Below are 55,551 nucleotides of genomic sequence, written 5' to 3'. Positions count from 1 at the left end.
TGGTGCTCTGGCAGGTCGTCGTGACGGCGCTCGACGTGAAGCCGTTCGTGCTCCCGTCGCCGGTGGCGATCGGCGCGGAGTTCGCGCAGAACCTGGGCTCGGTGGCCTCGGGCAGTCGGGTCACCGGAGGGAACGCGCTGATCGGACTCGTCGCCGGTGCGGTGATCGCGGTCGTCGTCGCGAGCCTCGCGGCGCTGCTGCGGGTCTTCGACGGCCTCGTCGCTCCGATCGTCGCCGCGGCCGCTGTGGTGCCGATCGTCGCGCTGGCGCCGGTGCTCTACACGATGTTCGGAGCGAGCGCCGAGACCGCGCGCCAGCTCGTCGCAGCTCTCGCCGTCTTCGTGCCGGTCTACGTGAACACCCTGCGCGGGCTGCGCCAGGCCACTCCGGTGCACCGCGACCTGATGCGGGCCTACGCGGCGACTCCGTGGCAGAGCACCCTGACCATCACCCTCCCCGCCGCCGTGCCGTTCTTCTTCACGGGACTGCGGATCGCCTCCTCCCTCGCCGTCATCTCGGCGCTGGTCGCCGAGTACTTCGGCGGTCCGGTGGGCGGACTCGGCAAGTCGATCACCACGGCGGCCTCGGGCAGCGACTACGCGCTCGCCTACGCCTACGTGCTCGGCGCCGTGCTCGTCGGCCTCCTGTTCTACTGCGCCACCGCGGGGCTCGAGGCCCTGGCTCTGCGGCGCAGTCGCGCGCGCTGACCCGTCAGCCGCACCCCTCCGGGTCCGCCCGGCGCCCCACCGTTCCACCCGGGTCCGCCCGGCGCACCACCGTTCCACCCGGGTCCGCCCGGCGCACCACAGTTCCACCCGGGCCCGCCCGGCGCTCCACCTGCACCACGGCACGTCGCTCCCCAGCACCGCCCAGGCACGTCCTGCACCACACCACCAGGAGGAACAGTGAACAGACGCACGCGCATCGCGACGACCACGACGGCGGGGCTCGCCGCCGTCGGTCTCGCGCTCACCGGATGCAGCGCATCCGGCACCGACGACGGCGGCTCGGGCTCGGGCTCGGGCGACCTCACGCCGGTCACCCTGCAGCTGCAGTGGGTCGCCCAGGCCCAGTTCGCCGGGTACTACGCCGCCCTCGACCAGGGCTACTACGAGGACGAGGGGCTGGACGTGACCATCGCAGAGGGCGGCGGCGACATCGTGCCGCAGGACGTCCTCGCCTCCGGAGACGCGGACTACGCGATCTCGTGGGTGCCCAAGGTGCTCGGCTCGATCGAGCAGGGCGCGGCGATCACCGATGTCGCGCAGATCTTCGAGCGGAGCGCCACCACGCAGATCTCGTTCAAGGACAAGGGCATCACCTCGCCCGCCGATCTGTCGGGCAAGACGGTCGGCAGCTGGGGCTACGGCAACGAGTGGGAGCTCTTCGCCGGCATGCAGCAGGACGGAGTGCCACTCGACGACATCTCGCTCGTGCAGCAGCAGTTCGACATGAACGGCTTCCTCGCCGGCGACATCGACGCGGCGCAGGCGATGACCTACAACGAGTACGCGCAGGTGCTCGAGAGCGTGAACCCCGAGACGGGCGAGCTGTACACGCCCGACGACCTGAACGTGATCAGCTGGAACGACGTCGGCACGGCGATGCTGCAGGACGCCATCTGGGCCGACGCCGAGAAGCTCGAGAGCGACGACGCGTACGCCGAGCAGACGGTCGCGTTCGTGAAGGCCTCGATCAAGGGCTGGATCTACGCGAAGGACAACCCGGAGGAGGCGGCCGACATCGTCACCGCCGCCGGGTCCACGCTCGGCACGAGCCACCAGCTCTGGATGACCAACGAGGTCAACAAGCTGATCTGGCCCTCGACCGGCGGCATCGGCATGATCGACGAGGCCGCCTGGCAGCAGACCGTCGACATCGCCAAGGAGACGCAGAACGAGACCGGCGCGACGATCATCAGCGACGACCCGCCGGAGACGGCGTACTCGAACGAGTACGTCGAGAAGGCGCTGGCCGAGCTCGAGGAGGAGGGCGTCGACACCAGCGGCGCCGACTTCGAGCCGATCGAGGTGACGCTGCAGGAGGGCGGCGCCTGATCCGCGCTCCCCGGGCCGGGGTCGTCGCTCGCGACGGCTCCGGCCCTTCCGCATTTCTCGGCCGGTCCGTGCCGCGTCCTCGGGTGCGGTGCGCCCTCGACTTCGGCGCCTCCCGCTCGGACGGCGCTCCCGGGCGTAAGATGGACCCTCGTGACTACTTTCCGAAAGACGCCGTTCACCGTGCACGTGCGCGATCTCATCGGCCGTCCGGGGGAGATGCGCGAGCACCGTCTCGACATCGACGCGCCCGAGCAGTACGGCGAGGGGATCGTGGCTGTCCGCGAGGGCGCTCCGATCGAGCTCGACGTCCGCGTGGAGTCGGTGCACGAGGGGATCCTGGCCAGTGTCGAGGTCTCGGCGGAGGCCGTCGGCGAGTGCAGCCGGTGCCTCACCGACATCTCCCTGCCTGTCGATGTCGAGTTCCAGGAACTTTTCGCGTACTCTTCTGACGAAGCTTTCGACTATGAGGTTCACGACGACCACGTGGATCTTGAACCTCTGGTCAGGGATGCGGTGGTTTTGTCGCTGCCGTTCCAGCCGGTCTGCCGGCCGGATTGTCCGGGCCTCGACCCCGTCACGGGGGAGCGGCTGGCCGATTCCTCCGAGCGCGAACCCGATGCGCCGCACGACCCCAGGTGGGCCGCGCTCGCCGGGTTGAGCGAGACGGGGAACGGCGGGGCCGCAGCGCCCGGAGCTTCCGCAGACAGCGGTGCAGGCGCGAACGCCCGCACCGAATCCGACTAGCCCCGTTACGGGACCTTAGGTAGAGAAGAGAGAATCATGGCTGTTCCCAAGAGGAAGAAGTCCCGCGCGAACACCCACGCCCGTCGTTCGCAGTGGAAGGCCGAGGCCCCCAAGCTGGTCAAGACCGTCGAGAACGGCAAGGTCGTCTACAGCCTCCCCCACCGCGCCAAGGTCGTCGAGGACTCCGCGGGCACCGCGCTGTTCCTCGAGTACAAGGGCCGCAAGGTCGCCGACGTCTGATCCGACTCCTCCGGCCGTCCGCCGCTCAGCGGCGGGCGTCGAGTGGTCCATGGTGAACCAGACCTCCGCATCACCCTCCAGCGACGACCGGTCGCGTCTGGAGGCCACGCTCGGCGTGAGCCTCGACGGTGAGCTCTTCGAGCTCGCACTGACGCACCGGTCGTTCGCTTTCGAGCACGGGGGGATCCCGCACAACGAGCGCCTCGAGTTCCTCGGCGACTCGATCCTCGGCCAGGCCGTCACGGTGATGCTCTACACGGAGTACCCGGCCCTCAGTGAGGGCGACCTGGCGAAGCGGCGCGCGAGCCTCGTCTCGACGGTCGCGCTGGCCGAGATCGCCCGCGGCATCGGGCTGGGCGCGTTCGTCCGCCTCGGTCGTGGCGAGGAGTTGACCGGCGGTCGCGAGAAGGCGTCGATCCTCGCCGACACCGTCGAGGCGATCATCGGCGCCGTGTACCTCGGCACCGGTCCCGACGCCGCGCGGGACCTCGTCCTGCGCCTGATCGCTCCGCTGCGCGCGGATCCGGGACGCTTCGGGGTCTCGATGGACCCCAAGACGAGCCTGCAGGAGGCGGCCGCCGAGCGCGGCGCGCCCGCCCCGCGCTACGAGATCGCCGCCACCGGGCCCGACCACAACAAGGTGTTCGTGGCCACCGTGATCGTCGGCGGTCTGGTCACCGCCCGCGGCGAGGGGACCAGCAAGAAGGCCGCCGAGATGGCGGCCGCGCTGGACGCCTGGACACGCCTCGCGGCACTGCCGCCCCTCTCCGGGGTCTAGGCGTGCCGGAGCTCCCCGAGGTCGAGGTGGTGCGCGCCGGCCTCGCCCCGGCCGTCACCGGATCTCTCGTCACCGGCGTCGAGATCGTCGACGAGCGCTCGCTGAAGCGCCACGTGCATCCCCACGGCACGTTCGAGCGTCTGCTGGTCGGACGCCGGCTCGCCGGAGCCGTGCGCCGCGGGAAGTTCCTCTGGATGCCCGCCGGCCGCGACGAGGCCCTGCTCGTGCACCTCGGGATGAGCGGGCAGGTGCTGCTGCGCGCCGCGGATGCGCCGCCGGCCAGGCTGACGCGCATCCGGATCGCCATCGAGCACCCCGAGCACGGCGAGCTCGCCCTGCACTTCGTCGACCAGCGGATCTTCGGCTCCATGGCGATCGACACGCTCGAGCCCACCCCGGACGGCGCCCCGGGCGGCTACTCCGGCGACGGGCCGCTGGGAGACTGGACCGCGCGCGTCCCCTCGCAGGTGGCGCACATCGCGCGGGACCCGCTCGATCCCTTCTTCGACCTCTCCGGCATCGTGACGGCGCTCGGGCGCCGGAACAGCGGGATCAAGCGGGCGCTGCTCGATCAGACCCTCGTCAGCGGCATCGGCAACATCTACGCGGACGAGTCGCTGTGGGCGGCCGAGCTGCACCCGGAGCGCTCGAGCGCGTCGCTGAGCGAGCCGCGGATCCGCCGCCTCTTCGCGGAGGTGCGCTCGGTGCTCGAGCGTGCGCTGGCCGAGGGCGGGACGAGCTTCGACGCCCAGTACGTCAACGTGAACGGGGCGTCGGGGTACTTCTCGCACAGCCTCAACGCCTACGGGCAGACCGGGAAGCCGTGCCCGCGGTGCGGCGAGGCGATCGTGCGGGCGCCGTTCATGAACCGCTCGTCGCACCTCTGCCCGCACTGCCAGCTGCTGCCGCGGGTGGCGGAGGAGCGGCGCGACCTCAGCTGAGGCAGGGTGCGGAGGTCTGACGGACGACGGTCACCCCGCACTGCCGATGGTGCGGAGCGGCGCGGTCAGGCCGTGGCCTTCTCGGATGCCGGAGCGTGCTTCACATGCGCGACGAGGTGGCCGAACAGCGACGCGATCAGGGTGATGGCGGCGGCGATCGCGAGGCCGAGCCAGAGGCCGACGTTCAGAGCGAGGGCACCGACTCCGGCTCCGGCTCCGATCAGCACGACGGCCGCCAGGCGGCGGAACCAGGGCTGGCCCTTGCCGCTGCCGAGCCAGGAATCGGCGGCCAAGCCGGTGATGGTGGAGGTGACGACGACCGTGGTCACGTCCTTCACCGCGATGTGGCGGGCGGTCGCCGCCTGCAGACCCATCGCCAGGCCGAGGATGCCCGTCACGGTCAGGGCGAGCGGCTCCGGGTGCTCGGGGACGACGCCGAGGACGATCGCGAGCACGGCCATCAGCAGGCCGACCACGGTGAAGAGCCAGGTGGAGCGGGTCGTCCAGCCGGTCTTCACGGGGCGCAGCACGCGGCCGCCGATCGCGGCGCCGAGCATGAAGCCGACGAGCGCGATGATCGGGCCGACGACGGGCAGGTCGTCGGCGCCGGCGAGGGCCATGCCGAGGATCACGACGTTGCCGGTCATGTTGCCGGTGAAGACGCGGTCGAGGCCGAGGTAGCCGACGGCGTCGATGATGCCGGTCGAGAAGGTCAGGGCGAGCATCAGGCCGAGGTGGACGTTCTCGGTGCGGGTGCGCAGGCGTCGGAACACGGGGGTCCTGTCGTCGGAGGGAGGGGAGGCGCCCGCGAGAGGCCGTTCCGGCACGCTCGCGACGGCGGGTCGCGTGCTCGAGTGCATCTCGCGGGGTGGAGCGGGGGCTGAGCCCCGCCGATCCTGCCACGGATGCGCGCGAAGAGACGAAACACGGCTTCGGTACTGTCGGACGGTCGCGGGAGGCTCCCGCGCAGGAAGGCGGGCGGCGCATGCGGCTGGCGGAGTGGGCGGTGCAGCCCGGAGAGTCGATCCCGGAGGGTGTGGGGTACCTGCCTGCGAGCCCCGACTCGGTGCTCTGGGGGCGGCTGCCCTGCGCGAGCGACCGCGCGGTGCTGACGATCGACTCCGGCACCGAGGTCGTCATCGACACCCTGAGCCACGAGGGGGTCCTGGAGGATCAGGGCCGCGATCCGGTCGCGTTCTTCGGCCGCCACGGCGTCGCTCCCGAGGGCGTGCTGCGCGACGCGATCGAGCTCGCCGCCTCCGGTCCGTTCCGCGACGTCGAGGCCGACGGACCGCACGTCGTCACCGGTCCGATCGCCGTGAGGGGCGCGCGACCGGGCGACCTGCTGCGGATGACCCTGCTCGAGGCCGAGCCGCGCGTGCCCTACGGGGTGATCTCGAACCGGCACGGTCGCGGAGCGCTGCCGGGGGAGTACCCGCTCGCCGCGGGGCCCTTCAGCGCCTTCGCGCACGTCGAGGACGGTACCGACGGGATCCGGCGCGGCGTGCTCCCGCTGGTCGCGGGCGGTGAGCGCTCGGCCAGGTTCGAGCTGCACCCGTTCCTCGGGATCATGGGCGTCGCGGTCGCGGGCGAGGAGCGCCCGCACTCCGTGCCGCCCGGTCCGCACGGCGGCAACATCGACATCTCGCTGCTGACGGCGGGGACGAGCCTCTACCTGCCGGTGCAGGTGCCCGGAGCGCTCGCCTACGTCGGGGATCCGCACTTCGCGCAGGGCGACGGCGAGGTCGCGCTCACGGCGATGGAGGCGAGCCTGCGCGTGCGGGTGCGCTTCGAGGTGGTGACGCGCGCCGACGCGCTCGCGGCGTTCGGCGAGCTCGTCGGGCCGCTGGGCGAGACGAGCGAGTTCCTGGTGCCGACCGGCATGGACGCCGATCTCGACGTCGCGGTGCAGAACTGCGTGCGCGCGGCCATCGCGCTGCTCCAGGCGCGCTACGGCATGGACGCGAGCCTGGCCTACGCGTATCTGAGCGCAGCGACCGACTTCAACATCTCGCAGGTCGTGGACCTCGTGAAGGGCGTGCACGCCCGCGTGCGGACGGCGGACTTCGATGTCTGACCCGCGCGTGACCTCGCTCGAGGGCGAGCTGCCGGACGGCCTGGTCGACGCGGTGGTGGCGTACGAGGCCGCCCTCGCGGCCGACGACGTGCCGGCGCTGGCGGACGCGTTCGTCCGCGCGCCGACGACGCTCCGGGGCGACGCCTCGGGGCTTCTGGTCGGCCACGACGCGATCACCGGGTTCCGCGGACGGCGCGGCGGGACTCCTCCGCGCGGCCTCGCCGAGCTGCACGTGCGGGCGGTGGACGCCGGCACCGCGCTGGTCGTCACGGTGAACACGCCGTCCCGCGGGGGGCGAGGTCTGGTCACGCAGCTCTGGTCGCTCGACGAGGGCGTGTGGCGGGTGCGCGCCGCACAGGTGCAGGCACCTGCGCCGGCGCTGGACGCGCGGGTGTGGCGGGTCGTCGGCGCGCCGCTCGTGCCTCGCACCGGCTCGGGGGAGCTGGACGGGCTCGACATCGCGGTGAAGGACCTCTTCGCGATCGAGGGGCAGCGGATCGGCGCCGGGGTGCCCGTGCGCCTCGCCGAGGCCGCGATCGAGTCGCTGACGGCTCCGGCCGTGGCCGATCTGCTGGAGGGCGGGGCGGCCGTGCGCGGCATCGCGCAGACCGACGAGTTCGCGTACAGCATCGCGGGCCGCAACTCCGGCTACGGGACCCCGCCGAACCCCGCCGTGCCCGGGGCGATCCCGGGCGGCTCCTCGAGCGGGCCGGCGACCGCCGTCTCGCTCGGGCAGGCGGCCATCGGCCTCGCCACCGACACGGCGGGCTCCATCCGCGTCCCTGCGTCCTACCAGGGGCTCTGGGGGCTGCGCACGACGCACGGCGCGGTGCCGGTCGAGGGGCTGCTGCCGCTGGCTCCGAGCTTCGACACGGTGGGCTGGCTGACGCGCGACGCCGAGACGCTGCTGCGCACGGCCCGGGTCGGGCTGCGCGGGTCGGAGCAGCGCCCACTCGGCGGAGGCGTCGCGATCGCTCCGGCACTGCTCGAGTCGGCCGACCCGGCCGTGCGCAGTGCGTTCACCGACGCGGTCGAGGCGCTGGTCGCCGCCGGCGTCCTCACCGCTCCCGAGGGCGTCGAGCTGCCGCCCGTCGACGGGATGCTCGAGGCCTTCCGCACCGTGCAGGCGGCGGAGGCCTGGGCCGCCGACGGCGAGTGGGTCGCGGCGCATCCGGGTGCACTGGCCCCCGACGTGCAGGGCCGGTTCGACGCCGCGTCGCTGCTGGGTCCCGAGATCGTCGCCTCCGCTCGGCTGCGGCTCGCGGGGTTCAGGCGGGCGCTCGACGTCGCCCTCGACGGTCGTGTGCTGCTCCTGCCCTCCGCCTCCTCGCCCGCTCCCGCGCTCGACGCCTCGGCCGAGCGGATCGACGCGGTGCGGACGGCGACGCTGAGCATGACGTGCGTCGCGGGGATCGGCGGATACCCGGCCCTGTCGGTGCCGCTGCTCAGCGTGGACGGCGCTCCTGTCGGGCTCTGCCTGATCGGCGGGCGCGGCACGGATCTCGCGCTGATCGAGCTCGCCGCCGGTTTCGGCCGGTCCTGATCGCCGGGTGCGCCGAAACACGGGTGAAACGTCTGTTCCGTATGCTGGGCGCTTGAAACAGGTTTTCCTCCTGCGTCCCCGTCCGTGAAGAGGTGGTTCCCATTCCGACCGCGCCCGCGATCTCGACGTTCCTGCCGATCGACCCGCCCCCGCGGCTCCTGATGGGTCCCGGCCCGATCAACGCGGACCCCCGCGTGCTGCGCGCCATGTCGGCGCAGCTGGTCGGCCAGTACGACCCCTCCATGACGGCGTACATGACCGAGACGCAGGAGCTCTACCGCCGCGTCTTCGTCACCGAGAACGAGAAGACGCTGCTCGTCGACGGCACCAGCCGCGCGGGCATCGAGGCGGCGCTCGTCTCGATGCTCGAGCCGGGCGACCGCGTGCTCGTGCCCGTCTTCGGCCGCTTCGGCCACCTCCTCCGCGAGATCGCCGAGCGCTGCGGAGCCGAGGTGCACGTGATCGAGGCGGAGTGGGGGCAGGTGTTCCCCGTCTCGGTCATCGCGGAGGCGATCGAGAGGGTTCGGCCCAAGGTGCTGGCCGTGGTGCACGGCGACACCTCGACCACCATGGCGCAGCCGCTCGAGGAGCTCGGCGCGATCTGCGAGAAGCACGGCGTGCTCTTCTACACCGACGTCACGGCGTCCCTCGCGGGCAACGCGTTCCGTGCCGACGAACTGGGGCTCGACGCGGTCACGGCCGGGCTGCAGAAGTGCCTCGGCGGACCCTCCGGCTCGGCGCCCGCCACGTTCTCGGAGAAGGCGGTCGCGGTCATCGAGTCGCGCAAGAGCATCGAGGCGGGGATCCGGGACGAGGGCGACGCGGTCAGCGCGCGCCCCGTCCGCTCGAACTACTTCGACCTCGGCATGGTCTTCGACTACTGGGGTCCGCGTCGGCTCAACCACCACACCGAGGCCACCACGATGCTCTACGGCGCGCGGGAGTGCGCCCGGATCATCGTGGAGGAGGGCCTCGAGAACACGATCGCGCGGCACGAGCTGCACGGGGCGGCGATGCTCGCCGGCGTGCAGGGCCTCGGTCTCGAGGTCTTCGGCGACGTCTCGCACAAGATGAGCAACGTCGTCGCGGTCCGCATCCCCGAGGGAGTGAACGGCGACGCGGTCCGCGGCGCGATGCTCGAGGACTTCGGCATCGAGATCGGCACGTCCTTCGGTCCGCTGCACGGCAAGGTCTGGCGCATCGGCACGATGGGCTACAACGCCCGCCCCGACACCGTGCTGACGACGCTCGCGGCACTCGAGGCGGTGCTGCGCCGAGCGGGTGCGCGCGTCGCTCCGGGCGGCGGGGTGGACGGCGCCTACGGCGTGTACGGGAGCGCCGCGTGAGCGCCGTCGACGCCGCCGCGATCATGGAGCGCTGCGACCTGTTCGCGGCCGTCTCGAGCACGCGCGGCGCGATCGAGCGCGTCTACCTCTCTCCGGAGCACGCCCGCGTGAACGCGATGGCGGCGGCCTGGATGGAGGAGGCGGGCATGCGCTCGTGGCAGGACGCCGCGGGCAACCAGTGCGGCCGCTACGAGGGCGCCACCCCGGGTCAGCCCGCGCTGATGCTCGGCTCGCACCTCGACACGGTGATCGACGCCGGCCGCTACGACGGGATCCTCGGCGTGATGCTGGCGATCGGGGTCGTCTCGCGCCTGAACGCCGCCGGCGTCCGACTGCCGTTCGCGATCGAGGTCGTCGCGTTCGGCGACGAGGAGGGCACCCGCTTCGGCACCGCGCTCCTCGGATCGCGCGCCGTGGCCGGCACCTGGGACGAGCGCTGGTGGGAGCTCGAGGACGCGCAGGGAACCACGCTCGTCGAGGCGTTCCACGAGTTCGGACTCGACCCCTCCCGCATCTCGACGGCGGCGCGCGCGGCCGACGACCTGCTCGGCTACCTCGAGGCGCACATCGAGCAGGGCCCGTACCTCGAGGAGGCCGATCGGGCGCTCGGAGTCGTCTCCTCCATCGCCGGCGCCCGCCGCTTCGCCGTCACGCTCACCGGTAAGGCCGGTCACGCGGGCGGCGTGCCCTTCGACCGCCGCCGCGACGCGCTCGCCGGGGCTGCGGAGGCGGTGCTCGCGGTCGAGCGGATCGCCCGCGACAACGGCTGCATCGCCACGGTCGGCCGCCTCGAGGCGTTCCCCGGAGCGGTCAACGTGATCCCGGGCCGGGTCGAGTTCAGCATCGACCTGCGCGCCGAGTTCGACGACGTCCGCGACCGCGTGTGGGACGGGATCCAGCACGCGATGTCGGAGTCGGCCGGCCGCCGCCGGCTCTCGCTGACCGTCGAGGAGACGCACGGCGCTCCCGCCGTCGTCGCGTCCGCGGCGCTCCAGGACGTGATCCGCGAGGGCATCCGCGCGACCGGCGACGAGGAGCCGATGGTCCTGTTCTCGAAGGCGGGCCACGACGCGATGGCGATCGCCGAGCTCACCGACTACGCGATGCTCTTCCTCCGCTGCGAGGGCGGCGTCAGCCACCACCCCGAGGAGAACGTGACCGAGGCCGACGTGGCCGTGGCGCTCGACGCCTTCGAGGCGGCGGTGCACGCCTTCGCGAGGTCGCGGGCATGACGACGGCCGCTCCCTCCGACGCCGACGCGCCGCCCAGCATCGGGCACCGCATCGACGCGGGCTACGCGTCGCTCTCGCGGCAGGAGCAGCGGGCGGCCGACTTCATCCTGGATCACCTGGGCGATCTCGCGATCTACACGGCCACCGAGCTCGCCGCGCACAGCGGAGTGTCCAAGGCGACGGTGTCCCGGCTCTTCCGCCGCCTGGGCTTCTCGAACTCGCAGGAGGTGCGCGAGCACGCGCGCGCGCTGCGCAGCTCCGGGGTCCCCGTGGGGCCCTCCTCCGCCCACGGCGATCCGATCGCCGCCCATCTCGAGAGCGAGCGCGCCAATCTGCAGCGCCTCGCCACGACGTTCGGCGACGGACGACTGGACGAGGCGGTCCGGCTCGTCGCGGCCGCCCGCGAGGTCGTGGTCGTGGGGATGCGCAACAGCTACCCGGTGGCGCTCCACCTGCGCCAGCAGCTCGCCCAGGCCCGCGCGCGTGTCAGAGTGGCCCCGCAGCCGGGGCAGTCGCTGGGCGAGGAGATCGTGGGGCTCGGAGCCGAGGACGTCGTCGTGCTCGTGGGCTTCCGGCGCCGGCCCTCGGCCTTCACCGCGCTCCTGGACGGGCTGGCTGACCGCGGGGTGCCGGTCGTGCTTCTCGCCGATCCGCAGGCCCGCCGGCTCGCCGACCGTGCCGCGGTCTGGCTCGAGTGCCCGGTCGACAGCGAGTCGGCCTTCGACAGCTACGCCGCGGCGATGAGCGCGGTCGCGCTGCTCGCCTCGGGGGTCCTCGGCGCCCGTCCGCGCGAGGCGCGCGAGCGGATCGCCGGGATCAGCACCGTCTACGCCGAGCTCTCCGAGATCGAGGACCGGGCGTGAGCGCCGTCGAGGCCGCGGATCTGATCCGGGCCCACGCGCGTCACCCGATCGGCCGGATCGACGAGGACGTGACGGAGGAGGTGCTCGGCCGCGCCGAGCTGCTCACGCCGACCTGCGGCGACCGGCTCGTGGTGCGCATCGTGCGCGTGGACGACTCCGTGTCGCTGCGCTGGACGGGACGCGGCTGCGAGCTGTCGCAGGGCTCGGCGTCGCTGCTCGTCGACGAGCTCGACGGACTCGACGAGGAAGCCCTGCGCGCTCGCGTCGGGGCGTTCCTCACCTCGATGAGGCTGCGGGTCGCCGACCCTGTGCTCGGCGACGAGGAGGCGCTGCTCGCGGTGGCCGCGAACCCCGTGCGCTCGGTCTGCGCGACGCTCGCCTGGCGGGCGCTCGGCGACGCCCTGGATCAGGCGGGCCCGTCGTGATCGCGGCCGTCGGCCAGATCGCCGCACTCGATCTCGACGGCACCGTGGTCGCGCAGGTGGTCGCGGGCTCCCGCGTCTCCGTGCAGCCCGCCGGCCAGCGCCGCCCAGTGCGCGCGGCCGATCAGCACCGGATGACCGGGTCGACCGGAGTGGACCGCTCTCACGAGCGCGTCGGGCGAGTCCGGGGCCGCCGCCAGGATCCGCGCACCGACGGCGGCGGGCTCCTCCGGGAGGTCGACGAGCGTCACGAGCGCGGCGTCGCCGGTGGCCGCGGCGAGACCGGCGCGCAGCGAGGCGGACATCCCGTCCGCCCAGTCCTCCGCGACGACGGCGTCCGCGCCCTCCGGGACGAGAGCGAGGGCCTCGTGGGCTCCCGCTCCGAGGACGACCAGCACCCGTCCGCAGCCGATCGCCTCGAGGCGCCGGACCGCGAGCGCGAGCCACGGGGTCCGGTCCGCGGCCCGGCGCAGCGCCTTCGGGCCGCCCGCACGGCGACCCGCGCCGGCGGCGAGGACGATCCCGGTTACCGCAGCAGCCTCCATCCCACCATCGTGCCCCACCCCGCCGCCCGACGAGGAGAGTCCATGACCACCCCCGCCCCCCTCCGCGACGCCCTGCTCGCCTGCCTCGCCGTGCCCCGCTGGGCCGACGAGGTGGCGGGCGGAGCGCCGTACGCCTCGACCGGGCTGCTCGCCGAGGCCGCCGACCGCGTCGCGCGCACGCTCACCCCGGAGGAGATCGACTCGGCCCTGGCCGATCACCCGCGGATCGGCGAGCGGCACGCCGCCTCCGGGCGCGCCTCCGCGTTCTCGGCCGCCGAGCAGGCCGCGAGCCTCTCGAGCGACGAGGCCCTCGCCGAGCGCCTGATCGCGGGCAACCGCGCCTACGAGGAGCGGTTCGACCGGGTGTTCCTCATCCGCGCGGCCGGTCGCTCGCGCGAGGAGATCGTCGGGGAGCTCGAGCGCCGCCTCTCCCTCGACGACGACGCCGAGAGCGCGATCGTCGCCGACCAGCTCCGCGAGATCACCGTCCTGCGCGTTCGCGCCCTCGGGCCCGCGACCGGCGCCGTCACCGAGGAGGCCGCCCGATGAGCGCGCACGCCAGCCACGTCACGACCCACGTCCTCGATGCCGTGCACGGGCGTCCCGCCCAGGGGGTGCCGGTCGTGCTCGAGGCGCGCGCCGGCTCGGGCTGGGAGCGGCTCGCCGAGGCGAGCACCGACTCCGACGGGCGCGTCGCCGCTCTCGGGCCCCGGTCGCTGCCCGCGGGCGTCTACCGGGTCGTCTTCGACACCGCCGCCTACTTCGGCGACGTCGAGTCGTTCTACCCGGAGGTGGTGATCGCGTTCCGGCTCGCCGACGAGGGCGCGCACTACCACGTGCCGCTGCTGCTGAGCCCGTTCGCCTACTCGACGTACCGGGGGAGCTGACGGTGCAGCTCCAGGACCTCCTCGACGCGCCGCAGCTGCGGATCCGCGCCGTCTTCACCACTCCCGAGGCGCTCGCGCGCCCGGTCAACTGGACCTTCACGACCGACCTGCTCGACCCTCGCCGCTACCTCGCTCGCGACCAGCTCGTGCTGACCGGCATGATGTGGCGCCGCACCCCCGAGGACAGCGAGACCTTCGTGTCGGCGGTGGCCGCCTCCGGTGCCGTCGCCCTGCTCGCGGGCGAGGGCCTCTACGGCTTCGTGCCCGACGACGTCGTCGAGGCGTGCCGCGCGCACGGAGTGGCGCTGTTCGCGGTGCCGGCCGACGTGTCGTTCGCCTCGATCACGGCGCACCTCTCGAACGCCCTCGCGGGCGACCGGGTGGCGAGGCTCACCGCGGGGCTCGCCCGCCAGCGGCAGCTGCTGACGGAGGTGTACCGCGGACAGCTCCTCGACGAGCTGATCGCGCGGACGTCCGGCGAGCTCGGGCGTCCTGTGCGCGTGCTGACCGCCACCGGGCGCTCCGCCGCGTCCGCGGAGCCGCTCGGCCTCACCGAGATCGAGCGGGTGGTGCACGCCGGGCTCACCGCGCGGCAGAACCCGGTGACCGTCGCGGACGCCCACGGCGGCACGCTCTCGGTCTTCGCGGTCGGCGGAGCGGACGAGCACCGCGCGACCCAGTGGTTCGTGGTCGTGGCCGGCGACTGGAACGAGTGGCACCCGTCGCTGCTGGACGCGGTCACCGAGCTGACCGGAGTGGTGGGCCTCTACCGCCTGCAACGCGACGCGGAGACGCTGGCCGACACGGCCCTCGCCGACCGGCTGCTCGAGCTCGTCGAGGAGGACAGCGAGCAGCCCGAGGCGGCGGTGTACCTCCGCCAGCTCGGACTGGGAGGCGCCGGGCGTTGCGCCGTGATCGCCGCCGGGTTCGACGACGACGACTCCTCCGAGCTCGCCCGCCGGATCCTCACCGACGCGGCCTCGCACCTCGGCCGCGCCGTGGTCGGCCGAGACGCGGACGGCCGCGTCGTGGCGGTGCTCCCGGTCGACGCGACCGACGCGATCCCCACAGGCGCGGATCCGCTCTCGGTCGTCACCGCGGCGCTGCGCCGGGTCGGGTCGGGGCTCGGCGACCAGGTGCTGCGCGTGGGCACGAGCGCCGCGACTCCGCTCGCCGCACTCGGCGGTGCGCTGCGCTCCGCCCGGTACGGGATGCTGCTGCCGGGAGTGCCCGGCGACGGATCGAGGGTGCGGATCAACGACGCCGGCGAGGTGACCTCGGCGGTGCAGCTGCTGACCGCGGTGCCGGACCACCTCCGGAGCGTCTTCGTCGAGCTCGTGCTCGGCCGGCTGATCGAGCACGACGCCCGCTACAACTCGCAGCTCGTCGCGACGCTCGCGGCGTTCCTCGACTGCGGCGGCTCGTGGGTGCGCGCCGCGGAGCAGACGCATCTGCACCTGAACACCGTGCGGTACCGCATCGCGCGCGTCGAGGAGCTGACGCAGCGCGACCTCTCGAACACGTCGGACCGCGCGGACCTGTTCCTGGCCCTGCAGCTGCGCTGACCGGGCGCGGGCCTCGTCCGGAGCGTCCCGGTGCCGTCTGCAGGGGAGTCGCCGGCCCTCTCGGCGTGTCCGCGTGCGGTCTGCAGGGGATCCGCCGGGCGGGTGCACCGGTGGGGCGGAGGAAGAGGCGTTCCTGCGCAGAACTCCTGCGAATCGTACGGGTGTCTGCAGAGCGCACCGGGTCTCGCTCCGCAGGGCCTCTGCACCGTCTGCAGGGGATCCCGGCATCCGCGCGTCGATCTGACGGAGTACGGCGCGTTCCCGCGCGGATCCCCTGCAGATCGTGCGCGCTCCTGCAGATCGTGCGCGCTCCTGCAGATCGTGCGCGCTCCTGCAGATCGTGCGCGCTCCTGCAGATCGCACCCGGGCCTACTCCGGAGCGAGCACCTCGCGGCCCCGCACGTGCACGGCCGCGATCGCCGGCTCGCGCAGCCCCATCAGCAGCGCGAAGAGCAACTGGGCGGTGGCGGTGGCCTCGTCGTCGGCCCGGATCCCGCGCTCGAGCACGTCGGCCAGAGGCTCCCAGCGCGAGGGCTCGATGCGGAGGAAGTCGGCGTCCTTGCCGCGATCGAAGTTGCCGAACCGCTCCTCCATGTCGAGTGCGCGGGCTCCCGCGAGGGTCGCCGAGAACAGCATCTCCGCAGGGTGCAGCGCGACCGACGCCTCGCCGGGCTCCGACAGGTGCACCTTGAAGGCGTCGTTCGCGACGCGCGACAGCAGCCATTCGTCGCCGGCGCCGACGTCGCTCCCGAGGGCCACCGTCACTCCGCTCGCCACCGTGCGCCGCCACGGCATCGTGCCCGAGCCGAGGAACTGCTGCGACGTGGGGCAGTGCGCGATCGACGTGCCGGTCTCGGCGAGGCGGTGCAGCTCCGCGTCCTGGCAGTGCACCGCGTGCGCGAGGATCGTGCGCCGGCCCAGCAGCGACGAGCCGCCGCGCGCGGAGCCGGGGAGGAAGAGCCCGTCGTACGTGTCGAGGTAGCTGCGCGTGCCGTACGAGCCGAGCACCGCGGCGATCTCGCCGTCGCCGGGGCGGTCGTTCTCGTTCAGGTGGCTGTGCACGTAGACGCCGCGGCCGCGCACGTCGTCGTAGAGGTCGCCGAGGGCCCCCAGGGTCGTCGGAGTGACCGAGAGCGAGAAGCGCGGAACGATCGCGACCTGCAGCAGAGCGGTGGCGGAGTCGCCGGTGTCGACCGCGTGCCAGCGCTCGATCTCGGCGGCGACGAGGTCGACCGCCTCGGTCTCGCCCGTGAGCAGGGGTGCGGCGGAGGCGGGCCCGACGGTCTGCACACCGCGCCCGGAGACCAGGCGCAGGCCCGTCGCGCGGGTCCGCTCGAACAGGGCGTCCTGCGCGTGCGGGAACGCCGATCCGAAGACCATCGCCGCGGTCGTGCCGGCCGCGATGCGGCGGCGGGTGAAGTCGCGGGCGATCCGCGCCGCGAACTCCTCGTCAGCGAGACGCGCCTCCGCCGGGAAGATCGTGCCGTCGAGCCACTCGAGCAGCTGGCCGCCGCCGAAGCCGTCGATCGAGTAGGTCTGCGGGAAGTGGACGTGCGCGTCGACGAAGCCGGGCACGAGGATCGCGGAGGAGTCGCCCGTGACGCCGGCGCCGCGGTGGGAGTCCGGCAGATCGGCGAAGCGGCCGGTCCAGACGATGACGCCGGAGTCGTCCACGACCAGCGCGCCGTCCGGCACCGAGACGAGGGCCTCGCGGGCCTGCTCGAGCGTCGGACGGCCCGCGATGTGCAGGAGGTGCCCGCGGTGGACGGTGGTCACACCAAACCCGTGTAGGCGTACCAGGCGGGGCCGGCGTCCGGTGCGTCGTCGCGGACCACGCTCGCCTGGATGAGCCCGTAGGGCCGGTCGGCGGCGTGGAACACCTCGCCGTCGTTCGCGACGCCGAACGGCGACAGGTCGTAGAGGAAGTGGTGCTTGTTGGGGGCGGAGAGACGCACCTCGACGATCTGCGGGAACTCCTCCAGCACCGCCTTGCCCATCTCGAAGAGCGTCTGCTGCAGGGCGAGGGAGTGCACGGTCGCGAAGCGGCTGATCATCAGAGCCTTCACCCCGGCGTAGAGGGTCTCCCAGTCGAGCGAGCCGAGCTCCTCGGGAGTGAGCGCGAACCGCCACTTCGCGACCAGCGAGGTCGCCATGACGCGGTCGTTGGTCGGCTGCAGGACGGTGTACGGGTCGGTGAGGAAGCCGTGGAACTCGGAGCCCGTCGACTTCAGGATCGTCAGGTCCTTGAAGCCGCCGGTGACCCAGATCTGCTGCGCCTCGCCGGTGCCCTCGACGGAGACGGACGCGGTGCGCACCTCCTGACCCTTGCGGACCCAGGTGTGATCGTGCTCCCGGCCGTCGACGAGGACGCGCTCCCACGCGAACTCCTCGATCTCGACCCGCGCGCCGTGCACCGGCGCGTAGCCGTCGACGAAGTGGCGGGCGAGCTCGAGGCCGTACGCCTCGATCGAGCGCAGCCCCTTCTCCTTCGCGAAGGAGTAGGCGGTCTGCTTCTGCGTGTCGGTCGGCAGCACCGCGGACTGGTCGCCCTCGAGGTGCGCGGCCTCGAAGTCGCCGCGCAGCGCGGTCGAGACGGTGACGTCGTGGATCTCGTGGCGCGGGGTGTCGCGGTAGATCCGGACGACGCGGTTCTCGGCCTTCCCGTACTGGTGGTCTCCGAGGATGATCGACATGTCCGCTCCTGTTCGCGTTCGGGATGGGCGGCGGCGGGTGCCCGTCTGCCAGGATGCCGCTCCGCGTCGCCGCGCCGCTTCGTCCGAGCGCTCAGCATCGGGCGCTCGTCGGGCTCCAGTCTTGTGCGATCCGTCCGGATCCGGTGCCGGACCCGCTCCTGTTCACACGCCCGAAACGCGGCCGGAACACGACGCTCAGAGGCGCTCGAGCAGACGCCCGACGGGAGCGGCGGTGCTCGCGTCGACCCGGCGCCCGCCGACCCAGGTGCCCGTCACCGCGCCGCGGATCGCGCGGCCGTCGTAGGCGGACACCTTGTTCTTGTGCGCGAGGGCCTCGACGTCGACGTGCGACTGCGCCTCCGGATCGAACGCGACGAGGTCGGCGTCGGCGCCCGCCCGCAGCAGGCCCTTCTGCCCGAGCCCGGCGAAGGCGGCGGTCCCGGTCGACATCCAGGCGACGACCTGCTCGAGCGGGATCCCGCGCTCGCGGGCCCCGGTCCACACGGCGCGGAAGCTGAGCTCGAGCCCCGAGATGCCGCCCCAGGCGAGGCCGAAGTCGCCGTCGTGCGCGAACTTCAGCTCCTTGGTGGCGGGGGAGTGGTCCGACGCGATGATGTCGATCGTGCCGTCGAGAAGGCCCTTCCAGAGCAGTTCGCGGTTGTGCTCGTCGCGGATCGGAGGGCAGCACTTGTACTGCGTGCCGCCGTCGGGGATCGTCTCGGCGTCGAACGTGAGGTAGTGCGGGCAGGTCTCGGCGGTGATGCGCAGCCCCTCCGCCTTCGCCTCGCGCAGCAGTGGCAGGGCCTTCGCGGAGGAGAGGTGCAGGATGTGCGCACGCCCGCCGGTCTCGCGGACCGCCTCGATCACGTGCAGGATCGCGCTGCTCTCGGAGGCGTCGGGGCGCGAGGCCACGAACGCGTCGTAGGAGGTGCCGCCCGCGTTCGTGTGCGCGTCGAGCTCGTCCGGGTCCTCAGCGTGCACGATCAGCAGGCCGTCGAAGGCGGCGATCTCGTGCATCGCCTCGAAGAGCTGATCGGTCGAGAGGTGCGGGAACTCGTCCACCCCGCTGGGCGAGAGGAAGCACTTGAAGCCGAACACCCCGGCGTCGTGCAGCTCGCGGAGCGTGCCGAGATTGCCGGGGACCGCTCCGCCCCAGAAGCCCACGTCGACCAGGGCCTGCGGGCCCGCGGCGGCGCGCTTGGCCTCCAGCCCGGCGACCGTGGTCGTGGGCGGGATCGAGTTGAGCGGCATGTCCAGGAGCGTCGTGACGCCTCCGGCAGCGGCGGCGCGAGTGGCGGACGCGAAGCCCTCCCACTCCGTGCGGCCGGGCTCGTTCACGTGCACGTGCGTGTCGACGACGCCCGGGATCAGCACCTGGCCATCGGGCAGGTCGACCACCTCGCGCGCCTCCCACGGTGCGTCGATCGCGCTGACCGCGACGATCAGGCCCTCGGCCACGGCCACGCTGGCGGGTTGGAACCCGTGCTCCGTGAGGACGGCGGTGGAGCGGATCACGAGGTCGAGGGAGGGGGAGTCCGAAGGCATGGATCGACCCTATACTCGGCATGTTTCGTGCGGACGAGCCCTCCCGGCCGACCCCGCGCCCCGGCAGCGCCGCCTCCCACCCGTTGCCCGAGGAGGCCGCCATGCTCGAGCTCGCCGTCCCGATCCTGCAGCGCGTCGAGGCGGGCGAGCGGGTCGCGGTCGTGACCGTCACGCACGTCTTCGGCTCGGCGCCCCGGGCTCTCGGCTCGTCGATGGCGGTCGACGCGGGCGGAGCGGCGATCGGCTCGATCTCGGGCGGCTGCGTCGAGGCGCAGGCCTACGCTCTCGCGCAGGACGTGCTCGGCACGGGCGCCGCGGCGGCCGACCACTTCGGCTTCGACGACGAGGCGGCCTTCTCGGCCGGCCTCTCCTGCGGCGGACAGCTGCGCGTCTTCGGCCACGCGGTCGACGCAGGATCGGGAGCCGTCCTGGCGGAGCTGCGCGCGGTGCGCGCCGGACGTCCCGCCGGGCTCGCGATGATCGTCGGCGGTCCCGAGGAGCTGGTCGGCCTGGTGCTGACCGGCGCGACGCGCGCCCAGGACGTCGTCGGCCCCTCCCTCGACGACGACACCCTGCGGCGGATCCTCGCCGAGCGCGAGTCGAGGCTGCGCTCGGGACGCTCGGCGACGACCGAGATCGACTGCCAGGGCGTGGAGCTCGAGGTCGCGTTCGTCGTGAGCGCCGAGAAGCCGCGCCTGATCGTCTTCGGCGCGGTCGACTTCTCGGCCGCCCTCTGCGCCGCCGGAGCCCTGCTGGGCTACCGCGTGACCGTGTGCGATGCCCGTCCCGTGTTCGCCACGGCCGAGCGCTTCCCGGGGGCCGACGAGGTCGTCGTCGAGTGGCCGTCGGACTACCTCGCCCGGACGGCGGTCGACGAGCGGACGGTGCTCGCCGTGCTCACGCACGACGAGAAGTTCGACGTCCCGCTGCTCGAGCTCGCGCTCACCCTCCCGGTCGCCTACGTCGGGGCGATGGGCTCGCGGCGCACGCACGAGCGGCGGCTGACGCTGCTCCGCGAGGCGGGGACGACCCCGGAGGCGCTCGCGCGGCTGCACTCGCCGATCGGACTCGACATCGGAGCGTCCACGCCCGAGGAGACCGCGGTGTCGATCCTCGCGGAGGTGCTCGCCGTGCGGGCGGGCGCCTCGGGAGCGCCGCTGCGCGGCGGTGCGGGACCCATCCACGCAACAAGCATATAAGTAGTTTCTCTGATTTCAGCAGTGACCCGATTGCTCCTTCGCTAATCTGGTGTCAAACTACGCCACGGGGGCGCCGCCTGTGGTCGCCACTCGATCAGCTACGGATCTGGAAAGCCTGCGATGACGCCTTCTCCGCTTGATATAGCTTCCCGCATTGAGCAGTCGCACAATCGACAATTGATCCGCAGCTTAGAAGCTGCCTTCAACGAGAACTTTCCCGAAATTGAAAGACTGGCCGAGCGCCTAGGTGTCGACATTGGCGGTTCAATTCGGGAGTGGGCATCCACGTCAGGTTCGGAGTGCGTTGCCGACTGGCTCGATGTGAACATAACGGGTCACAAGCTTGCTTCTCTTGTGAAAGACCTTCAGGCGCAGGACCCACCAATACCGCTCGTTGGACGCCTTGTCCACGAAGAGCACCTCTCGCGCCGCATGGGTGAGGCAGCTCCCTATATGAGATCGCTATCGATTAGTGCTGCGACCGTTATCAATAAAGCTCGGGAGCGTACTGCGCTCGCTGCTTTTGATGCGGCATTCGACGCGACCTCCCAGAGAAGGACGCTCTTCGCGCGCGTCCTCACGTTCGCTCGAATGTACCTAGAGTACGTTGTGAGCTACGACCAGATGAACGGCCTCGAGACCAATCGTTCTTTTGCATCTAGGCTCGGAATGACCGGAATCCTTGCAGCCCGCTTCTCAACGCCCTCTAGGCAAGATCTCATCCGGTCTTGCGAAGCCCTCTTGAGTGCTCATGAGAAGGGAAGCAAAAATGCTTTGGTCTACTACATCGAAGGCTGCACCTGGATCTATGATTTCTACGGCGACGTGAGTTGGCTCCACCGCGCCATTGGAAAGATAAATGCTAGGGATGCGACTGAAGTAGCGTTCCTGCCCGAGAAAACTGCCACTAGTTGGTATTTGAATGTCGCTGATATTTGGTTGCGGCTGACGCAGGAGACGAGCGCAAATAGCGTTGCCGACGCTTGCGTCAAAAACGCACAGGCGGCAGTAGCTAAGGCGCAGCGGTTCGACAGTCCTCGGCCGGAGGATCGTCTCCGTGCCACGATGCTCGAATCTCTACTCCGGGGTCTCGCGGATGACGTCAGTGAACATCACAGTAAGCTTGAAGTAAGATCCATTCGCTTTCCATTCAGCGTGCGCGGCAGGAATGGTCTACTCCCAGGAGCTCTTTACCGGCACGGGATCAAGATTGTCGATGCTGTGCTCGCGAGTAATGATGGTGCTTCGTTTGTCGCTCGTGATGTGTGCGCGGACTTGCTCTCTTCCATCGCGAACGATGATCGGACTGACGCCGCGACCGCGAAGCCGTACCTCGAGCAGGCGAATCGCCTGAGGTTAGGCGCAGGCCGCCAAGCTCCGCTGATGGGAAGTCGGGTCAAGCTTTCACTCGCCGAAGACCAGCTAGTTCTGGCTCAACTGGAGGACAATCCTCTTAAGACTTCTCGGCTTCGCCGGGAAGCAATCATATACTTAACTGCACAAACGGAGGATGTCGGGCACGCCGCCACTAAACTCACTGTTTTAGCTCAGGAAATAGAGAAAAATCGAGCGTTGACCGGCGCGTTGCTCGATATTGACGCGGAATTGTCGTTTGCGGTGCGGAATGGAGATTTTGTTGCCTTGTATGAGATTGCGGCCCGGTCGGCGATTCTAAGTCATGATCTTGCGCGCGTTACACTTGGTGGCCGCAGCGGGGGCGTAGCTTCGCTTATGGATTCAGATCGAGCTGACGGTCGGATCTTCGTATTTAAGATCATGAACGAACTTGCGCACGAGAGGGACGCAACACGAACGGCACGGCTGGCTGCGTGGATCGCTGAATTGGGTGTCGAGGATTCCTTCGCGGTTACGGAGACTGTCACCACTCTCGACGCGACGATGGCGCGAATGAGTGAAGTAGCAGTGGGGCAAGTAGTCTCAGTTCGTCGCTATAGGAATGGGCTGACGCTTTCAGCGCAACTCGACACCGAGGAGCGCGCCAGTCAAATCGAGTTGCTGAATAAGGCGAGCCGTTTCCTAGCTTACATTCATGGAATGCCCTCTGATCAAGCAATCACTGGCGTGCGGAAAGTGCTGTGGACTAAGGAATTCGGTTGGTGGCTGCGTAAGCTACTAAACGACGATGTTCGCGCGGACTTCTTCACTCGCTGGTGGGACGCGATTGCCTCGTACCCCTGCTATGAACGAAGGGATGCTCACGCGCAGAATTGGCTTGTTGAAGCTGACGGCCGAGTTGTCGCGGTTGACCTCGAAGCAACCGGTTATCGACCACTAGGGTACGAACTCGCGCAGCTGATCGAGGACCACCCCGTTTTTGAGCCGGACGACTGGAGTTCGCGTCGACAAATCTTCTCCGGCTATTTGAACCAGCTTGAGTCGCTTGGATGTGTGGTGCCCGTGGACCACGATTCGGCATTTGTGACGTACGAACTTTCGGCTGTTGCAAGGTTTGTGCGCTTGATCTTCAGCAGTGATGCAACCGTCGCGACCAAAGAGTGGGCGGGAAAGTGCCTCGACGCCTTAAGTAGGAGTGATTTTCGGGTTGTCGCTGAGCTAAGCGCAATACTAAGTCAAGCGTGGGCTGAGATGACGGGTGTAGCGAGCGGGAAGTCGAATAGTGTGCTTGATGTTGCAGACCGCCGCCGAATTAGCAGGGCAATGTCCTACCGCCTTCGCCATGACCCATTAGCGCCACTGTCGAGAGATGGCTGGATTCATGTGGAAGATCTTACTGACCTTCTAAGGGCCGATGGGCATGCAGTTTCACCGAGGCAGTTGATGCAGATCGCTGGCGCTCTGGGTGAATCTCGCTTCGAGTTGGATGATTTAGATATTCGTGCTTCTTATGGACATTCTGTCGCAACTGGCATCATTTATGAGAAGCGAACTCCAGCCGGGAAGCTCTATCACGCGACCCCAGTCGAGAATCTTGCCTCGATCTTCGAGGCGCAGTCGGGTCTCACCAAAGGCCGGCGTCAGTATGTTCATTTGACGGACTCGCGAACAGTTGCCATGCGAGCCTCGCGCCGACAAGGGAAGCCCGTAGTTCTGCTCGAGATTGAGACTGAGGACATCCTCGGTCTCGTGTATGCAGCCTCGAATACTTGGTTGGCTGAATGGGTGAGTGTGAATCAGATGCGAATTGCGACTATCCACTCTGAGCGAGCGTTCGGGCAGTAGTCGCTGGCCGTCGGCCGTTTTTACCGCTCGGAAACACTCCGCTGCCATGCTCGGGGGATGCAGCGCCACATCATCACCGGAGCCCACGTCGCGACCGTCGACGCGCTCGGCACCGAGCACCCCAGCGGTCACGTCGTCGTCGACGGCTCGCGCATCGTCGCCGTCGGAGCGGGGGAGGCGCCCGCGTGGGCGACCGAGGGCCGCGCCCCGACCGGGCTCCCCGCCGCGGAGCCCGTCTCGATCACCCGCGTCGACGGCCGCGGCCACCTGCTCACCCCCGGTCTGATCAACACCCACCATCACCTCTACCAGTGGCTGACCCGCGGCTGGGCGCAGGACTCGATCCTCTTCGACTGGCTGGTGGCGCTCTACCCGGCGTGGTCGCGGATCGACGCCGACCTCACGCGCTCCGCCTCGCTCGGCGCGATGGGAGTGCTCGCCCGCTCCGGCTGCACGACCGTCGGCGACCACCACTACGTCTTCCCGCGGGGCTCCGGCGACATCGTCGGCGGCATCGTCGATGCGGCCTCCACCCTCGGGGTGCGGCTGCACGCGACCCGCGGCTCGATGGATCTCGGCGAGTCCCAGGGCGGGCTGCCGCCGGACTTCGCCGTGGAGACGACCGCGGCGGCCCTCGAGGCGAGCGGGGCGGCCGTCGAGCGCTACCACGACGCCTCCTTCGAGTCGATGGTGCGCGTCGCCATCGCCCCCTGCTCACCCTTCTCGGTGACCCCGGATCTGCTCCGCGAGTCCGCGGTCCTGGCGCGGCAGCTGGGCGTGCGGCTGCACACCCACGGCTCCGAGACGATCGAGGAGGACGCGTACACGCGTGAGGCCTTCGGCATGTCTCCCACCGACTACCTCGAGTCGCTCGGCTGGCTCGGCGACGACGTGTGGATGGCGCACTGCGTGCACCTCGACGACGACGCGATCGCGAAGTTCGCGGCGACCGGCACCGGAGTCGCGCACTGCCCGTCCTCGAACGGCCGGCTCGCAGCGGGGATCGCGCCGGTGTCGCAGCTGCTGGCAGCGGGGGTGCCGGTGGGGCTCGGCGTCGACGGTGCCGCGTCCAACGAGTCGGGTCAGCTCGGCATCGAGATCCGTGAGGCCGTGCTGATGAACCGGCTGCGCGCCGGGGCGGATCGGATGAGCGCCCGCCAGGCGCTCTCCGTCGCGACGATCGGAGGCGCGCGCGTGCTCGGCCGGCAGGACGAGATCGGCTCGATCGAGGTCGGCAAGCTCGCCGATCTGGCGCTGTGGCGGGTCGACGGGATCGAGCACGCGGGCATCGCGGACCCGGTCGCCGCCCTCGCGCTCGGCTCGCAGCCGCCGCTGACGCTGCTGCTGGTGAACGGCCGCCCGACGGTCTCGGCGGGGCGCCTCGTGAATGCGGACGAGGACGCGATCGCCCGCGAGGTCGCCCGCGCGAGCGCGGAGCTCGCCTCGCGCGTCTGAGGCCCTCCCTGCTGGTCGAGCTGCCCGCGTCACGGGCGCATCGAGATCGGTATGTGCGGGTCTCGGTACGCCTGTCCGGGGCTACTCGACCCGCGGTTTGCCGCCGTCGGGTCCTCCCGCGCGGGACAGCCTCCGGTCTGACCCGTCGTCCTGTCCGCAACCGAGGTCAGGAGGGCTCACGGGATCCGTTGGAGCCGTCCGAGCAGCTCCTGACCTCGGTTGCGGACCGCTCGGCCTGCAGAACTGAGGCTGAGTGCGGTGATCGGAGCGACAATCGCGCGGTCGCGCCACGGAGCCTCACTTCCGAGGCCCGTCCGGGCACCCCGACGTCCCCGGCGTCTCCTGCCTGGAGATCCCGCGCTCGACGATGGTCAGGAGTGGTGCACCGCCACCATCGTGACGGCCACAAGGGGAGAGGTCAGCCCTGCGGCGCCTCCGCGTCGACCGTGCGGATCGGCGCCGCGTCCGGGTGCAGCATCCGCCACACGCGGTCGCGCGACACCGGCAGTGCGTACGGCCGCACGCCGACCGCGTCGCGCACCGCGTTCGCGAGCGCCGGGGCCACCGGGTTGTACGGCGCCTCGCTCATCGACTTCGCCCCGAACGGCCCGAGCTCGTCGGCGGTGTCGGCGAAGTGGACCTCGGTTACCGGCACGTCCGCCATCTGCGGGATGTGGTAGTTCCGCAGGATCGCGGTCGTGACGGTGCCCGCGCCGTCGAGGAGCACCTCCTCGTACAGCGCCGAGCCGATCGCCTGCGCCGTTCCCCCCTCGACCTGGCCGCGGCACTGGTCCGGGTTCAGCACGTAGCCCGCGTCGGCCGACTGCACCGACTGCAGGATCCGCACCTCGCCGGTCGGCACGTGCACGGCGACCCGGAAGCCGTGCACGTTGAAGGCGAGCGAGCGCTTCGCCCCGTCCTCGGTGCCCGTCGCCGTGATCGGGCCACCGGCGGCGCGCACCAGATCGTCGAAGCCCACCCGCGTGCCGTCGGGCGCGACGAGTCCGGAGTCGTCGGGCTCGAAGTCGTCGTGACCGGTCAGGCGCTTGGCCAGCGAGCGCAGGTCGGCGAGCAGCCTGACGGCCGCCGAGTACACGGCCTTGCCCGCCACCACCGTGCCGGCGCTGCCGAACGCGCCCGTGTCGTACCGGGCGGCCGCCGTGTCGGACTGGTGGATCCGCACCCGGTCGGCCGACGCTCCGAACGCGCTCGCCACGAGCTGCGTGTGCACAGTCGTGGTGCCGTTGCCGAACTCGGCCGTGCCGACTCCGATCGTCAGCATCCCCTCGGCGTCGACCGTGACGGTCGCCTCCGAGAAGTGCCCCCGCGGAGGGATCGTGGCGATCATCGCGACCGCCATGCCCTCGCCGGTCCGCCAGTCGGGTCCCGACGGCGCGACGATCCCGTTCCCCCGCGCGAGCGCCTGCTCGGTGAGATCCAGGCACTGGTCGAGCCCGTACGAGGCGAAGCCGATGTCGTCGCCCTCGACGTGCGTGACGACGAGCGGGTCGCCGGGGCGCACCGCGTTGATCCGCCGCAGCTCGAACGGGTCGATGCCGAGCTCGCGCGCGAGCTCGTCCATCGCCGACTCGATGCCGAAGATCACCTGGCCCAGGCCGTAGCCGCGGAAGGCGCCGGACGGCAGGTTGTTCGTGTAGACCGCCTGCGCGTCCACGCGCTTGCTCGGCGCATTGTAGACGGCGACGGACTCCGACGTGCCGTGGAACATCACTCCGGGTCCGTGGTTGCCGTAAGCGCCGGTGTCCGAGAGCACGTCCACGCTCATCGCGGTGAGCGAGCCGTCGCGGCGGGCGCCGAGGCGCACGTCCACCCGCATCGGGTGGCGGCAGGGAGCCATCGTGAACTCGTCCGACCGGGTGAACTCGAACTGCACCGGGCGCCCGGTCGCGAGGACCGCGAGGGCGACCACGTCCTCGGTCAGGATCTCCTGCTTGCCGCCGAAGCCTCCGCCGACGCGGGCGGTGAACACGCGCACGCTCGCCGGTTCGCGGTCGAACAGCCGCGCGATCTCGTCGCGCACCAGGAACGGCACCTGGGTCGACGTCCGCAGCACCAGCTCGTCGCCCTCGAGCCAGCCGATCGTGCCGTGCGTCTCGAGCGCCGTGTGCGCGACGCGGGACGTGCTCCAGCGCCCGCCCACCACGACGTCGGCCTCGGCGAAGCCCGCCTCGACGTCGCCGTGCTCGCCGTGGAGCTCGGCGACGACGTTCGACTCCGGCTTCGCGATGCGCGACGCGATCGGGTCCTTCTCGCCGTGCAGGAGGGGCGCTCCGGGCGCGCGGGCCTCCTCGGGATCGAAGACGGCCGGCAGCACCTCGTACTCCACCTCGATGGCGCGGCAGGCGATCTCGGCCTGCGCGACGGACTCGGCCACGACCACGGCGACGCGCTGCCCGCGGAAGCGGACCACGGTGTCGAGCATCCGGGTGTCGTCGGGGTCGTCGAGTCGCGACTCGTGCCGGGCGGTGGAGTAGAGGACGTCGGGCACGTCGTCCGCGGTGAGCACGGCCACGACGCCGGGCAGCTCGCGCGCCGCCCGCGTGTCCATCGAGACGATCCGCGCGTGGGCGTGCGGGCTCTGCAGCACCTTGAGGTGCAGGACGCCGGGCACCGCGACGTCGAGGGTGTACGGCTCCTGCCCGGCGACGATGCGGCGGCCGGCGGGAGCGCCGAGCGAGCGGCCGACCCTCGACTCCTCCGCAGTGGTGCGCCCGGTGCGGCGCACGGGCGTGAGGCCGCTCGGGTGCTCGTGATCGCAGGAGGCGATGGCCTCGCCGATCGCGCGGTAGCCCGTGCACCGGCAGAGGTTGCCCTTCATCAGGTGAGGCACGTCGACGGGGTCGGCGCCCTCGATCGCGGTCGCCGTGACGACCATGCCGGCCGTGCAGAAGCCGCACTGGAACGCTCCTGAGTCGACGAACGCCTGCTGCACCGGGCTCGGCTGCTCCGGGGTCCCGAGACCCGCGGCGGTCGTGACCGAGCGCCCTTCGACGCGGTGCGCGGGGTAGAGGCAGGAGTGGAACGGCGTGCCGTCGACGAGCACCGAGCACGCCCCGCAGTCGCCCGCGTCGCAGCCCTTCTTCACCTCGAAGTGCTCGTGGTCGCGCAGCAGAGTTCGCAGGACCTGGCCGGGGCGCGGATCCGCGTCGACGGCCTGCCCGTTCACGGTGAACCTCATGCCACGCCTCCGTCGAGCTCGATCCGGATCTCCTCCGCGAGGACGCCGACCACCGCGTGCCGCCAGTCCGCGGCGCCGTGCGGATCGGTGAACCAGGTGCCGATCGCGTCGACGGCGGCGGCGAGCTCGGCGGCCGAGGGCGGCGAGGCGAACCTCAGCACCTCCGGCCGGATCGTCGCCGCCGTGACGGCGAGGACGAACGAGGCGTCGCGATCGAGCCTGCCGATGACGACCGCGCCGGAGCGGCCGAGCGGTGACAGCGCGATCTTGCGGTACGCCGTGCGGGCGTCGAGGGCGTGCGCGGGGAACTCGATCGAGCGGATCACGTCGCCGTGGCCGAGCAGGGTCGTCGTGTTCCCTGTGACGAGCTCGGCGACGGGCACGAGGTCGTCCGAGCCGTCCGCCCGCCACACCAGCGCCCGGGCGTCGAGCGCGGCCGCGAGGCTGGTCATCGGGCCGGCCGGCAGCGCGTTCGCGATGTTGCCGCCGACGGTCGCGACGTTCCAGATCTTGAACGATCCCAGCAGCGCCGTGCAGCACTGGAAGAACAGGCGGTGCGCGGCGCGACCCGTGTCGGGCATCGCGGCCAGCTCGGCGAAGGTGCAGGTGGCGGCGATCGAGAGGCCGTCGCCGCTCTCGCGGACGGGCTCCCAGCCGAAGCCCTGCAGGTCGAGCAGCTCGTCGAGGTGGTCGTGAGGGAGGGAGAAGACCCAGGAGCCGCCTCCGATGACCGCCGTCCGCGGACCCATGGCGGCCAGATCGGAGCGCTCGCGCACGACGCGGACGCGCTGGATCGTGCTGAGGTCCATGCTCCGCCTCCCGCTGGTGCCCGCCGGATGCGCGCTCCTCCAGTGAACAGCACGCATGTGACACCGGTGTTTCCCGTGCCGGGCTGTCCGCCGATCGCCCGTCGGCGACCCTGGCGGATCCGCCAACCCGCTCAGCCCAGCGAGGCGACCCACTCCGACGTGCCGTCGACGAAGGACTGCTCCTTCCAGATGGGCACCGACGCCTTGATGTCGTCGACCAGGGCCGCGCAGGCCTCGAAGGCGGCTGCACGGTGCGGGGAGGCGACCGCGCAGGCCAGAGCGAGGTCGCCGACCACCAGATCGCCCACCCGGTGCACCGCGGCGACGCGGACCTCGGGGAAGCGCTCGACGATGCGCCGGGCGGAGGCGGCGAGCGCGGCGGACGCGTCCGGGTGCGCCTCGTACCCCAGTCGCACCACTCCGCGGCCCTCGTCGTGGTCGCGCACGACCCCTGCGAAGGTGACGACGGCACCGTGCGCGGGGGAGTCGACGGCGTCCTCGCACTCGTCGACGGTGATCGGCTCGCTCGAGATGCGCACGAGGGCGACGGGATCAGCGGACATGGTCGCCTCCGCCCAGCTGGTCCAGGAGGTGGCCGATCACGGGATCGAGCACGTCGATGCCGTCGCGCACGCCTCCGGGCGAGCCGGGGAGGTTCACCACGACGCTGCGACCCGAGACTCCTGCGGTGCCGCGGCTGAGGACCGCCGTCGGCACCTTCGCCGCGCCCCGCGCACGGATCGCCTCGGCGAGACCGGGCAGCGTGCGCTCCAGCAGCGGCGCGGTCTGCTCCGGAGTGACGTCGCTCGGTGCGACGCCGGTGCCGCCTGTCGTGACCACGACGTCGATCCCGGAGGAGAGCGCGTCGCCGATCGCCTCGCCCACCGCGTCGCCGTCGCCCACGACGACCACGTCGCCGCTCCAGCCGCGGCTCTCGAACCACGCGAGCAGCGCCGGTCCGGTGCGGTCCTCGTACACGCCGGACGCGGCGCGCGTGGAGGCCACGACCGCGACCGCGCGCCGGCTCACTCCCTGCTCCACGAGCCGCTCCTGCCGCCGTCCTTCGCGAGCACGCGGATGCCGCTGATGACGGCTCCGCGGTCGACGGCCTTGATCATGTCGTAGACGGTGAGCGCCGCGACGCTGACGGCGGTGAGCGCTTCCATCTCGACCCCCGTGCGCCCGCTCGTGCGCACGCGCGCCTCGATCCGCACCCGGTCCTCGAGCGTCTCGAGGTCGATGTCGACCCCGTCCAGCGCCAGCGGGTGGCAGAGCGGGATGAGGGTGGCGGTCGCCTTCGCGCCCATGATGCCGGCGATGCGCGCGACGCCGAGGGCCTCGCCCTTGGGCAGCTCGCCCTGCGCGAGCAGCCGCACCACCTCGGGGGTGGTGATGACGACGCCTTCGGCGACGGCCGTGCGCGAGGTGACCTCCTTCGCGCCGACGTCGACCATGTGCACGGCCCCGTCGCCGCGGACGTGGGTCAGGCTCTCACTCATCGATCCTCCAGATCTCGACCGTGTCGCCGGTCGCTGCGTGCTCGGTCCCGACCGGGACGTGGATGAGGACGTTCGAGCGCGCGTAGGACGCGAGCAGGTGCGAGCTCGGGCCTCCCACCGGGTGCACGAGGCCCTCGTCGTCGAGGAGCCCCCGCCGGATCTGGTGCAGGTGGGCGGGCGAGTCGAGCGCCGTGCCGAGTCGCGCGCGGATCCGCGGCCGCTCGGCCGGCAGCCGTCCGGCGAGCGAGCGGAGCACGGGGCGCAGGAACACCTCGAACGAGACCAGGGCGCTGACGGGGTTGCCCGGCAGCGACACGATCGGCAGGTGCACGTCGGGGGCCACCGCGACCAGGCCGAGCCCCTGCGGGCCGCCCGGCTGCATCGCGACGTGGCCGAACTCGGAACCGGCCGGACCCAGCGCGTCGCGCACCACCTCGTACGCTCCGGCGCTCACTCCGCCGATCGTGATCGCCAGCTCGACGTCGCCGGCGCGCGAGCGGAGGATCGCCAGCAGGTCCTCGGCCCGGTCGCTCGTGCAGGGGGCCACGACGGGCACCCCGCCCGCCTCGCGGACCGCCTCGGCCAGCAGCGCGCCGTTCGCGTCGTAGATCTGCGCGTCCTCGAGGTCGCTGCCGGCTGGGCGGATCTCGTTGCCGGTCGGCACGATCAGCACGCGGATCCGCGGCAGCACCTCGACCTCGACGAGACCGAGCGAGGCCAGCAGCCCGTAGTGGGCGGCGCGCAGGACGGTGCCGGCCGGCAGCGCGACCGCACCCGCCTGTGCGTCGCTGCCCCGGGCGCGCACGAAGGTGGTGGGAGTGACGGGGCTCGCGAACGCGACCCGCGCCTCGTCGGCCGCGTCCGGGAACCGCGGCGGGTCGACCCGCTCGATCGGCACGACGGCATCGGCGCCCGCGGGCAGCGGCGAGCCCGTCATGATCGGAACCGCGGTGCCGGGGGAGTGACGGGGTGCGCTGTCGCCCGCGGGGACGGGCGCGGCTACCGGAAGGACGACGGGACGCTCGGCGGAGGCTGCAGCGAGATCGGACGCACGCACGGCGTACCCGTCCATCTGCGAGTTGTCGAAGCGGGGCAGGTCCAGCGGCGAGTGCACGGTGCGCGCCAGCACCCGGCGATCGTACGCGCCGAGGTCGGCGGCCACGGCGCCCGGATCGAGCGCGAGCGTCTCGCGTGCCCCGCGCGTCGCGAGCGGCGCCAGCAGCGCCCGCACCCGGGCGGCGTGGATGTCGATCGAGGTCATCGGGTCCTCTCCGGCGGGCGTCCCGCGAGCGGCGGGCAGGACTCCTATCTTGCCGGGTCGCACACGGATCCGGCGCGTAGTCTGAGCGGATGAGCACAGTACTCGGGATGCCCGGCGTCCGCCCCCGTCCCCGGGGCGCCGAACTCCCGGCCGACCGACCCGAGACCCCGCTCCTCGTCGACACCTACGGACGCGCGGCCGACGACCTCCGCATCTCGCTGACCGACCGCTGCAACCTGCGCTGCACCTACTGCATGCCGGCGGAGGGGCTGCCCTTCCAGCCCCCGGCGGCCCTCCTCACCCGCGACGAGATCGTGCGGCTCGCCCGCATCGCCGTCGAGCAGTTCGGCGTCCGGCAGATCCGGTTCACCGGAGGGGAGCCGCTGCTGCGCAAGGACCTCGTCGACATCATCCGCGGAGTCGCGGCGCTGGAGCCCCGACCCGAGATCTCGCTCACCACGAACGCGATCGGCCTGTCGGGCCGGGCGGCGGCGCTCGCCGAGGCCGGGCTCGACCGGGTCAACGTCTCGCTCGACTCGATCTGCGCCGAGACGTTCGCGAAGGTCACCCGCCGCCCGTTCCTCGACCGCGTTCTCGCCGGCATCGACGCCCTGGCGCCCGCGGGCCTGAAGCAGACGAAGATCAACGCCGTGCTGCTCCCGGGCATCAACGACCTCGAGGCGCCCGAGCTGCTCGCGTGGGCGCTCGCCGGAGGGCACCAGCTCCGCTTCATCGAGCAGATGGCGCTCGACGCCGACCACGGCTGGGACCGCGCGACCATGATCACGGCCGAGCGCATCCGCGAGCTGCTCTCGGAGCGCTTCGCCCTGAGCCCCCACCCCGCGCCCCGCGACGGCGCCCCCGCCGAGCTGTTCGACGTGCACGCCCGCGAGGGCGGACCGCTGCTCGGGCAGGTGGGCATCATCGCCTCCGTCACCGAGCCGTTCTGCGGCGACTGCCGCCGCACACGCTTGACGGCCGAGGGCGGCGTCCGGAGCTGCCTCTTCTCGAACGAGGAGACCGATCTGCTCGGCCCGATGCGCTCCGGTGTCGACGACCACCACGTCGCCCAGCTCTGGCGCGGCGCGATGTGGGCGAAGCCCGCCGGGCACGAGATGAACCGCGTCGGGTTCGTGCAGCCCGAGCGCACGATGAGCGCGATCGGCGGATGAGCGTGCGGGTCCGCTACTTCGCCGCGGCGAAGGCCGCTCTCGGGCGCGCGTCCGACGAGTTCGACGGCGTCCCCGATCTCGCCGCTCTCGAGTCGCGGCTGGTCACGGCGACTCCGTCCGCCGCCGCGGTCCTCGGCCGGTGCACCTATCTCGTCGACGGGGTGTCGACGACGGATCGGGCGACCGCCCTGCCCGCGAGCGCAGCGGTCGACGTGCTGCCGCCGTTCGCCGGAGGCTGAGCGGTCAGCTCCGCAGCGCCGCCGCCCCGCCCACGAGCGAGTCGGCGCTGATCCCGGCGGCTGCCGCCCGGTCGGCCGCGATCCGCGACCGCACCCCGGACGCGCAGTAGAGGACGAGCGGTCCGGCCGGCAGGTCCGCCGGATCGAAGCGCGACATCGGCAGCCGCACGGCGCCGGGCACCGCGATCGAGCGGTCCTCGGAGTCCTCGCGCAGGTCGACCACGGTGAGCGGTGCGCCGCCCGCGAGCCGCGCGCGCAGCTCCGGGGCGGTCACGGCTCCCGCGACCGCCGCAGGGGCAGGCACCTCGGGCACCCGACGCTCCAGCGGCAGCTCGGTCCAGGATCCGTCGAGGGCGTCGTGCACGACGATGCGGCCGACGAGCGGAGCGCCGACGCCGGTCACGAGCTTGACGACCTCGCTCGCCATGGCGGATCCGATCGCGGCGCACAGGGAGCCGAGCACGCCGACGCTCGCGCAGCTGTCGGCCGCGTCCTCGGCCTCGGGGTGCAGCGCGCGCAGCGTCACGCCTCCGCCCGGCGCCCGCGACCAGAAGGTCGAGAGCTGCCCGTCGAAGCCCAGCGCCGAGCCCCAGACGTGCGGCACGCCTGCGCGGGTGGTCGCGTCCGAGGCGAGGTAGCGCGAGCCGAAGGTGTCGAAGCCGTCCACGACCACGTCCCAGCCGGCGACGAGAGCGTCGGCGTTCGCGGCGGTGAAAGAGACGGGGAAGGCGCGGGCGTCGATCCCGGGGGAGAGGCGGCGCGCGGTCGCGACGGCCGACTCCGCCTTCGAGAGCCCGACGGAGGAGTCGTCGTGCGCGGTCTGCCGCGCCAGGTTCGAGGGCTCGACCACGTCCGCGTCGACGACGCCGAGCCGGCCGATGCCGGCCGCGGCGAGCGCCGTGATCACCGGCGATCCGATGCCGCCCGCTCCCAGCACCAGCACGCGGGCGTTCCGGAGGCGGCGCTGGCCGAGCTCGCCCAGTGCGGAGAGCCGGATCTGCCGCGCGAAGCGCTCCTGCTCCGCGGCGGTGAGCGGCGGGCCCGGTTCGACCGGCAGCGTCGGGGATGAGGGGAGCGGAGGAGTCACCGCTCCAGTGTGCACGCCGCGGGGCGCGGAGAGCCCGCCTCCGCGGATCGGCGGCACTCGTCCAGTACCGTGGGGAGCGTTTTTCGACAGGAGCGAGGCCGGCGGGTGCATCTGAAGAGCCTGACCCTCAAGGGGTTCAAGTCCTTCGCTCAGCCGACCACGTTCGCCTTCGAGCCGGGGGTCACCTGCGTCGTCGGCCCCAACGGCTCGGGCAAGAGCAACGTCGTCGACGCGCTCGCCTGGGTGATGGGGGAGCAGGGGGCGAAGACCCTCCGCGGCGGCAAGATGGAGGACGTGATCTTCGCGGGCACCTCGACCCGCGGTCCGCTCGGCCGCGCCGAGGTCGCCCTCACGATCGACAACACCGACGGCGCGCTGCCGATCGAGTACACCGAGGTCACGATCACCCGGACGCTCTTCCGCAACGGCGGCAGCGAGTACGCGATCAATGGGCGCTCCTGCCGGCTGCTCGACGTGCAGGAGCTGCTGAGCGACTCCGGTCTCGGGCGCGAGATGCACGTCATCGTGGGGCAGGGCCAGCTCGATGCCGTGCTGCACGCGACTCCGGAGGAGCGCCGCGGCTTCATCGAGGAGGCCGCGGGGATCCTCAAGCACCGCCGTCGGAAGGAGAAGACGCTCCGCAAGCTCGAGGCGATGCAGACCAATCTCACGCGTCTCTCCGACCTCGCCGGCGAGATCCGCCGACAGCTCAAGCCGCTCGGGCGCCAGGCCGAGGTCGCCCGTCAGGCGCAGACCATCGCCGCGGTGGTGCGCGACGCCCGTGCTCGCCTGCTCGCCGACGACGTCGTCACCCTGCGGACGGCCCTCGACGGCTTCGCGCGCTCCGAGAGCGAGCGGCACGGCGAGCGCATCGTGCTGCAGGAGAAGCTCGAGCAGGCGACGCTGCGGATGGCGCGGATCGAGTCCGAGATGGTGGGCGACGCCGTCGACGATGCCCGCCGCACCACGTTCGAGCTCGAGTCGGTGCAGGAGCGGCTGCGCAATCTCGCCGCGCTCGCGGGCCAGCGGCTCGCCCTGCTCGAAGCGGAGTCGGAGCAGCCGCAGGTGCAGCCGCGCGTGACGCCGCAGCTCCTCCAGGAGGCGCACGACGAGCTCGAGCGGCTCCGGCGGGCCGTGCTCGACGCGGAGGAGGCCTGGGCCGCCTCGCAGAAGGACACCGTCCGCGCCCGGCAGGCGCTCGACGCCCTCGACGACGAGATCGCCGCGCAGTCCGCGCTCGTCTCCCGGCACGACCTCGAGATCTCCCAGCTCAGCGGGCAGGCCGACTCGGCGGCCTCCCGGCTCGCCGCCGTCCGCGGCGAGGTGCTCCGCGCGCAGAACACCCTCGACTCCGCCGTGCAGCGCCGTGACGCCGCGGAGCGCCAGCTCGACGCGCTCGAGGACGAGATCGGCGAGGCGGGCGGCGGCACCGACGGCGCCCTCGACGAGAGCTACGAGCTCGCGCAGTCGGCCGTGTTCGAGGCGGAGGGCGAGATCGAGCGACTTCGCGAGGAGCTGCACGCACTCGAGCGCGAGCGCGACGGGCTCGCCGCCCGCACGAGCGCCCTGTCCCTCGCGCTCGACGTCTCGGACGGCTCGTCCGAGCTCCTCGCCGCGCGGCTCGACGGAGTCGACGGGCGCGTCGCCGAGCGGATCCAGGTGCGACCCGGCTACGAGGCCGCCGTGGCCGCCGCGCTCGGCACCCTCGCCGACGCGGTCCTCGCGGACGAGGCGGCGCACGCCGAGGCGGCGCTGGACGAGGCGGTCCGCCGCGACCTCGGCCGGGTCGAGCTGCTCGTGGCGGCGTCCTCGCGGGCGCCGCTGGATCTCGCCGTGCCCGACGGAGCGACGCGGGCCCGCGATCTCGTCACCGGCCCGCCCGCCGTCCTCGCCCTGCTCGAGCAGGTCGTCGTCGTCGACGATCTCGCCACGGCCCGCCGGATCTGGCCCGGACTGGCCGGTCGGGAGCATCCTGTCACCGTCGTCACCCGCGACGGCGCCACCGTCTCGGACTTCGTCCTGAGCGGTGGAGCGGGCGGTCAGCGCAGCCGTCTCGAACTCGTCTCGGAGCGCGACGCGGCCGATGCCGCACTCGAGGAGATCGTGGGCCGGATCGACCGGCTCCGCTTCGACCTCGCCGAGCAGACCGGGGCCCTCAAGGGCGCAAAGGAGCAGTCGCGCCTCGCCCTCGCCGCTCTGCGCGAGCACGACTCCGCTCGCGCCGCGCACACGGAGCGCCTCGGCCGCGTCCGTGCGCAGCACGAGTCGGCCGTCGCCGAGCTCGGCCGCGGCGAGAAGGCGCTCGCGATCGCGTCCGACCGGGTCGGCGACGCCGAGCGCGCCGCGCAGAAGGCTAGGAGCGAGCTCGACACCGCGCGCTCGCGCCCCCGCCCGATCCTCGACGTGAGCGGACGCGACGCCCTGCAGCAGGGTGTCGATTCGGCCCGGGAGCGCGAGATCGAGGCGAGGCTCGGAGTCGAGACCGCGAAGGAGCGCGTGCGCGCCGAGCAGTCCCGCGGCGAGGCGCTCGCCCGACAGCTCGCCGCCGATCGCGCCGCCGCCGACGAGGCCGCCCGCCGCGCCGTGATCCGCCGTCGTCAGCACGAGGCCGCGGCCGACGTGACCCGCGCGATCCCGGCGGTCCTCGCCTCCGTCGACCGATCGGTGCAGCAGGCCCGCGCCGAGCTCGTGCACGCCGAGGCCGCCCGATCGCAGCAGAACGAGGAGCTGCAGGGGCTCCGCCGCCAGGAGTCCGCTCTGCGCGAGCGACTGCAGTCGGTCACCGAGAGCGTCCACGGGCTCGAGCTGCAGATCTACGAGAAGCGCCTGCAGCTCTCGGGGCTGCTCGAGCGGGCCGGATCCGAGCTGGGACTGGTCGAGGACGTGCTCGTCGCCGAGTACGGGCCGGAGGTGGGCGTGCCGGGCGAGGAGGAGGACGCGCCTGCGCGCCCGTACGCGCGGGACGAGCAGCGCCGCCGACTCGAGAAGGCCGAGAAGCAGCTCGCCCAGCTCGGGCGGGTGAACCCGCTCGCGCTCGAGGAGTTCGCGGCGCTCGAGCAGCGCCACGTCTTCCTCACCGAGCAGCTGACCGACCTCACGAACACCCGTCGCGACCTGCTCCTCATCATCGAGGAGCTCGACGAGACGATGCAGACGGTCTTCGCGTCAGCGTTCGACGACACGCGGGCCGCCTTCGCCGACGTGTTCCCCGTGCTGTTCCCCGGAGGAACGGGCAGCATCCGCCTGACGGACCCCGACGATCTGCTCACCACGGGCATCGAGGTCGCGGTGCGACCCGCGGGCAAGAAGATCGAGCGGCTCTCGCTGCTCTCGGGAGGCGAGCGCTCGCTCGCCGCAGTGGCCTTCATGGTCGCGATCTTCAAGTCGCGGCCGAGCCCGTTCTACATCATGGACGAGGTCGAGGCGGCGCTGGACGACGCGAACCTCGGCCGCCTGCTGACGATCTTCCAGGACCTCCGCACCTCGAGCCAGCTGATCGTGATCACGCACCAGAAGCGCACGATGGAGATCGCCGACGCCCTCTACGGCGTCTCGATGCGGCAGGACGGAGTCTCGGCCGTGGTCGGCCAGCGCGTGCAGGCCCCCGCCGACTGACCCTCGCCCCTCCCGCCGAGGGAACCTCCCGCCGTCGAGGGAGCCCGCTCCGGCTGGTTCCCTCGACGGCTCGGGGTTCCCTCGGCAGAGGCGGTCGGGCCGAGCCGTCGCCGGTACCCTGGAGCACATGGCTGAACGCACCTCCTGGTCGCTCGGCCGCGCACTGCGCGGCCTGTTCGAGAAGCGCACGATCGACGACCAGACGTGGGACGACCTCGAGACCGCGCTCATCACCGCCGACTTCGGTCCCGACATCACCGAGGAGATCGTCGAGGACCTCCGCGCGAAGGTCGAGCGCTACAGCACGACCGATCCGCGCGACCTCCAGCGCATGCTCCGCGAGTCGATGGAGGAGCGGCTGTCGAAGTACGACACGACGCTCAAGCTCAGCGAGCGCCCGGCCGTGATCCTCGTCGTGGGCGTCAACGGAGTGGGCAAGACCACGACCATCGGCAAGTTCGCCAAGTTCCTCCGCAACTACGACCGGAGCGTCGTGGTCGGAGCGGCCGACACGTTCCGCGCCGCCGCCGTCGACCAGCTCGCCACCTGGGCCCAGCGCGCCGACGCGCAGATCGTGCGCCCGCAGCAGGAGCGCCAGGACCCGGCCTCGGTCGCCTTCCAGACCGTCCAGTTCGCGAAGGACAACGGCATCGAGATGGTCATCATCGACACCGCCGGCCGCCTGCACACCAAGGGCGGGCTGATGGACGAGCTCGGCAAGATCAAGCGCGTCATCGAGAAGCAGGCCCCCATCTCCGAGATCCTGCTCGTGCTCGACGCGACGACCGGTCAGAACGGGCTGAGCCAGGCCGAGGCGTTCATCGAGCACGCCGGAGTGACGGGCCTCGTCATCACGAAGCTCGACGGCTCCGCCAAGGGCGGGTTCGTCCTCGCCGTCCAGGAGCGCACGGGCATCCCGATCAAGCTCGTCGGCCAGGGCGAGGGCATCGGCGACCTCACCGGCTTCACCCCGCACGTCTTCGCCCAGCAGCTCGTCGGCTGAGCGCCGATGCGCTCGGCGTCCCGCGCCACGCGAGATGCCACTCTGGTACGCGACACGCCGGGCTGGGCGGACCGGACCGGCATCTCGCGGTGACGCCGACGGTCACACCGCCTGGGAGAACCCCAGCGCCGCATCAGCGAGGTGCCGCAGGTGCTCCGGCACCGGCCGCCCCTTCGACTCCATCGACTGCGCCCACAGGCGGCCCGCCCGGTAGGACGAGCGCACGAGCGGACCCGAGAGCACGCCGAGGAACCCGATGTCCTCCGCCTCCTCCTTGATCGCGACGAACTCCTCCGGGTGCACCCAGCGGTCCACCGGCAGGTGCCGCGGCGTCGGCCGCAGGTACTGCGTGATAGTCAGCAGGTCGGTACCCGCGTCGTGCAGGTCCTGCAGGGCCTGCGAGATCTCCTCGCGCTCCTCGCCCATGCCCAGGATGAGGTTCGACTTCGTGATCAGCCCCGCGTCGCGCCCCTGGGTCAGGACGTCCAGTGAGCGCTCGTAGCGGAACGCGGGCCGGATCCGCTTGAAGATCCGCGGCACGGTCTCGACGTTGTGCGCGAACACCTCCGGGCGCGCGTCGAACACGCGCCCGAGGTGCTCCGGACGTCCGGTGAAGTCGGGCACGAGGATCTCGACTCCCGTTCCGGGGGACTGGGCGTGGATCTGCCGGATCGTCTCGGCGTAGAGCCAGGAGCCCTCGTCCGCCAGGTCGTCGCGCGCGACTCCGGTGACCGTGGCATAGCGGAGGTTCATCCGCGCCACCGATTCGCCCACGCGCCGCGGCTCGTCGGCGTCGTAGTCGGCGGGCTTGCCGGTGTCGATCTGGCAGAAGTCGCAGCGGCGGGTGCACTGCGCGCCGCCGATGAGGAACGTGGCCTCGCGGTCCTCCCAGCACTCGAAGATGTTGGGGCAGCCCGCTTCCTGGCAGACCGTGTGCAGCTCCTCGCTCTTCACGAGCGACTGCAGCTGGCGGTACTCCGGCCCCATGGTGGCCTTGGTCTTGATCCAGTCGGGCTTGCGCTCGATCGGAGTCTCGGCGTTGCGGATCTCGAGCCGGAGCAGCTTGCGTCCGCCCACCTCGGCGCTCACGCGGCCACCACCGCGGCCTGCTCGGCCGAGAACTCGAGCGAGCACTCGCGGAACCGCCGATCGACCAGGGCGCGCACCGCCTCCATCGAGACCTCGCTCCCCGTCTCGCGCTCGATCGTCGTCACTCCGGCGTCCGCGATGCCGCAGGCGACGATGCGGGAGTAGGGCTCGAGGCTGTTCGAGACGTTGAGGGCGAAGCCGTGCATCGTCACGCCTCCTGCCACCCGGATGCCGATGGCGGCGATCTTGTCCGCGCCGAGCGGCCGGCGGATCCAGACTCCCGAGCGTCCGTCGATGCGCTCGCCCGCGACGCCCAGGTCGGCGAGCACGGCGATCAGCATCCCCTCGAGCGAGCGGACATAGGCGACCACGTCGACCGGTTCGCGCAGCCGCACGATCGGGTAGCCGACGAGCTGACCCGGTCCGTGCCAGGTGATCCGGCCGCCGCGGTCGACGTCGACCACGGGGGAGCCGTCGACCGGGCGCTCGTGCGCCTCGGTCCGCTTGCCCGCCGTGTAGACGGACGCGTGCTCGCAGAGCACCAGCACGCCGTCGCGCCCGGCGACGACCTCGTCGTGGAGCCGGCGCTGCAGCTCCCAGCCGTCGCGGTAGTCCAGGGGATCGGCGGAGTCGCCCGCCAGCAGAGTCTCGATCACGTCGCCACCCTAGACGCATTCCTGCACTCAGCCCAGTTAATCCGGAGGAACGGCGGCAGAACCGAGCACTCCGCGGCTCCGGTAGAATTCCGGGCATCATGGCTACTTTCGGCACCCTCTCCGATCGACTCGTCGAGACCTTCAAGAACCTGCGCACGAAGGGCAAGCTCTCGGCCTCGGACGTCGACGGCACCGTCCGCGAGATCCGGCGCGCCCTGCTCGACGCCGACGTGGCGCTGGACGTGGTCAAGGCCTTCACCGGCAAGGTCCGCGAACGCGCCCTCGGCGACGAGGTCAACAAGGCGCTGAACCCGGCTCAGCAGGTCGTCCAGATCGTCAACGAGGAGCTCGTCGCGATCCTCGGCGGGCAGTCGCGCCGCCTCGAGTTCGCCAAGCGTCCGCCGACGGTCATCATGCTCGCGGGCCTCCAGGGTGCGGGCAAGACGACCCTCGCCGGCAAGCTCGGCAAGTACCTCGGCAAGGACGGGCACACCCCGCTCCTCGTCGCGGCCGACCTCCAGCGCCCCAACGCGGTGCAGCAGCTGCAGGTCGTGGGCGAGCAGGCCGGAGTCGCGGTCTACGCTCCCGAGCCCGGCAACGGGGTCGGCAACCCGGTCAAGGTCGCGCAGAACGCGATCAAGTTCGCCGTCGACAAGCAGTACGACACGGTCATCATCGACACCGCCGGCCGCCTGGGCGTCGACGCCGACATGATGAAGCAGGCGTCCGACATCCGCCGCGTCACGAACCCCGACGAGGTCCTCTTCGTCATCGACGCGATGATCGGCCAGGACGCCGTCGCCACGGCCAAGGCCTTCCAGGAGGGCGTGGACTTCACCGGCGTCGTGCTCTCGAAGCTCGACGGCGACGCGCGAGGCGGAGCAGCGCTGTCGGTCGCCTCGCTGACCGGGCGTCCGATCCTCTTCGCCTCCACGGGCGAGGGCCTCGACGACTTCGAGCAGTTCCACCCCGACCGCATGGCGAGCCGGATCCTCGACCTCGGCGACGTGCTGACCCTCATCGAGCAGGCGCAGTCCGCGTTCGACGAGGACGAGGCGCGCAAGGTCGCCGAGAAGATCATGAGCGACTCGTTCACGCTCGACGATTTCCTCGGCCAGATGCAGCAGCTGCGCAACATGGGCTCGATCAAGAAGATGATCGGCATGCTCCCGGGCGCGAAGGGCATGCGCGAGCAGCTCGACCAGTTCGACGAGCGCGAGATCGTGCGCACCGAGGCGATCATCCAGTCGATGACGAAGGCGGAGCGGATCAACCCCAAGCTCCTCAACGGCTCGCGGCGCCTGCGCATCGCGCGCGGTTCCGGCATGACCGTCACCGACGTCAATCAGCTGGTGCAGCGGTTCGAGCAGGCCGCCAAGATGATGAAGACCGTCGCCAAGGGCGGCATGCCGAACGTGCCGGGCATGGGCCCCGTGCCCGGAGCCGGCTACCAGGGCCGCCCGAAGCCGCAGAAGAAGAAGACGTCGAAGTCGGGCAACCCGGCCAAGCGCGCGGCCGAGAACGCGGCGATCACGTCCGGCCCCCGACCCGGCGACGCCGGCGGATCGGGCTTCGGTCTCGGTGGCGGCGCGGGCGCGCAGGCGCAGCCGACCCCCGAGGAGCTGGAGCAGCTGCAGAAGTTCCTCGGTCGATGACCGTGCGGCGGAGCCTCGCTGCGGCGGCTCTCGCGGCCGTCGCCGTGCTCGGGCTCACCGGGTGCGCTGAGACGTCCGGCGCCGAGGCGATGTCGGCTCCGGCGCCCGAGGAGCTCGTCGGGCGCTGGATCACCGGGGTGGCGTACGAGTCGCCCGAGGTGCCCTTCCTGCTCATCGCCGACGACGGGACCTGGACCGGTTCCGACGGCTGCAACGGCGTTCAGGGGGAGTGGGCGATCGACGACGAGGGCACGCTCAGCGTCGACGCCGGTCCGAGCACGTTCATCGCCTGCGACGGTGTCGCGCTGCCGACGATCTTCGCCGAGGCGTCGATGGCCGCGATCGACGGCGGCCGGCTCCGCCTCTTCGACGACGAGGGCGCGACCACCGCCAAGCTCGCCCGCTCGACGGTCGACGAGGCCCCGACCGCAGCTCCGGACCCCGCCGGCGAGTAGCCCGCGCAGCGGGGGCCCCTCGCTGATCGAGGAGCTCGCCCAGCGGGCGTCTCGAGATCCCCGTCGACCGGCGGGACCTCCGCCACCGTCGAGGTCTAGCGTGGTGGGCATGACAACCACCACCGCGCGCCCGGTCCGCATCGGCGTCCAGATCGCCCCTCAGCACGTCTCCTACGAGGTCATCCGCGACACGCTCGCCGAGCTCGAGGACCTCGGCGTCGACATCGCCTTCAACTGGGACCACTTCTATCCGCTCTCCGGCGAGCCCGACGGCCTGCACTTCGAGGGCTGGAGCATGCTCGCCGCCTGGGCCGAGCAGACCAGCCGCATCGAGTTCGGCCCGCTCGTCACCTGCAACAGCTACCGGAACCCCGACCTGCTCGCCGACATGGCCCGCACCGTCGACCACATCAGCGCCAAGGGCGCCGAGGGGCGCCTGATCTTCGGCATCGGCTCCGGCTGGTTCGAGCGCGACTACCAGGAGTACGGCTACGAGTTCGGCACCGCCGGCTCGCGTCTGGACGAGCTCTCCGAGGCGATGCCGCGCATCCGGAGCCGCTGGGGCGTGCTCAACCCGGCTCCCACCCGCGAGATCCCCGTCATGATCGGCGGCGGCGGCGAGAAGAAGACGCTGCGGATCGTGGCCGAGCACGCCGACATCTGGCACAGCTTCTCCGACGTCCCGACCCTGGAGCGCAAGCTCGGCGTCCTCAGCGACTGGTGCGGGAAGGTCGGCCGCGACCTGTCGGCGATCGAGGTGTCGACCGGGGTGAACATCCCCGCCGAGGGCGGTGACGGAGCGTTCGCGGTCGCCGACCAGCAGCACGAGCTCGGAGCGCGCCTGTTCACACTCGGCATCAGCGGACCCGACATCGACCTCGCGCCGGTGCGCGAGCTCCTGTCATGGCGCGACGGCAAGAACAGCATCAGCCGCTGAGGCGATGAGGGGTGGGCGGCTCCCGGGCCGCCCGCCCCTACTCCTCGCGGGTGGGCGTCGAGTCGGTCGGCACGCTCTCGCCCAGGCCCGCCTTCTGAGCGGCCAGCGCGAACGCCTCCGCCAGAGCGAGCTGCCCGGCCTCGGTGGGATGCACGCCGTCCTCGGCGAGGAGACCGTCGGTCCTCAGCGGGTCCGGGTACTCGAGCGCTGAGCCTCCGGCCGACGCGACGGCGTCGACCAGTGCGGCGTCGTACGCGTCCAGATCGCCGGGCCGCGGGTCAGGCCCCCAGACGGAGTCGAGGGCGATCAGCCTCGCCGACGGCACCCCCCGGGCGATCGCGTCCACGGCCGACGGGATCGCGGCGACCACGTCCTCGACGGGGGTTCCGAGATCGTTGCTGCTCGCGACGACGATCACGACGTCCGGTGACGTCGCGGCGATGTCGTCCGCGCGGTCGCCGATCGGCTCCCCGCAGACGCCGGGGCGCACGAAGCCGCCCCCGTCGCAGCCGAGGTTCGTCACCGTCCAGCCGAACGCGTCGCCGACGAGCGCCGGCCAGGCCGCCCCGGCGTCGAGTCCGTAGCCCCTGACGATGCTGTCGCCGACCACGGTGACCCTGGAACCGGCCGGGATCGACCCGCCCACCTCGAGCGGAGCGGGGTCCTCGACAGCGTGAGCGCCGGCGTCGGAGGAGGGGGCACTCGTCGTCGAGGGGGCGGTCGTCGCCGAGGACTCGGACGCGGGCTCCGCCGCGGAGGAGCACCCCGCGAGCGCGAGCACGAGCACGCCGATCGCGGCGAGCCGCCGCGTCGCGATCATGCCCGCGGGTCCCGCAGCCCGTCGCGCAGCTCGCCCGCGAGCGCCCGGACGACGGCACGGAGGTCGCCGTCGTGGGCCGCGGCGACCCGCAGCTGCCGCTGGTAGCTCGCGCCCGCGACGAGGATCAGCTCGACGTCGGCGAGCTCCTTCGCGCAGTCGAGGCGCTCCGCGACCGGGGCGAGCGTCACGAGGAGGTCGCGGATGTCGTCCGTCACCAGGCGCTCGGCGCCCGCGCTGTCGAGGATGATCTCGGCGTCCAGGCCGTACCGGGCGGCCCGCCACTTGTTCTCGCGCACGTACCAGGGCTGCATCGTCGGCAGGTCCTCGCCGTCGTCGAGCCGCGTGGACAGGTGCTCGACGAGGCACTGGATGAGCGCGGCGACGGCGCCGATCTCCTCGGCCGAGGAGAGCCCGTCGCAGGCGCGCATCTCGAGCGTCCCCCACTGCGGCGAGGGGCGGATGTCCCAGCGGACCTCGGTGTGGTCGTCGATGACTCCGGTGCGCATCATGTCGTCGACGTACTCCTCGTAGTTCGCCCATGCTCCGAACTGCGGCGGGAGGCCGGCGGTCGGGAGCTGCTGGAACATGAGCGCGCGGTTGGACGCGTAGCCGGTGTCGACGCCGCCCCAGAACGGGCTCGAGGCCGAGAGCGCCTGGAGGTGCGGGTAGTAGTCGAGCAGGGAGTTCAGGATCGCGAGCACCTTGTCGCGGTCCTCGATCCCCACGTGCACGTGGATGCCCCAGATCATCATGTTGCGGCCCCACCACTGGGTCCGGTCGATGAGCCGGTGGTAGCGCTCCTTATCGGTGATGCTCTGGTCGTACCACTGCGCGAACGGGTGGGTTCCGGAGCAGACGAGGTCCAGGCCCATCGGGTCGGTGATCTCGCGCACCTGGCGCAGCTGGTCCTGCAGATCCGCGACGGCGTCGCCGACCCGCGTGTGCACGCCCGAGACGAGCTCGACGGTGTTGCGCAGCAACTCTCCGGTGATGCGGGCGTGCGGCTCGCCGTCCTCGCCGCGCAGGGCCTCCAGCACGACGTCGGCGACGTTGGCGAGGTCCCCCGTCTGCCGGTCGACGATCGCGACCTCCCACTCGATCCCGAGTGTGGAGCGGTCGGACTGGGCGAAGCTGATCTCCATGGCGTCGTCTCCGTCGATCCGGCGTCCACCGGGTCGGGACGCGCGGACCCCATCGTCCCACGAGTCGCCGGGACGGGGCCGAGGGCGGGCCCGGAGCGCGCTGCGCGCCCTCCCGCGCGATGAGCCGCATGTCGCGCCCGCACGCCGGGGTTTTTTCTGGCAGAATGATCCGTCGGGTCCGAGGCGGTCGACCCTCTACTCACCGCCGAAGAAACCCCCTCGAGCTTCCGGCCGGGTGTGCACCCCACGCTCACGGCTCAGTTCATCCATCCTCGACCTCTACAGGTCAACGACCACACAGGAGAATTGTGGCTGTCAAGATTCGTCTGAAGCGCCTGGGCAAGATCCGGGCGCCCTACTACCGCATCGTCGTCGCCGACTCGCGCACCAAGCGCGACGGCCGCGTGATCGAGGAGATCGGCAAGTACCACCCCACCGAGGAGCCCTCGTTCATCCAGGTCGACTCGGAGCGCGCGCAGTACTGGCTCGGAGTCGGCGCGCAGCCGACCGAGCAGGTCGCCGCGATCCTCAAGCTGACCGGCGACTGGGGCCGCTTCAAGGGCGACGCCGACGCCGTCAGCACCGTCAAGGTGAAGGAGCCCAAGGCCCCCTTCGTCATCGACGCGAAGAAGAAGCCCGTCCTCAAGCCCAAGACCGAGGCTCCGGCCAAGGCCGCCCCGGCCGAGGACACCGCCGACGAGACCTCCACCGAGGCGTAGTCCATGCTCGCTCCCGCCGTCGAGCACCTCGTCAAGGGGATCGTCGAGAACCCCGATGAGGTCCGTGTCGTGGCGACGGGCTCCCCACGCGGAGAGGTCCTCGAGGTGCGCGTGCACCCCGAGGACCTCGGCCGCGTGATCGGACGCTCCGGTCGCACCGCCAAGGCCGTCCGCACCCTGGTCGCCGCTCTCGCCGACGGCCGTCGCGTCCGCGTCGACGTCGTCGACACCGACAAGTAGAGGTGTCGACCCCCGAACCGGGCACGACGCAGCTCCGCGTCGCCCGACTGACCAAGGCCCACGGCCTCAAGGGCGCCATCAAGCTCGAGCTCTACACCGACGAGCCCGACAAGCGCTTCACTCCCGGATCCACGTTCACGTTGCAGGTGCCCCGCACCTCCGAGTGGCACGGGAGGAAGCTCGAGCTCGTCGAGCTCCGCTGGTACAACAGCCACCCCGTCGCGTTCTTCAAGGGCGTCGACGACCGCAGCGCCGCCGAGACCCTCCTCAAGGCGATCCTCTGGATCGACGAGGAGGTCCGCACCGCGCCGGGCGACGACGACTCCTGGTACGACTACCAGCTCGTCGGCATGAAGGTCGTCCGCGACGGCGCCGAGGTCGGCACCGTCCGCCGCGTCGACCACTTCCCGGCGCAGGACCTGCTCATCGTCGCGACGCCCTCCGGCGAGGTCATGGTGCCGTTCGTCACCGCGATCGTGCCGTCGATCGATCCCGTCGCGGGGATCGTCACCGTCACGCCTCCCACCGGCCTCTTCGAGGAGGTCGTCGAGGTGGAGCCGGCCGAGGTCGACCTCTCGCACGTCGACCTCTCGGACCCGGCCCTCGCGACTCGGGCCGAGGACGAGGAGTCCGACGCCTCCGCCGAGGACGACTCCGGCACTCCCGCAGCGGACGCCGCCTCCACCGACGACGAGGCGCCCGCGGAGGACACCCGGTCGTGAGGATCGACATCGTCACGATCTTCCCGGAGTTCTTCGGGGTGCTCGACATCAGCCTGCTCGGGCGCGCGCGCTCGAGCGGGCTGATCGAGCTCGGCGTGCACGATCTGCGCTCGTTCACCCACGACCGGCACCGCACCGTCGACGACACGCCCTACGGCGGCGGCGCCGGCATGGTGATGCGGCCGGAGCCGTGGGGTGAGGCGCTCGACAGCATCCTCGAGGCCGACGCCGACGCGGATCCGCTCGTGATCTTCCCCTCGCCCGCCGGCGAGGTCTTCACGCAGGCCACGGCCCGGCAGCTCGCCGACGAGAAGGCGCTCGTGTTCGGCTGCGGCCGCTACGAGGGCATCGACCAGCGCGTCGTCGACCACACCGCCACGCGCGCCCGCGTGCGGATGATCAGCCTCGGCGACTACGTGCTGAACGGCGGCGAGGTCGCCGTCATGGCCATGATCGAGGCCGTCGGCCGCCTGGTGCCCGGCGTCGTCGGCAACCCCGCGAGCCTCGTCGAGGAGAGCCACTCCGACGGCCTCCTCGAGTACCCCAGCTACACCAAGCCCGCGTCCTGGCGCGGCCTCGACGTGCCTCCCGTGCTGCTCAGCGGCAACCACGGAGCGATCGCCGCCTGGCGTCACGAGCAGAGCGTCGAGCGCACCCGCCGCGTGCGGCCCGAGCTGCTGCCCTAGATCCTCTCCGACCCGTCCGCCCTCTGCGCGGCGAGGTGCCGCTCGCGGACCGCGAGGAACAGCGGGAACGCGAACGCGAGTGCGACGAGCGGTGCGAGCAGCACGTAGATCCACAGCCGCTTCATGCCCAGGCGGCGTCCTTCGACGACGATCAGGGCGACCGCAGCGATCGCGACGATCAGCAGATCGGTCGTGAGCGAGGACACGGCCGGTCCGCCGTCGAACCAGGCCCCGAGGAAGTCGACGCTCTCGAGCACTGCGCGGATGTTGTGCGTCCAGGTCCCGAGGAGACCGAGGACGGCGAGGACGAGGTTGACCAGCGCCAGCGGCGTCCAGCCCTTCAGCAGACGGGTCATCGGGAGACCTCCGGGGTACGGGGGCGGGCGAGCACGACGGCGGTGCCGACGAGGAGGAGGCCGCCGAGCACGAAGCCGGCGGTGAGGGTGAGCGGGTCCGGTGCGACGATCGACTGCCCTCGGAGCGCCTGCCAGCAGGTGATCGCGACGGCACCGGCCCAGCCGGCCGAGGCGAGGACGAGCAGGCGGGCGCGCACCGCCGCCTCGCCGAGGACCGGCAGGCGGCGTCCGAGCAGGCGGAGGCCGATGGCGAGCAGCGGCAGCCCCTGCAGAGCGTGCATCCCGAGGAAGTGCGGGATGCGCAGATCTCCGCCCGTCGTGCTCCAGCCCAGAAGCGGGAGCCCCGGCCCGCCGTCCGCGACGCCGACCGCATGGGCGCCGACGACTCCGCGGTAGTCCGAGAGCTGGTCGGCGGTCGGGCCGGTCATGAGGAAGGCGAGTGCCATCCCGATCAGCCCGATGACCAGTCCCGCTCGCACGGCGATCGTCAGCGCGTCGTCGCCGAGGGGCACCCGGGCCAGAAGGATCGCCAGCACGAGAGTGGCGAGCCAGACGACCACGATCGAGACCGCCATGGTCGTCCACATCATCGAGTGCAGGGGAGTGCTCACGTCGAAGTGGCTCGCGGCTCCGACCGCCGCCGCACCGCCGATGACCACCATCTCGACGACGAGGCCGGCGGTGGCCACGGTGCCGAGGATCCGCCCGAGGCGGCGGCGGCGGGGGAGCAGCCCGATCAGCCAGGCGAGGGTGAGCGAGTAGACCGCGATCGAGAGGCAGAACTTCAGCGGCTTCGCCCAGACCGACTGCCCGCCGAGCTCGCGCGGGTCGAGCAGGAGGGCGACCGCGCAGAGGAGGGCGCCGACGCCCATCGCGATCGCGAGAGCGAGCAGGGGGCGGTGCGGGCGGGCGACCGCGTCGGCGACCGGCGCCTCGCGCACGGCGGTCATCGCGCCGCCTCCGCCGAGTCGTCGGCCGGAGCGAACCGGCGCTGCGTCTCCCGGGCCTGCGCCACACGGCGGAGCGACTGGAGCACGACATCGCCCAGTGCGGTGCCGACCGCTGCGATCGACGCCTGCTCGCTCACGCTCGCGCGCGCCTCGAGCTCGTCGAGGTCGGCGCGGGCGACCAGCTCGGCGGCCTCCTCGTAGCGCTGGAGCCAGTCCGGCGTCATCGCACCTCCCGACGCCTCGAGCGCGTCGAGTGCCCGGGCGGCCGTCGCGACCGCGGGGTGCTCGCACATCATCGGCCCGACGAGCGCGCGGACCCGCTCGAGCGAGGCGTCCGTGGCGGGGGAGTCGGAGTCGGCGTGCGCCGAGACCACGTCCTGGGCGACCTCGAACGCGTGGGCCGGAGGGGCGCCGCTGTCCAGGACCGCCGTGATCCGCTTCGCGCCGGCGATCCCGACTCCTCCGCTCTCGATGAGGCCGCGGAGCAGGCGGAGCCGTGCGACGTGGTCGTCGCCGTACTCCGCCCGCTGGGGGGCCGAGGATTCACCCGCGGCGAGGATCCCCTCCCGGATGTAGTACTTGATGGTCGCGACGCTGACACCGGTCAGCCGTCCGAGCTCGGAGATGCGCATACGGAGAGTATTGCTATCGGATAGTGCCGCTGTCTAGAGCGACGGCGGGATCAGTCGCGTGCGGTGAGGACGATGCTCCCCGTCTCGGTGATCGCGATCGTGTGCTCCATGTGGGCGCCGCGCGAGCCGTCGCGGCTGCGCAGGGTCCAGCCGTCCTTGTCGGTGAAGATCTCGTCGGTCGTCTGCAGGAACCACGGCTCGATCGCGATGACGAGCCCCGGGCGCAGGGGGAACCCGCGGCCGGCGCGACCGTCGTTGGGGACGTGCGGGTCGCCGTGCATCGTGCGCCCGACGCCGTGCCCGCCGAAGTCGGTGTTGATGGTGAGCCCCTCGGCGTGGGCGACCGCGGCGATCGCGGCCGAGATGTCGCCGATCTTCCCGCCGGGCTTCGCCGCGGCGATGCCGGCGTCGAGCGCGCGCGCCGTGGTGTCGATCAGCGCCAGGTCCTCGTCGCGTGGCGTGCCGACCACGACGCTGACGGCGGAGTCGGAGACCCAGCCGTTCACGGACGCGGCGAAGTCGAGGGTCAGCAGATCGCCGTCGCGGAGGCGGTAGTCGAACGGCAGGCCGTGCAGCACGGCGTCGTTGACGGAGGTGCAGATCACCTTGCCGAACGGGCTGGCCCCGAAGGACGGGTGGTAGTCGATGTAGCAGGACTCGGCCCCGGCCTTCCGGATCATGTCGTGCGCGAGGCGGTCGAGCTCGAGGAGGTTCACTCCCACCCCGGCGGCGGCGACGGTGGCCTGCAGGACCTCGGCCACGAAGCGGCCGGCGGGCCGCATCTCCTCGATCTCGGCGGGCGTGCGCAGCTCGATCATCCTGATCCTCTCGGGGGTCGCTGAGGCGTTGCTCAGCGGTGGTGGGTACGGTCGGTGCATGCGCACGCGACGGGCATTCGGTTCCTGGCAGTATCCGGCCGCGATCGTCCTGCCCCTGTGGATCCTCCTCGGGTACGGACTCTTCGGGGGATCGAGCGGGTGGACCGTCCTCGGTCTCGTCATCGCCCTCCCCATTCTGGCGCTCAGCCTCGCCGCCGTGGCGAGCATCGTGGCGTTTCGGGTGACCGTGCGGCCGACTCGCACCCCCGCGTGGGGCGACGTCGCCGCGGTCGGCGCCTGGCACGCGTCGCTGATCGCGCTCGGCTTCTTCCCTCCGGGGGCGTGGGCGATCGGACTGCTGTCGGTGCTCCTCGGGATCGTGGCGCTCAGTCACTCCCTGTGGCGGTTCGTGAACGACGCGCGCGCCACGCTGATCGCGTTCGCCGAGGCGTCCGCGGTGCAGGCGCAGGGCGGGCAGCGGCCCGTGGTGGGCGACGGCTTCGATCCCGAGCGCCCCCAGGACGGGCAGACGCTCATCCTCTGACGGCGCGGGCGGACGCTCCTTCCCCGAGGGGACCGCGCCGCCGCAGCGCGGTCGGCCCGTCCCGCCGACTCCGCTTTGACGCCGATCGCCGCGCCGTGACAGAATAAGCGCTTGTGCCTCGCGCAGGCTCTGCCACAGGGGAGCCGCTACGACGCGGGGCGCGCACCGACTTCCCACCCACGAAACGGTGCTCGACCTGTGGCGGGCACGGAGAGCGATAGAACATGCACATCCTCGATAACGTCGATGCGGCGTCACTCCGGACCGACATCCCCGACTTCCGTGCGGGCGACACCGTCAAGGTCCACGTCAACATCGTCGAGGGAACCCGCTCGCGCGTCCAGATCTTCCAGGGCGTCGTCATCGGCCGCTCCAACGAGGGCGTCCGCGAGACCTTCACCGTCCGCAAGGTCAGCTTCCAGGTCGGCGTCGAGCGCACCTTCCCGGTGCACTCCCCGGTGATCGACCACATCGAGGTCGTCACCCGCGGAGACGTGCGTCGCGCGAAGCTCTACTACCTCCGCAACCTGCGCGGCAAGAAGGCCAAGATCAAGGAGAAGCGCTGACCCCCAGCGGGTCTCCGCACACTCTCCCCGAACCCCGGTCCACTTATGATGGACCGGGGTTCGACCCTTTCCAGGGGCCTCTCCCGACCGGGGATGCACGGCCCCGGATGATGCACAGTAGGGGCGACGGCACGCGATGACAGACAGCACGGCCCCGGTCACGATCCACAGCGACGGAGACCACGCGCGCCACTCCGCCGCACCGGGCGACGGGCACCGGCCGCGCCGTCGCCGCGGGGTGCTGCTCTTCCTCCGCGACGTGCTGATCATCTTCGTCGTCGCGGTGCTGGTCTCCTTCCTCGTGAAGACCTTCCTCATCCGCTCGTTCTACATCCCGTCCTCCTCGATGGAGCAGACGCTGGTCGAGAACGACCGGATCCTCGTGAACGAGCTCGTGCCGGATCTCGTGCCGATCTCGCGCGGCGACGTCGTCGTCTTCCGCGATCCGGGCGGATGGCTCTCGCCGAGCACCGAGCCCGATGTGCCGCCGTTCCAGGCCGCCGTCGACTCGGCTCTCGCGATCGTGGGCCTCACCGCTCCCGACAGCAACGACCACCTCATCAAGCGGGTCATCGGGCTGCCCGGCGACACCGTCACCTGCTGCACCCCGCTCGGCCAGGTCGAGGTCAACGGCAAGCCGATCGACGAGCCCTACGTGAAGCTGCCCGACGGCGTCCAGGCCGTCTCGGCGACGCCCTTCGACGTGGTCGTGCCCGAGGGATCGCTCTGGGTGATGGGCGACAACCGCTACAACTCGGCCGACTCCCGCTACAACACCGACAAGCCCGGCGGCGGCTTCGTGCCGATCGACAATGTGGTCGGCCGGGCGATCCTCGTGACCTGGCCGGTGGAGCAGTGGGCGTGGCTCGACGACTACCCGGCCGTGTTCCGCGGGGTCGAGAACGACGCGTCGGATTCGTCGGACTCCTCCTCCCAGGCCGGGCAGGACTAGGTGGTCGTCGCCGAACCCACCCTGACGATGGAGCGGCGCCTGTTCCGCCAGGGCTACGAGAGCATCATCGGCTGCGACGAAGTGGGCCGAGGGGCGATCGCCGGCCCCGTCTCGGTCGGCGTCGTCTCGATCGGCCGTCGCTGCGGGCGTTTCCCGGAGGGGCTGCGGGACTCGAAGCTGCTGGCTCCCGCCCGCCGCGAGGCACTGCTGCCCGGCGTCGTGAGGTGGGTGTCCGGCTGGGCGATCGGCGAGTCCTCCGCCGACGAGATCGACGACTCCGGCATCATCGCGGGCCTCGGCCGCGCCGCGTCCCGCGGGATCGAGCGCCTCGTCGACCAGGGCGTCGACCTCGCGACGTCCGTGGTCCTCCTCGACGGCAAGCACGACTGGCTGACGCCCGCGCTGGGGGAGTGGGCCGCCGAGCTGACCATCGTCACCCGCATCAAGGCCGACCGCGACTGCGCGTCGGTGTCGGCCGCCTCCGTCCTGGCGAAGGTCGGCCGCGACGGCCAGATGGTGCGCCACCACGACGAGTTCGCCGACTACGCCTGGGACAGCAACAAGGGCTACGGCAGCGCCGCGCACTGGGCGGGGTTGGATCGCGTGGGGCCGTCCCCGTTGCACCGGGTGACCTGGCTGTCGAAGCCGCGCGAGGCGGCTGCCGCCGGTGGGTCGGCGATGGCTGGAGCCGAGCTCTCGGCGTCCGGCACTCCCGCACCGGCGTAGGATTGACGGACGATGGATGAGGACGAATTCGAGGACTACGACCGCGAGGTCGAGCTGGCACTGTACCGGGAGTACCGCGACGTCGTCTCGCAGTTCTCGTACGTCGTCGAGACCGAGCGCCGCTTCTACCTCGCGAACGAGGTGGACCTCGTGCGCCGCGACACCGAGCACGACTTCTACTTCGAGCTGACGATGCGCGACGTGTGGGTCTGGGACGTCTACCGCTCCGACCGCTTCGTGAAGTCGGTCCGCGTGCTGACCTTCAAGGACGTCAACGTCGAGGAGCTCTCCCGCAAGGAGTTCGAGCTCCCCAAGGAGCTCGCGCTCGACGAGTAGCGTCTCCGCGCCTCACTCCACGAGGATCCCCAGTTCGTCGATCGCCACGGCTGTTCCGGTCTCGAGCGAGCGGTTGCCGGCGATCCCGACGGCGATCGAGCGGAGCCCGTCACGGTAGTCCGCCGCGCGGCCGAGCGGATCATCCGCCGCACCTCGGAAGAGGTCGCGCAGCATCCTGTCGTCGCCTCCTCCGTGTCCGCCGCCCTCGGTGCGGATCGGGATCTCCTCGGCCGCCTGCCAGTGCCGTTGGAGGAGCAGGCGGTCGTTGTCGGGTCGTGGGCCGTAATCGGCGGTCTCCGCACCGGCCAGTGAGGGATCCACGGCGATGCGTCCGTCCGGCCCGGGCAGGACGGCGCCGCGCTCGACGACGTCGAGCTCGACGCGGCCGCGGGTGCCGTTCACGGCGACGCGGTACCCCTCCCACGGCGAGTGCGCGTTCAGCGAGTAGCTCAGCGTCGCTCCGCGGCGGTAGTCGACGACCAGCGCGAGGTTGTCCTCGATGGTGATGCCCGTGCCGAAGGCCGACTGGTCGCGTCGGTAGTCGTCGTGGTGCTCGGCCTCGAGGTAGAGCGCGCGCAGGCGCGGGTCGCGGCGGAGATCGAGGGCGAAGGGATCGGCCGCCGACGCGTCGCTGCTCCCGCGCTCGGTGCTGACCGGCGCGCTCTGACGGGCGGCGTTGGCCTCGCCGTAGAAGCGCAGACCCCCCGAGGCGAAGACGCGCGACGGGACGTCGCCGATCCACCAGTTCACGAGATCGAAGTGGTGGGAGGCCTTGTGGACGAGCAGACCCCCGGAGTTGCGCTTGTCGCGGTGCCAGCGGCGGAAGTAGTCGGCGCCGTGGGCGGTGTCGAGGAGCCACTCGAACGTGATCGACGTGACGTCGCCGATCGCTCCGCCCGCGATCAGCTCCTTGAGGGCGGAGTTGCGGGGCGAATACCGGTAGTTGAAGGTGACGACCGGGTCGCGTGCGGAGTCGCGCGCGGCCTCGGCGACCAGTCGAGCGCCGGCCTCGTCGATGGTGAGCGGCTTCTCGACGACGACGTCTACGCCCGCGCGGAGGCAGCGATCGAGGATCCCGGCGTGCGTGACGTCGGGCGTCGTGATCACCACGCGGTCCACCCGCTCCTCCGTCAGTGCTCGCTCCAGGTCGGCCGGTCCGGCGAGACGGGGTCGTGCGGCGGCACCGTGCCTCACTGCAGCCTCCGCCGCGTACTCGGCTCGCGTCGGATTCGACTCGATGACGGCGACCAGCTCCGCCACGTCGGCGTGCGGTCCCGCGATCGCAGCGATGTACATCTCGGCGCGGTGGCCGGAGCCCACGAGGGCGTAGCGG

At 71.6% G+C, this 55,551-nt stretch carries 55 protein-coding genes (1 of these 55 only partly in view); 34 read left to right on the top strand and 21 right to left on the bottom strand.

Annotation, left to right across the window (positions count from 1 at the left end; translation table 11 throughout):
• The 6 genes from IOC53_RS00275 to mutM all read left to right on the top strand — a co-directional run.
• Positions 1-707: the 3' portion of an ABC transporter permease gene (locus IOC53_RS00275; protein WP_207402393.1), read on the top strand. Its footprint begins 61 nt before the window's first position; the window shows 707 of its 768 coding nt (coding positions 62-768); its start codon lies off the left edge, out of view; it ends in the stop codon at positions 705-707.
• A 198-nt stretch (positions 708-905) separates the two neighbouring features.
• The gene (locus IOC53_RS00270) at positions 906-2,057 is read left to right on the top strand and encodes an ABC transporter substrate-binding protein (protein ID WP_307785998.1); all 1,152 of its coding nucleotides are present in this window, start codon (positions 906-908) and stop codon (positions 2,055-2,057) included.
• A 216-nt stretch (positions 2,058-2,273) separates the two neighbouring features.
• A complete protein-coding gene (locus tag IOC53_RS00265; protein ID WP_207402535.1) occupies positions 2,274-2,801 on the top strand; it encodes a DUF177 domain-containing protein in 528 nt (175 codons plus the stop codon).
• A 36-nt stretch (positions 2,802-2,837) separates the two neighbouring features.
• Positions 2,838-3,041, top strand: a complete 204-nt coding sequence (gene rpmF / locus IOC53_RS00260) for a 50S ribosomal protein L32 (protein WP_207402392.1) — start codon at positions 2,838-2,840, stop codon at positions 3,039-3,041.
• A gap of 49 nt (positions 3,042-3,090) precedes the next feature.
• A complete protein-coding gene (gene rnc, locus IOC53_RS00255) occupies positions 3,091-3,819 on the top strand; it encodes a ribonuclease III (RefSeq protein WP_207402391.1) in 729 nt (242 codons plus the stop codon).
• A gap of 2 nt (positions 3,820-3,821) precedes the next feature.
• On the top strand, positions 3,822-4,760 hold the full coding sequence (gene mutM / locus IOC53_RS00250) for a bifunctional DNA-formamidopyrimidine glycosylase/DNA-(apurinic or apyrimidinic site) lyase (RefSeq protein ID WP_207402390.1): 939 nt from the start codon (positions 3,822-3,824) through the stop codon (positions 4,758-4,760).
• Positions 4,761-4,825: 65 nt separating this feature from the next.
• On the opposite strand, the gene IOC53_RS00245 is transcribed toward mutM, so the two are convergent.
• Positions 4,826-5,533 carry a YoaK family protein gene (locus tag IOC53_RS00245; RefSeq protein ID WP_307785997.1) on the bottom strand — a complete coding sequence of 236 codons (708 nt, stop codon included), beginning with the start codon at positions 5,531-5,533 and terminating at the stop codon, positions 4,826-4,828.
• Positions 5,534-5,745: 212 nt separating this feature from the next.
• Here IOC53_RS00245 and IOC53_RS00240 point away from each other — a divergent pair, with 212 nt between their 5' ends.
• The 6 genes from IOC53_RS00240 (at position 5,746) to IOC53_RS00215 (ending at position 12,246) form a co-directional block, all read left to right on the top strand.
• Entirely contained in the window at positions 5,746-6,837 is a 1,092-nt protein-coding gene (locus IOC53_RS00240) for an acetamidase/formamidase family protein (RefSeq protein WP_207402388.1), read from the top strand.
• The gene (locus tag IOC53_RS00235) at positions 6,830-8,380 is read left to right on the top strand and encodes an AtzH-like domain-containing protein (RefSeq protein ID WP_207402387.1); all 1,551 of its coding nucleotides are present in this window, start codon (positions 6,830-6,832) and stop codon (positions 8,378-8,380) included. Before IOC53_RS00240 ends, IOC53_RS00235 begins: the two co-directional genes overlap by 8 nt.
• A gap of 161 nt (positions 8,381-8,541) precedes the next feature.
• Positions 8,542-9,726, top strand: coding sequence for an alanine--glyoxylate aminotransferase family protein (locus tag IOC53_RS00230; RefSeq protein ID WP_207402534.1), 1,185 nt, complete (start codon positions 8,542-8,544; stop codon positions 9,724-9,726).
• On the top strand, positions 9,723-10,958 hold the full coding sequence (locus tag IOC53_RS00225; RefSeq protein WP_207402386.1) for an allantoate amidohydrolase: 1,236 nt from the start codon (positions 9,723-9,725) through the stop codon (positions 10,956-10,958). The genes IOC53_RS00230 and IOC53_RS00225 overlap by 4 nt, the downstream gene beginning before the upstream one ends.
• Positions 10,955-11,821, top strand: a complete 867-nt coding sequence (locus IOC53_RS00220) for a MurR/RpiR family transcriptional regulator (RefSeq protein WP_207402385.1) — start codon at positions 10,955-10,957, stop codon at positions 11,819-11,821. The genes IOC53_RS00225 and IOC53_RS00220 overlap by 4 nt, the downstream gene beginning before the upstream one ends.
• On the top strand, positions 11,818-12,246 hold the full coding sequence (locus tag IOC53_RS00215) for an iron-sulfur cluster assembly scaffold protein (protein WP_207402384.1): 429 nt from the start codon (positions 11,818-11,820) through the stop codon (positions 12,244-12,246). Before IOC53_RS00220 ends, IOC53_RS00215 begins: the two co-directional genes overlap by 4 nt.
• On the opposite strand, the gene IOC53_RS00210 is transcribed toward IOC53_RS00215, so the two are convergent.
• Entirely contained in the window at positions 12,228-12,788 is a 561-nt protein-coding gene (locus IOC53_RS00210) for an NTP transferase domain-containing protein (RefSeq protein WP_207402383.1), read from the bottom strand. The two genes, IOC53_RS00215 and IOC53_RS00210, sit on opposite strands and share 19 nt — an antisense overlap.
• A 42-nt stretch (positions 12,789-12,830) precedes the next feature.
• Between IOC53_RS00210 and uraD the strand changes: the two genes are divergently transcribed.
• From uraD to IOC53_RS00195, 3 genes are read left to right on the top strand one after another with little or no spacing between them, the layout of a single operon-like run.
• Positions 12,831-13,337 carry a 2-oxo-4-hydroxy-4-carboxy-5-ureidoimidazoline decarboxylase gene (gene uraD, locus IOC53_RS00205; protein WP_207402382.1) on the top strand — a complete coding sequence of 169 codons (507 nt, stop codon included), beginning with the start codon at positions 12,831-12,833 and terminating at the stop codon, positions 13,335-13,337.
• Complete coding sequence (uraH, locus tag IOC53_RS00200) at positions 13,334-13,675, top strand: hydroxyisourate hydrolase (protein ID WP_207402381.1); 342 nt, start codon at positions 13,334-13,336, stop codon at positions 13,673-13,675. Before uraD ends, uraH begins: the two co-directional genes overlap by 4 nt.
• A gap of 2 nt (positions 13,676-13,677) precedes the next feature.
• A complete protein-coding gene (locus tag IOC53_RS00195) occupies positions 13,678-15,240 on the top strand; it encodes a helix-turn-helix domain-containing protein (RefSeq protein ID WP_207402380.1) in 1,563 nt (520 codons plus the stop codon).
• A gap of 369 nt (positions 15,241-15,609) precedes the next feature.
• Here the strand turns inward: IOC53_RS00195 and IOC53_RS00190 are convergent, their stop codons facing one another.
• The 3 genes from IOC53_RS00190 to allB all read right to left on the bottom strand — a co-directional run bounded on the left by IOC53_RS00190 (position 15,610) and on the right by allB (position 19,478).
• Positions 15,610-17,016, bottom strand: a complete 1,407-nt coding sequence (locus IOC53_RS00190) for an amidohydrolase family protein (RefSeq protein WP_307785995.1) — start codon at positions 17,014-17,016, stop codon at positions 15,610-15,612.
• The gene (pucL, locus tag IOC53_RS00185; RefSeq protein ID WP_207402379.1) at positions 17,013-17,933 is read right to left on the bottom strand and encodes a factor-independent urate hydroxylase; all 921 of its coding nucleotides are present in this window, start codon (positions 17,931-17,933) and stop codon (positions 17,013-17,015) included. Before pucL ends, IOC53_RS00190 begins: the two co-directional genes overlap by 4 nt.
• 195 nt (positions 17,934-18,128) lie before the next feature.
• Positions 18,129-19,478 carry an allantoinase AllB gene (allB, locus tag IOC53_RS00180; protein ID WP_207402378.1) on the bottom strand — a complete coding sequence of 450 codons (1,350 nt, stop codon included), beginning with the start codon at positions 19,476-19,478 and terminating at the stop codon, positions 18,129-18,131.
• 101 nt (positions 19,479-19,579) lie between these two features.
• On the opposite strand from allB, the gene IOC53_RS00175 reads away from it, so the two are divergent.
• The 3 genes from IOC53_RS00175 (at position 19,580) to IOC53_RS00165 (ending at position 25,333) form a co-directional block, all read left to right on the top strand.
• Positions 19,580-20,677 carry an XdhC family protein gene (locus tag IOC53_RS00175; RefSeq protein WP_207402377.1) on the top strand — a complete coding sequence of 366 codons (1,098 nt, stop codon included), beginning with the start codon at positions 19,580-19,582 and terminating at the stop codon, positions 20,675-20,677.
• 177 nt (positions 20,678-20,854) lie between these two features.
• Positions 20,855-23,878 (top strand): RNA 2'-phosphotransferase, encoded by a 3,024-nt coding sequence (locus tag IOC53_RS00170; protein ID WP_207402376.1) that lies wholly within the window; start codon positions 20,855-20,857, stop codon positions 23,876-23,878.
• Positions 23,879-23,935: 57 nt separating this feature from the next.
• The gene (locus IOC53_RS00165; RefSeq protein WP_207402375.1) at positions 23,936-25,333 is read left to right on the top strand and encodes an 8-oxoguanine deaminase; all 1,398 of its coding nucleotides are present in this window, start codon (positions 23,936-23,938) and stop codon (positions 25,331-25,333) included.
• A gap of 418 nt (positions 25,334-25,751) precedes the next feature.
• Here the strand turns inward: IOC53_RS00165 and IOC53_RS00160 are convergent, their stop codons facing one another.
• From IOC53_RS00160 to glp, 6 genes are all read right to left on the bottom strand, one after another.
• A complete protein-coding gene (locus IOC53_RS00160) occupies positions 25,752-28,532 on the bottom strand; it encodes a molybdopterin cofactor-binding domain-containing protein (protein WP_207402374.1) in 2,781 nt (926 codons plus the stop codon).
• The gene (locus tag IOC53_RS00155) at positions 28,529-29,341 is read right to left on the bottom strand and encodes an FAD binding domain-containing protein (protein ID WP_207402373.1); all 813 of its coding nucleotides are present in this window, start codon (positions 29,339-29,341) and stop codon (positions 28,529-28,531) included. The genes IOC53_RS00160 and IOC53_RS00155 overlap by 4 nt, the downstream gene beginning before the upstream one ends.
• Before the next feature lie 131 nt (positions 29,342-29,472).
• Entirely contained in the window at positions 29,473-29,904 is a 432-nt protein-coding gene (locus tag IOC53_RS00150; RefSeq protein ID WP_207402372.1) for a molybdenum cofactor biosynthesis protein MoaE, read from the bottom strand.
• Positions 29,894-30,382, bottom strand: coding sequence for a molybdenum cofactor synthesis domain-containing protein (locus IOC53_RS00145; RefSeq protein WP_307785994.1), 489 nt, complete (start codon positions 30,380-30,382; stop codon positions 29,894-29,896). Before IOC53_RS00145 ends, IOC53_RS00150 begins: the two co-directional genes overlap by 11 nt.
• The gene (gene moaC, locus IOC53_RS00140; RefSeq protein WP_207402371.1) at positions 30,367-30,840 is read right to left on the bottom strand and encodes a cyclic pyranopterin monophosphate synthase MoaC; all 474 of its coding nucleotides are present in this window, start codon (positions 30,838-30,840) and stop codon (positions 30,367-30,369) included. The genes IOC53_RS00145 and moaC overlap by 16 nt, the downstream gene beginning before the upstream one ends.
• Positions 30,833-32,101 carry a gephyrin-like molybdotransferase Glp gene (glp, locus tag IOC53_RS00135; RefSeq protein WP_207402370.1) on the bottom strand — a complete coding sequence of 423 codons (1,269 nt, stop codon included), beginning with the start codon at positions 32,099-32,101 and terminating at the stop codon, positions 30,833-30,835. Before glp ends, moaC begins: the two co-directional genes overlap by 8 nt.
• 89 nt (positions 32,102-32,190) lie before the next feature.
• On the opposite strand from glp, the gene moaA reads away from it, so the two are divergent.
• Positions 32,191-33,273 (top strand): GTP 3',8-cyclase MoaA, encoded by a 1,083-nt coding sequence (gene moaA, locus IOC53_RS00130; RefSeq protein ID WP_207402369.1) that lies wholly within the window; start codon positions 32,191-32,193, stop codon positions 33,271-33,273.
• Positions 33,270-33,512: a MoaD/ThiS family protein gene (locus IOC53_RS00125; protein WP_207402368.1), complete on the top strand. Its 243-nt coding sequence runs from the start codon at positions 33,270-33,272 to the stop codon at positions 33,510-33,512. Before moaA ends, IOC53_RS00125 begins: the two co-directional genes overlap by 4 nt.
• Positions 33,513-33,516: 4 nt before the next feature.
• Here the strand turns inward: IOC53_RS00125 and IOC53_RS00120 are convergent, their stop codons facing one another.
• Positions 33,517-34,599 (bottom strand): ThiF family adenylyltransferase, encoded by a 1,083-nt coding sequence (locus IOC53_RS00120; RefSeq protein ID WP_307785993.1) that lies wholly within the window; start codon positions 34,597-34,599, stop codon positions 33,517-33,519.
• Between the two features lie 105 nt (positions 34,600-34,704).
• Between IOC53_RS00120 and smc the strand changes: the two genes are divergently transcribed.
• Complete coding sequence (smc, locus tag IOC53_RS00115) at positions 34,705-38,214, top strand: chromosome segregation protein SMC (protein ID WP_207402366.1); 3,510 nt, start codon at positions 34,705-34,707, stop codon at positions 38,212-38,214.
• 127 nt (positions 38,215-38,341) lie between these two features.
• The gene (gene ftsY, locus IOC53_RS00110) at positions 38,342-39,217 is read left to right on the top strand and encodes a signal recognition particle-docking protein FtsY (RefSeq protein WP_055792633.1); all 876 of its coding nucleotides are present in this window, start codon (positions 38,342-38,344) and stop codon (positions 39,215-39,217) included.
• Between the two features lie 102 nt (positions 39,218-39,319).
• Here ftsY and lipA read toward each other — a convergent pair whose 3' ends face one another.
• Both lipA and lipB read right to left on the bottom strand, forming a co-directional pair.
• Complete coding sequence (gene lipA / locus IOC53_RS00105; RefSeq protein WP_207402365.1) at positions 39,320-40,306, bottom strand: lipoyl synthase; 987 nt, start codon at positions 40,304-40,306, stop codon at positions 39,320-39,322.
• The gene (gene lipB / locus IOC53_RS00100; RefSeq protein ID WP_307785992.1) at positions 40,303-40,962 is read right to left on the bottom strand and encodes a lipoyl(octanoyl) transferase LipB; all 660 of its coding nucleotides are present in this window, start codon (positions 40,960-40,962) and stop codon (positions 40,303-40,305) included. The genes lipA and lipB overlap by 4 nt, the downstream gene beginning before the upstream one ends.
• A gap of 98 nt (positions 40,963-41,060) precedes the next feature.
• On the opposite strand from lipB, the gene ffh reads away from it, so the two are divergent.
• From ffh to IOC53_RS00085, 3 genes are all read left to right on the top strand, one after another.
• Positions 41,061-42,617, top strand: a complete 1,557-nt coding sequence (gene ffh, locus IOC53_RS00095; protein ID WP_207402364.1) for a signal recognition particle protein — start codon at positions 41,061-41,063, stop codon at positions 42,615-42,617.
• On the top strand, positions 42,614-43,072 hold the full coding sequence (locus IOC53_RS00090; protein WP_207402363.1) for an META domain-containing protein: 459 nt from the start codon (positions 42,614-42,616) through the stop codon (positions 43,070-43,072). Before ffh ends, IOC53_RS00090 begins: the two co-directional genes overlap by 4 nt.
• Positions 43,073-43,181: 109 nt before the next feature.
• On the top strand, positions 43,182-44,009 hold the full coding sequence (locus IOC53_RS00085; protein ID WP_207402362.1) for an LLM class F420-dependent oxidoreductase: 828 nt from the start codon (positions 43,182-43,184) through the stop codon (positions 44,007-44,009).
• Between the two features lie 37 nt (positions 44,010-44,046).
• Here the strand turns inward: IOC53_RS00085 and IOC53_RS00080 are convergent, their stop codons facing one another.
• Together IOC53_RS00080 and IOC53_RS00075 are read right to left on the bottom strand one after the other, a co-directional pair.
• Positions 44,047-44,829, bottom strand: a complete 783-nt coding sequence (locus IOC53_RS00080; protein WP_207402361.1) for an SGNH/GDSL hydrolase family protein — start codon at positions 44,827-44,829, stop codon at positions 44,047-44,049.
• Positions 44,826-45,971 (bottom strand): glutamate--cysteine ligase, encoded by a 1,146-nt coding sequence (locus tag IOC53_RS00075; protein WP_207402360.1) that lies wholly within the window; start codon positions 45,969-45,971, stop codon positions 44,826-44,828. Before IOC53_RS00075 ends, IOC53_RS00080 begins: the two co-directional genes overlap by 4 nt.
• 308 nt (positions 45,972-46,279) lie before the next feature.
• On the opposite strand from IOC53_RS00075, the gene rpsP reads away from it, so the two are divergent.
• The 4 genes from rpsP to trmD are packed head-to-tail and all read left to right on the top strand — an operon-like array spanning position 46,280 to position 48,338.
• Positions 46,280-46,690, top strand: a complete 411-nt coding sequence (gene rpsP, locus IOC53_RS00070) for a 30S ribosomal protein S16 (RefSeq protein ID WP_207402359.1) — start codon at positions 46,280-46,282, stop codon at positions 46,688-46,690.
• A 3-nt stretch (positions 46,691-46,693) separates the two neighbouring features.
• Positions 46,694-46,930 (top strand): RNA-binding protein, encoded by a 237-nt coding sequence (locus tag IOC53_RS00065; protein WP_207402358.1) that lies wholly within the window; start codon positions 46,694-46,696, stop codon positions 46,928-46,930.
• A gap of 2 nt (positions 46,931-46,932) precedes the next feature.
• Entirely contained in the window at positions 46,933-47,652 is a 720-nt protein-coding gene (rimM, locus tag IOC53_RS00060; protein ID WP_207402357.1) for a ribosome maturation factor RimM, read from the top strand.
• Positions 47,649-48,338: a tRNA (guanosine(37)-N1)-methyltransferase TrmD gene (gene trmD / locus IOC53_RS00055; protein ID WP_207402356.1), complete on the top strand. Its 690-nt coding sequence runs from the start codon at positions 47,649-47,651 to the stop codon at positions 48,336-48,338. The genes rimM and trmD overlap by 4 nt, the downstream gene beginning before the upstream one ends.
• Here trmD and IOC53_RS00050 read toward each other — a convergent pair.
• The 4 genes from IOC53_RS00050 to map are packed head-to-tail and all read right to left on the bottom strand — an operon-like array spanning position 48,335 to position 51,094.
• Positions 48,335-48,694, bottom strand: a complete 360-nt coding sequence (locus IOC53_RS00050) for a DUF2834 domain-containing protein (RefSeq protein WP_207402355.1) — start codon at positions 48,692-48,694, stop codon at positions 48,335-48,337. The two genes, trmD and IOC53_RS00050, sit on opposite strands and share 4 nt — an antisense overlap.
• On the bottom strand, positions 48,691-49,644 hold the full coding sequence (locus IOC53_RS00045; protein WP_207402354.1) for a hypothetical protein: 954 nt from the start codon (positions 49,642-49,644) through the stop codon (positions 48,691-48,693). Before IOC53_RS00045 ends, IOC53_RS00050 begins: the two co-directional genes overlap by 4 nt.
• On the bottom strand, positions 49,641-50,276 hold the full coding sequence (locus tag IOC53_RS00040; RefSeq protein ID WP_207402353.1) for a MerR family transcriptional regulator: 636 nt from the start codon (positions 50,274-50,276) through the stop codon (positions 49,641-49,643). The genes IOC53_RS00045 and IOC53_RS00040 overlap by 4 nt, the downstream gene beginning before the upstream one ends.
• Before the next feature lie 50 nt (positions 50,277-50,326).
• On the bottom strand, positions 50,327-51,094 hold the full coding sequence (gene map, locus IOC53_RS00035; protein ID WP_207402352.1) for a type I methionyl aminopeptidase: 768 nt from the start codon (positions 51,092-51,094) through the stop codon (positions 50,327-50,329).
• Positions 51,095-51,152: 58 nt separating this feature from the next.
• On the opposite strand from map, the gene IOC53_RS00030 reads away from it, so the two are divergent.
• The 5 genes from IOC53_RS00030 to IOC53_RS00010 all read left to right on the top strand — a co-directional run bounded on the left by IOC53_RS00030 (position 51,153) and on the right by IOC53_RS00010 (position 54,218).
• Positions 51,153-51,638: a hypothetical protein gene (locus tag IOC53_RS00030; protein ID WP_207402351.1), complete on the top strand. Its 486-nt coding sequence runs from the start codon at positions 51,153-51,155 to the stop codon at positions 51,636-51,638.
• A 224-nt stretch (positions 51,639-51,862) separates the two neighbouring features.
• Positions 51,863-52,204 (top strand): 50S ribosomal protein L19, encoded by a 342-nt coding sequence (gene rplS / locus IOC53_RS00025; RefSeq protein WP_207402350.1) that lies wholly within the window; start codon positions 51,863-51,865, stop codon positions 52,202-52,204.
• Between the two features lie 136 nt (positions 52,205-52,340).
• Complete coding sequence (lepB, locus tag IOC53_RS00020; RefSeq protein WP_207402349.1) at positions 52,341-53,156, top strand: signal peptidase I; 816 nt, start codon at positions 52,341-52,343, stop codon at positions 53,154-53,156.
• Positions 53,157-53,882, top strand: coding sequence for a ribonuclease HII (locus tag IOC53_RS00015; protein WP_207402348.1), 726 nt, complete (start codon positions 53,157-53,159; stop codon positions 53,880-53,882).
• Positions 53,883-53,894: 12 nt separating this feature from the next.
• Positions 53,895-54,218 (top strand): DUF2469 domain-containing protein, encoded by a 324-nt coding sequence (locus IOC53_RS00010; protein WP_055792576.1) that lies wholly within the window; start codon positions 53,895-53,897, stop codon positions 54,216-54,218.
• Between the two features lie 12 nt (positions 54,219-54,230).
• Here the strand turns inward: IOC53_RS00010 and IOC53_RS00005 are convergent.
• The coding region (locus IOC53_RS00005; protein WP_207402347.1) for a Gfo/Idh/MocA family protein at positions 54,231-55,551 on the bottom strand (1,321 nt) is incomplete at its 5' end.

Source organism: Rathayibacter sp. SD072 (assembly GCF_017355185.1).
GTDB lineage: Bacteria > Actinomycetota > Actinomycetes > Actinomycetales > Microbacteriaceae > Rathayibacter.
This window is presented reverse-complemented; position numbering and strand designations above follow the sequence as displayed.

What these genes read in the sequence shown, in the direction of transcription:
- IOC53_RS00040 (WP_207402353.1), bottom strand. Translation starts at nt 50,276, where the DNA reads ATGCGCATCTCCGAGCTCGGACGGCTGACCGGTGTCAGCGTCGCGACC.
- uraH (WP_207402381.1), top strand. Translation starts at nt 13,334, where the DNA reads ATGAGCGCGCACGCCAGCCACGTCACGACCCACGTCCTCGATGCCGTG.
- IOC53_RS00150 (WP_207402372.1), bottom strand. Translation starts at nt 29,904, where the DNA reads ATGTCCGCTGATCCCGTCGCCCTCGTGCGCATCTCGAGCGAGCCGATC.
- IOC53_RS00235 (WP_207402387.1), top strand. Translation starts at nt 6,830, where the DNA reads ATGTCTGACCCGCGCGTGACCTCGCTCGAGGGCGAGCTGCCGGACGGC.
- IOC53_RS00220 (WP_207402385.1), top strand. Translation starts at nt 10,955, where the DNA reads ATGACGACGGCCGCTCCCTCCGACGCCGACGCGCCGCCCAGCATCGGG.
- IOC53_RS00080 (WP_207402361.1), bottom strand. Translation starts at nt 44,829, where the DNA reads ATGATCGCGACGCGGCGGCTCGCCGCGATCGGCGTGCTCGTGCTCGCG.
- ffh (WP_207402364.1), top strand. Translation starts at nt 41,061, where the DNA reads ATGGCTACTTTCGGCACCCTCTCCGATCGACTCGTCGAGACCTTCAAG.
- map (WP_207402352.1), bottom strand. Translation starts at nt 51,094, where the DNA reads ATGATCGAGCTGCGCACGCCCGCCGAGATCGAGGAGATGCGGCCCGCC.
- rpmF (WP_207402392.1), top strand. Translation starts at nt 2,838, where the DNA reads ATGGCTGTTCCCAAGAGGAAGAAGTCCCGCGCGAACACCCACGCCCGT.
- IOC53_RS00075 (WP_207402360.1), bottom strand. Translation starts at nt 45,971, where the DNA reads ATGGAGATCAGCTTCGCCCAGTCCGACCGCTCCACACTCGGGATCGAG.
- IOC53_RS00030 (WP_207402351.1), top strand. Translation starts at nt 51,153, where the DNA reads ATGCGCACGCGACGGGCATTCGGTTCCTGGCAGTATCCGGCCGCGATC.
- IOC53_RS00065 (WP_207402358.1), top strand. Translation starts at nt 46,694, where the DNA reads ATGCTCGCTCCCGCCGTCGAGCACCTCGTCAAGGGGATCGTCGAGAAC.
- pucL (WP_207402379.1), bottom strand. Translation starts at nt 17,933, where the DNA reads ATGTCGATCATCCTCGGAGACCACCAGTACGGGAAGGCCGAGAACCGC.
- IOC53_RS00045 (WP_207402354.1), bottom strand. Translation starts at nt 49,644, where the DNA reads ATGACCGCCGTGCGCGAGGCGCCGGTCGCCGACGCGGTCGCCCGCCCG.
- IOC53_RS00265 (WP_207402535.1), top strand. Translation starts at nt 2,274, where the DNA reads ATGCGCGAGCACCGTCTCGACATCGACGCGCCCGAGCAGTACGGCGAG.
- ftsY (WP_055792633.1), top strand. Translation starts at nt 38,342, where the DNA reads ATGGCTGAACGCACCTCCTGGTCGCTCGGCCGCGCACTGCGCGGCCTG.
- IOC53_RS00230 (WP_207402534.1), top strand. Translation starts at nt 8,542, where the DNA reads ATGGGTCCCGGCCCGATCAACGCGGACCCCCGCGTGCTGCGCGCCATG.
- moaC (WP_207402371.1), bottom strand. Translation starts at nt 30,840, where the DNA reads ATGAGTGAGAGCCTGACCCACGTCCGCGGCGACGGGGCCGTGCACATG.
- IOC53_RS00085 (WP_207402362.1), top strand. Translation starts at nt 43,182, where the DNA reads ATGACAACCACCACCGCGCGCCCGGTCCGCATCGGCGTCCAGATCGCC.
- rnc (WP_207402391.1), top strand. Translation starts at nt 3,091, where the DNA reads ATGGTGAACCAGACCTCCGCATCACCCTCCAGCGACGACCGGTCGCGT.
- IOC53_RS00155 (WP_207402373.1), bottom strand. Translation starts at nt 29,341, where the DNA reads ATGGACCTCAGCACGATCCAGCGCGTCCGCGTCGTGCGCGAGCGCTCC.
- glp (WP_207402370.1), bottom strand. Translation starts at nt 32,101, where the DNA reads ATGACCTCGATCGACATCCACGCCGCCCGGGTGCGGGCGCTGCTGGCG.
- IOC53_RS00090 (WP_207402363.1), top strand. Translation starts at nt 42,614, where the DNA reads ATGACCGTGCGGCGGAGCCTCGCTGCGGCGGCTCTCGCGGCCGTCGCC.
- IOC53_RS00050 (WP_207402355.1), bottom strand. Translation starts at nt 48,694, where the DNA reads ATGACCCGTCTGCTGAAGGGCTGGACGCCGCTGGCGCTGGTCAACCTC.
- IOC53_RS00125 (WP_207402368.1), top strand. Translation starts at nt 33,270, where the DNA reads ATGAGCGTGCGGGTCCGCTACTTCGCCGCGGCGAAGGCCGCTCTCGGG.
- rplS (WP_207402350.1), top strand. Translation starts at nt 51,863, where the DNA reads ATGCACATCCTCGATAACGTCGATGCGGCGTCACTCCGGACCGACATC.
- uraD (WP_207402382.1), top strand. Translation starts at nt 12,831, where the DNA reads ATGACCACCCCCGCCCCCCTCCGCGACGCCCTGCTCGCCTGCCTCGCC.
- IOC53_RS00175 (WP_207402377.1), top strand. Translation starts at nt 19,580, where the DNA reads ATGCTCGAGCTCGCCGTCCCGATCCTGCAGCGCGTCGAGGCGGGCGAG.
- allB (WP_207402378.1), bottom strand. Translation starts at nt 19,478, where the DNA reads ATGCCTTCGGACTCCCCCTCCCTCGACCTCGTGATCCGCTCCACCGCC.
- IOC53_RS00165 (WP_207402375.1), top strand. Translation starts at nt 23,936, where the DNA reads ATGCAGCGCCACATCATCACCGGAGCCCACGTCGCGACCGTCGACGCG.
- IOC53_RS00160 (WP_207402374.1), bottom strand. Translation starts at nt 28,532, where the DNA reads ATGAGGTTCACCGTGAACGGGCAGGCCGTCGACGCGGATCCGCGCCCC.
- IOC53_RS00240 (WP_207402388.1), top strand. Translation starts at nt 5,746, where the DNA reads ATGCGGCTGGCGGAGTGGGCGGTGCAGCCCGGAGAGTCGATCCCGGAG.
- IOC53_RS00210 (WP_207402383.1), bottom strand. Translation starts at nt 12,788, where the DNA reads ATGGAGGCTGCTGCGGTAACCGGGATCGTCCTCGCCGCCGGCGCGGGT.
- IOC53_RS00010 (WP_055792576.1), top strand. Translation starts at nt 53,895, where the DNA reads ATGGATGAGGACGAATTCGAGGACTACGACCGCGAGGTCGAGCTGGCA.
- moaA (WP_207402369.1), top strand. Translation starts at nt 32,191, where the DNA reads ATGAGCACAGTACTCGGGATGCCCGGCGTCCGCCCCCGTCCCCGGGGC.
- lepB (WP_207402349.1), top strand. Translation starts at nt 52,341, where the DNA reads ATGACAGACAGCACGGCCCCGGTCACGATCCACAGCGACGGAGACCAC.